This window comes from Caldicoprobacter faecalis, from assembly GCF_900115765.1.
Lineage (GTDB): Bacteria > Bacillota > Clostridia > Caldicoprobacterales > Caldicoprobacteraceae > Caldicoprobacter > Caldicoprobacter oshimai.
The window spans coordinates 1-57,671 of sequence record NZ_FOXR01000011.1 but is presented as its reverse complement, the minus strand read 5'-3'; the positions used below and the strand labels follow the sequence as shown (position 1 = coordinate 57,671).

The window sequence follows — 57,671 nt, the reverse complement described above, 5'->3', positions numbered from 1 at the left end:
TTGCAAAAAAGCATCAAAAAATTTAAAATAAAACGGTTCCAGAAAAGCTTCAACGTCATTACGATCGTTTAAAACGGCCTGCATGGATTTTACATTGAACTGAATTTTTTTCACGCCGCCCCACTCGTTTTCCTCAACCGCGGCAATGATGTCCACCTTTTTGCGCCCACCCAGCAGATAATCCTTTTTGTCGCCCAGTCCAAATCCGATGGCATCCCACAGTCGCTGTCCGGTGGAAACCGACATCTTAAGATGCTTGCCGTCATTCCCAACGGTCCAGCAGTTTTCCACTTCAGCATTGCAAAACAGGAATTGTGGTGGTGGATTCCCCATGCCAAAGGGTTCTAATCGTTTTATCTCCTGCACCAGCGACAGCGTAATATCATGCGGCATCAGCAGGCCGTCATGATAGTCGCGGGGAATAAGCAATGAATCGTCCATGTTGTGGTGTGCATAGCTTAAAAGGCGCTGTTTTAGCTCCGGAACGGCCTCCCTGGGAATGCTAAAACCCGCAGCCATTTCATGACCTCCGAACCGAATAAAGAGGTCATCCACCTGTTTTAAGGCATCGTACATATTAAAGCCTTCAATGCTCCGCGCAGAGCCTACGCCGATATCACCCTGCAGCGAAATCAATATACATGGCCTATAAAACTGCTCGCTGATTTTGGAAGCCGCAATGCCTATGACACCAGGATGCCAGCCTTCCCCTTCCTCCCCTTCCAGTACAATTATCCACTCAGTGCTGAGGTCGCCACTTTGGAGAAGTCTATCCCTGCATTCCTCCACCAAGGCATTTTCGATCTGCTGGCGCCTGCTGTTCTCCTCATTAAGCTGCCGCGCAATGCGTATGGCATCCTCTTCATCCTGTGCTGTGAGCAGCAAAAATCCCAGATAGGCCGTTGACATCCTCCCGGCAGCATTGAGCCTGGGCGCCAGCATAAAAGCTATTCTGTATGCATCGATATTGCCCTGAGACAGCCCAGCGGCTTTGATCAAAGCCTCAACTCCCAACCGGGGAGAGGTGTTTATGCGCTCTATGCCCTTGGCCGCCAGTATTCGATTTTCGCCCAGCAAAGGCACTACGTCGGCCACCGTCCCCAGAGCTATTAAATCAAGATACTCCTCCACCGCTTCAATCCCGCCCAGGGCCTGAATCAGCTTGGCGGCCACGCCCACCCCCGCCAGATTGCAAAAGGGATAAGAGTGGTCGCTGCGGGAGGGGTTGACAACAGCACAGGCATGGGGCAGGTCATCCGAACACCGATGATGGTCGGTCACTATAACGTCCATACCCAGTTGCCTGGCCAGCTCAACTTCCTCAAGGGCGGTTATGCCGCAATCTACCGTTATGATGAGCTTGGTCCCCCGGGCATAAAGCTGCTCAACAGCCTGGCAATTCATGCCGTACCCTTCTGAATAGCGGTCGGGGATATACACCTCAACATCAGCACCTCTGCCCTTTAAAAACAGATACAGAGCAGATGCCGCAGTAATTCCATCCACATCATAATCCCCGTATATTGCAATATGTTCTCCGCTGTCGATAGCCTTTCGTATTCGTTCTACAGCTGTTGCCATATCGGGCAGCAAAAAGGGGTCATGCAGCCCATCCAGCGTGGGGTTGATAAACAAAGCAGCCTGCTGCAAATCGGTGATACCCCTGTTTACCAGCAATCTCGCCATGACCTGGGATACCCCAAGGCCGCTCTGTATTCTCTCTATACACCTCTTCCATTCTGGCGTCTCCTCCACCAGCGGAAGGTATAGCGGCATGACATTTCAGCTCCTCCCACCAAAAAATAAAGGAGTTTCCTCTCACTAACAGTCAAAAACCATTCATAAAAATAACAACAAGAGCTTCCCGAAGGAAGCTCATTTATAACCATTGCATGACCATGTTCAACCTCAAGCCCACCTTTTCAATACGTCATTTTGCTGTAGCAAGCCTGCGCCGCTCTGCTCTTTCACTCCATTCAACCCACAGGGGGCCAGCAATGAATATGGTAGAATAGACTCCCGATATGATACCCACCAACATAGGTAGCGAAAATTCCTTGATGGATTCAACCCCGAACACATACAAAGCCGTTACTGTAAATAAAGTGGTGAGAGAGGTGTTGATGGTACGGGTAAGAGATTCGTTGATGCTCCTGTTGACTATCTCGGCCATGGACAGCTTTTTGCCAAACCTCTTCTGGTTCTCGCGTACCCTGTCAAAGATGACTATCGTGTCATTGATAGAATAACCTATTATGGTAAGCACAGCTGCCACAAATGGGCTGTTTATCTGGGTTCTCAACAAGGCGGCAGCCGCAACCATTATAAGCACGTCGTGTACCAGAGCGACGATGGCCGCCACCCCTGACTTGAATTCAAAGCGTATCCCGACGTATATGAGTATAAACACCCACGATATGACGGTGGACAGAATGGCATTACGCGTAAGGTCCTTTCCTATGGTGGGCCCCACCGTATCAACGCTGAACCTCTCATCGGTTAAATCGTACTTTTCCTTTAGGGCATCTATCAATCTCTGCTGTATCTCTTCCTGATTTTCCATATACCTCATGCGTATAATGGCGTCCTGCTTGTTGTCGCCCACCTGGACCACAGTAGCCTCTATACCTTGGGATGACAATATGCTACGAATATCATCCGGCGAATAGGGTTTACCGATGTTCACGTATATCACGGTTCCACCCTTGAAATCGATCCCCAGGTTTAAGCCCTGGAAAATCATCACAGCCAATCCAGCTATGATAATGACCAGCGAAATAGCCACAAATATTTTATATTTTGAAACGAAATCTATATTCATCTCCGTTATTCCCCTCTCATACACCATACAGCTTCTTATTTTGAACATTCAAGTCTATGATGAGCCGCAGGACATATTTGGTAAAAACTATTGCGGTAAACATGCTCACCACTACGCCCAGCATCAGCGTCTTGGCAAAACCTTGAATCGGGCCTGTCCCGAAATACAGCAGCACCACGCCAGCAATAAGGGTCGTAACGTTGGAATCCAATATAGCGCTGAATGCCTTTGAAAAGCCTGAGTCCAGAGCCGCCCTCAAGGTCTTGCCAGCCCTAAGTTCTTCTTTAATCCTTTCAAATATTATGACATTGGCGTCTACCGCCATACCTATCGATAACACTATGCCTGCAATTCCCGGAAGCGTAATGGTAATACGAGCCAACACCGTAATCAGCATCACCAACAACGTATACACCACAAGGGCCAAATCAGCAACCAGGCCAGGCAGCCTGTAATAAACCAGCATGAATAAGAACACCAGCGAAAGCCCTACTATGCCTGCCAGTATTCCCCTTTCAAGCGCGTTGGCTCCCAGCGTTGCGCCAATGGTCCTCACTTCCACCTGTTTGAGCTCGACGGGCAGGGCACCACTTTCGATCAAGGTAGCCAGCTTTTGGGCCTCCTCTATATCCCTCATGCCATGGATTACGCCCTGGCCGTTTGGAATTACCTCATCCACTGTAGGCTCCGATATAGGATTGCCATCCAGCACGATCTTTATCACTTGCCCAAGGTATTTCTCTGTAGCCTCGGCAAATTTTTTGGCACCCTCGGGATGCAGTTCAAAGTGCACAACGGGCTTTTGCCCCGTAATATATCCTGGCTTAGCGGTTTTGACGTCTTTTCCTGTGATTATTACATCCCCTTCTGGGCCAATAAACTCCAGCACAGCGGGCTTCATCAATATATCAGCCAGCTCCTGCGGATTATCCACACCCGGTATCTCCACTACAATGCGGTTGGTCCCCTGAGGTGCAATGGTGGCCTCGTGCTGGTTTGACTTGTCAAGCCGGTTGCGCATCACTCGTATGGCACCTGCTATTTTGCTGTCCCTGTCTGGATCCCCGGGGGCGATATCGGCCTCATACACCACATAAAGCCCACCTTTCAGGTCCAGGCCTTGCTGCACCCTTTCCGCAAGGGGGACAATCCTGTATATCCCTATTTCAAGGCCGTTTAACGCAATATAACACAGTATGGCAATGCATGCGATTATCAAAAATAGCTTTAAACCGCTTTTCTTTCTCATTCCCTGGCCCCCTTTGAAAAACAAACTTACTTATCCATTATAATATCTGGCTACTGTACTAGTCAATAACGGAAACAGCGGACAGCCCAATAAAAAACAGCAGTAGCAAAGGCCACTGCTGTTTTCCTGCTTACGCCATAATTTATTACAAATGTTCATACGTGTTCACACGACACGACCGAAATTATTGCTTTTGGCAGGCTTGATTGGCCACAGTGCACGACGTCTTGCAGGCAGATTGGCAAGATGCCTGGCATTCCCCGCAACCGCCCTTTTTCAAACTGTCCTTCAATGTTCCCTTATGTAACGTCTTGATGTGCTTCATACTTTATACGCCTCCTTTACAGCAAATTCATACAATTTTCACCTATTTTTTTAGTTTTTTGAACTCGAATAATTTTTTTCACGGTAGTAAAAAATCTTTCCATATTTATCAATATGACTCTTTAAAGAACCATTTCTTAATGAATCATAATGGACTATATCGAAATAATAAGGCACAGGTAGTTCTTCATTTAACATCACACTTAACCTGTTCACAACCTCCGGAGTAATATTTATGCCATAAATGACCAAGTCAATATCCGAGCCATTTTTATAGGCCCCCATCGCACGACTTCCAAAAATGCCAGCCTTTTCAATTGCTGGGCACTGAGATAATGCATATATTATATAATCATAACTTTTCTTTGAAATACCGAAGCTCATAACCTGTCTCCCAAACACCTGTACACCTGAGATATAGCTGGATAATAGCTTTCTCTGATGTTCTCAACCACTAATTTAAAACGTTCTTCATCATAAGTATGAGCCATAAGATTTCTTTTTTCCAGCATATCCAGCCATATATCCCCATCTTCTATTAATCCATAATGAAAAGCCGCTTTAATAACCTCTCTTGGAAATCCTGCTAAAACCCCTTGTGATTCTAAATAATCTTTTAATGTTTTCCAAGCTAATTCAAAAGTATACTCAAATCTTTGGATTAATCCTTCTTTCTCAAGTAAGCTAAGGTTTTCAAAATTTGCAATAGCCGAAGAAAGAAGTTTATACGCTCTTTCAAAGTTCTCGAACCTCTGTCTCCACCTAATATCCTTTTGATTCACTTCAATTCTACTCCTTCGCAATTGCCGGTAACCATCTCAGCCCTATTTTGATATTTTCTTCTGTATAACAGCGTATATATTACAAGTATTTACACTAAAAGTATATAAAATGCAACTCCAATTGTCAATCTTCACAAAGCATTTTTGTATTTTGGTTCTATTCAAGATTTATGCCTATAATGCCTCCAATGGCACCCACTACGATGCCCAACAAAGCATCCGATAAGAGCACGGTATCAAAAGCGTATGTACCTCCGAATATGGCGCTTATCGCGATGGCCCACACAATATACAGAAACCCTGTCAGCGCACCCTTGAGCCAGCCTCTTGTACGGCTGCTGCGCGCTGCAACGGCGCCACCAAAGGCAATGCTTATTATGCGAATAGCCTGATTCACCGGCGGGATTATGGTTTCCTGCAAGTTTGCCAGCTTCATCACCACGGCAAATATCAGAAAGCCCACAAGAGTTACTATTACCGCCAAAAGCGAGGCCTTCAATATCACCAATCCGCTGTATATAACGCTGTTTCTATCGACCTGCACGGAATTCTTTTTGAGGCTCCTCATCTTGCTCTCCCCATCCCTTCACATTGCTTTCTCACTTTACTTTTATGCCGTGCAGGTGCAAAGTATGACAAGCAAAAGGGCACAAAAATAAAAAGGCTTTACCCTCTCACAAAGGACAGATAAAGCCTGAAAAACTAAACACCCCTCTGAACAGTTCAATTAATCCGCCGAAATTGGCTTGTCTACGCTGCGGATAGCCCATCTCTCGAGTACCAGCTTCACCTTGTCTGGCCCCACCTCTATGGTAATGATGTCATCGCGGATGCGCACTATCTTCCCGCAAATTCCACCTATGGTAGTGACATTGTCCCCTACTTTCAAAGAGGCCAACATCTCCCTGGTCTCTTTTTCCCGTTTCCTTTGAGGCCTGATGATCATAAAGTAAAAGATTACTATCAGCATCACAAACGGGAGCAAGGATTGAATCAAAAGTGCAGTGGTGCTCGCTTCCTGTGGAGGCATATCCTTCCCTTCCTTTCTTGAATTAAAAATATTTTCTCATTTGTTTCCAAAATCCATATTAATCAAATTGTATTTCTCTTATTCACTTGCCCTATAAACAGTCAATTCTGCTTTTAGAATAAGTATAACACAAAAATCAAATCCTGCCAATTTGCTTTTTATTCTTTTTGAGTATTGCCAAAAACAAAACTTCCAAGAGCCAGCCTTACTTTAAGCCGTGTATATTTATTCTTTATTATTATACCCGTACTTTTCGAAAAAGCTATCCCTGTACTCAAGGAGGCGGTCATTCCTTATTGCCTCCCTTATCTCCTCCATAAGCCGTATCAAGAACCTCACGTTGTGAAGGCTGATCAATATGGCAGCCAGTATCTCGCGCGCCTTTACCAGGTGCCTTAAGTAAGCACGGGAAAAGTTTTGGCAGGTATAGCAGTCACACTCGGGATCAAGAGGGCTAAAATCCCGTTGATATGGCGCATTGCGCAGCATCACCTTCCCGCGGCTGGTCATGGCCAAGCCCGTCCTGGCCGTCCTGGTGGGAAGCACGCAGTCAAACATATCCACCCCTCTTATGACTCCCTCGATCAAACAATCGGGCGAACCCACTCCCATCAAATACCTGGGCTTATCCTTTGGCATAGCCGGAATCATGTGCTCCAGAATCTCATACATCACCGGCTTGGGCTCGCCTACGCTCAAGCCCCCTATACCGTATCCAGGGAAATCCAGCTCCAGCAGCTGTTCAAGGCTTCTCATCCTGAGGTCACGAAAGACGCTGCCCTGAATGATGCCAAAAAGCGCCTGATCCTCCCGCTGGTGAGCGGCCTTGCAGCGTCTGGCCCACCTACTCGTCCTCTCAACGGCGTCTTTCGCGGTTTCATAATCGCAAGGATAGGGTACGCACTCGTCAAAAGCCATTATGATATCTGCCCCCAGCGCATTCTCGATCTCTATGGCCTTTTCAGGGCTTATGAAATGCTTTGAACCATCCAGGTGCGAGCGAAAGTACACCCCCTCATCGGTTATCTCCCTTAAATCAGCCAGGCTGAACACCTGGAAGCCACCACTATCGGTAAGTATGGGCCTGTCCCAGTTCATGAACTTATGCAAGCCACCGGCCTGCCTGATCAGTTCATACCCCGGCCGCAAATACAGGTGATAAGTATTGGCCAATATTATCTGAGCATTTATCTCTTTGAGGTCCCTGGGCGTTAAAGCCTTCACCGTAGCCTGAGTGCCTACAGGCATAAAGATGGGCGTCTCAAAACTACCATGAGGGGTATATATTCTGCCCAGCCTTGCACCGGTTTTTGAACACTCCTTTATAACCTCAAACTTAAAGCTCATGTTTCACCTCACACTGCAAAAATTCCAGCATCTCCAATTTCACGAAAAACACAGGCTATACCCCACATCCAATGATGACAAACCCAATGTCAAAGCATATTGATAAAACAAAACAGTTTCAAAGTATCAGCATAGCATCGCCAAAGCTGAAGAAACGGTATCTTTCCTTTATAGCCTCCTGGTATACCCTGAGTATCTCTTCCCGGCTGCACATGGCGCTCACCAGCATAAGCAGGGTAGACTTGGGCAGATGGAAATTGGTGATGAGCGCATCCACCACCTTAAACTTATAGCCCGGATATATGAACAGGTCAGTACAACCCTTTTCTGTGGGATGTACTCTTCCGCTGTCATCAGCCGAAGATTCAAGGGCCCTTGTGGAGGTGGTCCCTACTGCGATCACGCGCCCGCCTCTTACCTTGGTGTCGTTTATCACCCGTGCGGCCTCCTCGCTGATCCTGTAATACTCCTCGTGCATCCGGTGTTCCTCTACATTGTCAACCTTTACGGGTCGGAAAGTTCCCAAGCCCACATGAAGGGTTATCCTGACGATATTCACGCCCGAAGCCTGTATCTTCTCAAGCAGAGGTATAGTAAAATGAAGCCCTGCGGTGGGCGCTGCCACTGACCCGCGGTGCCTGGCATACACGGTTTGGTAGCGCTCGGGGTCATCGATTTGCTTTCGAATGTACGGCGGGAGCGGCACAATCCCCACCCTATCCAGGATCTCGTTGAAGACGCCCTCATATTGAAACTCCACCACCCGGCCACCTTCAGGAGTCCTATCAAGGACTCTGGCCTCAAGCAGCCCATCGCCAAACACAAAGACAGAACCTATCTGCGCTCTCCTGCCAGGTTTTACCAAAACCTCCCAGCGTTTGTCGTCTATCTGGTTAAGAAGCACGAACTCGATTTTACCGCCAGTATCGGCTCGCCTGCCCAAAAGCCGTGCCGGAATTACCCGTGTATCGTTGATGACTAAGCAATCGCCTTTATGCAAATACTCAACTATATCCTTAAATATCCTGTGTTCGATTTTGCCGGTATCGCGATGATAGACCAGCAGGCGGGACTCATCCCGCTTTTCTGTCGGCGATTGGGCTATCAGCTCCTCTGGAAGGTAATAATCAAAATCTTCTACCTTCAACTTGCTACCTCACCTTCACTTCCTATATTTATTGTTTCCAGCTTCAATGATTAATAATTGACTTTGTTGCAAACTTAATTTGCTTGGGCATAGCCTGATAAAGTAACGCTTCACCTTGCAATTTTTGCTTGCTGGTCAATTTTTGATTCAAAATTACGGATTTCGTTTTGAGCAGCAAAATAGACTTTTTACACTAAAATCATAATTATACCACAAAAGGGTTAAGACTCCTTATCGGCACCAGCCAATACCTGTAGAACAGCATTATATCATCCTTTGCTGCTCCTGGTAAGGAATTTTTAAGTGGCGGTAGGCAAGGGGCGTGACCACCCTGCCGCGGGGGGTACGGGCAATAAAGCCCATTTGGAGCAGAAATGGCTCATACACGTCCTCGATAGTGGTGCTTTCCTCGCCAGTTGAAGCAGCCAGCGTATCCAGCCCCACCGGCCCACCGTTATACTTTTCAATGATGGTCCTTAAAATCTTGCGGTCGACCTCATCCAAGCCTATCGAATCCACTTCCAGCAGCTCAAGAGCCTTCCTGGCAACCTCCTGTGTGATCACCCCATCGGCCTTGATCTGAGCAAAATCCCTCACCCGCTTGAGCAGTCGATTGGCAACTCGGGGCGTACCGCGGGACCGCGCGGCAATCTCCCGTGCCCCCTCAGGATCTATCGGAATTCCCAGGATACCAGCAGAACGAATGACTATTCTGGTCAGCTCATCGGTGGTATAAAGCTCCAGGCGGTGTATCACCCCAAAACGGTCCCTGAGTGGAGAAGTCAGCATCCCCGCCCTCGTGGTAGCTCCTACCAGCGTAAACTTAGGAAGGTCAAGGCGTATCGAGCGGGCACTTGGGCCTTTACCTATTATGATGTCCAGAGCAAAGTCCTCCATGGCCGGATAAAGGATTTCCTCAACGCTCCTGCTCAACCTGTGAATCTCATCTATGAACAGCACGTCTCCGTCGCTTAAGTTGGTAAGTATGGCTGCCAGATCTCCCGGCCTTTCTATGGCCGGGCCGGAGGTTATGCGGATGCCCACCCCCATCTCGTTGGCGATTATGGAAGCCAACGTGGTCTTGCCCAATCCAGGAGGACCATACAGCAAAACGTGATCTAAAGGTTCGCCCCTTTTCAAAGCAGCCTGTATAAATATTCTAAGCTGCTCCTTCACCTTTTCCTGCCCTATGTATTCATCAAGGGTCCTGGGCCTTAAGGTCTGCTCGGTCTCGCTATCCTCATGAAGCTTTATAGATGTCACGATCCTGTTTTCCTGCTCGGCCAATGCATTCACCCCTATCTTCTATCCAGGGCTTTCAGCGCCAGCTTCACCAGAGTGGCAGTATCCTGCGCCTGGTCTTTTACCAGGTCCACAGCGCGCTGCGCCTCAAACGCCTGATATCCCAATGCCATCAGCGCCTGCAGCGCCTCTTTTTCTATCCCTTGCGCAGCAACCACTTCATCGGCCACCATCGGAGAGCTCTCCACCACTTCCTTGTCAATCTTTTCCCTCAATTCCAATATGACTCTCTGTGCCGTCTTTTTCCCGATACCCGGGGCAGCGCTCAAAGCCTTTACATCCCCGGTGGCAATTGCCAGGGCCAGCTGAGTGGATGACAAAGTCGAGAGCATGGAAATTGCGGCTTTGGGCCCTATACCCGATACCGATATTAGCTTCTCAAACAATAGCTTGTCCTCGCGGTTTAAAAAACCGTACAGCTCCATGCCATCCTGACGAACGTTGAGGTGTACATACAGCTTGACGTCATTTCCCCTGGAAGGCAGTTTGGACACCACAGAGGATGGAACAATTATATAAAACCCAACCCCCTGAACATCCAGCACCACGTGCTGTGGCCCAACTTCCACAAGCATACCCTTCAAATAAGCAAACATAACATCTCTCCTATCGAAAAACCCATCTCAAAAGCCCGCCTTCTCCATTTTATCCTTCAGGGCTACCGAATGGATGTGGCATATCGATACCGCCAAGGCGTCTGCGGCATCATCCGGCTCTGGTACACACGGCAAATTAAGCAATATCCGCACCATCTGCTGTACCTGCTGTTTGGAAGCCCTGCCGTATCCCACCACCGCCTGTTTAACCTGCAGCGGAGTATACTCATACACCCCAATGCCCTTGAGGGCAGCAGCCAGCACGGCCACCCCTCTGGCATGGCCTATGGCAAGAGCTGTCTTAACGTTCTTGTTGAAAAACAGCTCTTCCACAGCCACCGCCTGGGGGGCGTAGCGATCTATAAGCTTACATACCGACTCAAAGATGGCAACGAGACGATGAGGCGTCTCCATGTCAGATGGCGTATTCACAACCCCATAATCGATAACCTTCAAGGAGTTGCCATCCTGTTTGACCAGCCCATAGCCCAGGATGGCCATCCCCGGATCTATTCCAAGCACCAGCATAAACCCACTCCAAATATATTTGTAGCGCACTATTGCCACACATTATCAAATACGCTATAGTAATATTATGATTTTTTCGGCGCTGTGTCAACCACAACTGTCGGATTAGCATCCTCTCCCGTATCAATGCGATAGGTAAAATTCGAATGGCAGCAAACACACGCTAATGAGTTATTGCATAATTATACAATTCGATGTATAATTATTAAAAACAAAAAATAAATAAACGGAGGTTGAAGCACATGTCTGAAAAGCAAAAAGTGGTACTGGCCTACTCCGGAGGATTGGATACATCCATAATAATTCCCTGGCTCAAAGAAAATTTTGACTATGAAGTGATAGCTATGATAGGAGACGTAGGCCAGGGCGAAGAGCTGGAACCTCTAAGGGAAAAGGCCATCAAGAGCGGTGCCAGCAAAGTCTATATAGAAGACCTAAAAAAGGAATTCGTAGAAGACTTCATATTCCCCACCCTAAAAGCAGGCGCCATATATGATGGCAAGTACTTGCTGGGCACATCTTTTGCACGGCCGGTAATTGCCAAACGCCTCGTAGAGATAGCCGAAAAGGAAGGCGCTGTGGCGGTAGCCCACGGAGCCACCGGCAAGGGCAATGACCAGGTGAGGTTCGAGCTTACCATCAAAGCACTAAATCCACACCTCAAGATCATAGCACCCTGGCGAATGTGGAACATAAAATCGCGAGAGGACGCCATAGATTACGCCCGTGCGCGAAACATTCCCGTGCCGGTGACCAAAGAGCATCCCTACAGCATGGATCGAAACCTGTGGCATCTCAGCCATGAGGGCGGCGAGCTGGAAGACCCGTGGAATGAGCCTGGAGACCATGTTTATCTCATATGCACACCTCCTCATAAGGCCCCTGATGAGCCCGAATACGTGGAGATAGAGTTCGAAAAGGGCATTCCAGTAAAGGTCAACGGCATCAAGTATGACGGGGTAAAGCTTATACAGACACTAAACGAGATAGGAGCCAAGCACGGGATAGGGATTGTAGATATAGTAGAAAACCGCCTGGTAGGCATAAAATCCAGAGGGGTATACGAGACCCCTGGTGGTACCATACTCTATACAGCTCACGGCATACTCGAGAGCATCACGCTGGATCGTGATACTTTGCACTACAAACAGCATGTAGCGCTCAAGTTTGCAGAGCTGGTATACGATGGAAAGTGGTACACTCCTTTAAGAAAGGCGTTGTCGGCCTTCGTGGACAGCACCCAGGAAAATGTGACCGGCCGGGTACGGCTCAAGCTGTATAAAGGGAATTGTATACCCGCCGGGGTTGAATCGCCGTACTCCCTGTATGATAAAGAGCTGGCCACCTTCGGAGATGACAGCGGCGTGTACAACCAGAAAGACGCAGAGGGCTTTATCAACCTGTTTGGGCTACCGCTTAAGGTCCAGGCACTTTTGAGGGAAAAGAGAAAGGGTCTTGACTCATGAAGCTATGGGGCGGACGCTTTGAAAAGGAGACCAGCAGGGAGGTAGACGACTTTCACTCCTCCATCCACTTTGACCACCGCCTGTACAGGCAGGACATACTGGGCAGCATAGCCCATGCCACAATGCTGGGCAAGCAGGGGATTATATCCCCCCAGGAGGCAGAAGCCATCTGCCAGGGGCTGAAGCAGATACTGAAGGATATCGAAGAGGGCAGGGTGACTTTCAGCGTCACCAGCGAAGACATACACATGAATATAGAATCGCTGCTCATTGAGAGGATAGGAGAGGTTGGGAAAAAGCTGCACACGGCCAGAAGCCGCAATGACCAGGTGGCGCTGGACACCAGGATGTACACCAAAGAAGCCATCGATGAGATAATAAAGCTTCTCCTGGCGCTTGAGGAACAGCTGCTCACCCTCGCGGATAGGTACAAGGAAACCATCATGCCGGGGTATACCCATCTTCAAAAAGCTCAGCCGGTAACCCTGGGCCACCACCTCATGGCATACTTCGAGATGTTTCGTCGCGATATAGAGCGGCTCAAAGATGCACTGAAAAGGGTGGACGTAATGCCTCTGGGGTCGGGTGCCCTGGCTGGGACCACCTACCCGCTTGACAGACATTACGTGGCTCAACAGCTGGGTTTTTCCAGCATATCGCGCAACAGCATGGACGCCGTTGCCGACAGGGATTTCGTATTGGAATTTTTAAGCTGCGCAGCCATAATAATGATGCATCTGAGCCGGTTCTGCGAAGAGCTTATACTATGGTCCACCGATGAATTCAAGTTCATCGAGATGGACGACTCTTACAGCACGGGAAGCAGCATAATGCCGCAGAAGAAAAACCCCGATGTGGCCGAGCTGATACGCGGAAAAACCGGCAGGGTATACGGCAACCTGGTGGCATTGCTTACGACGATGAAGGGGCTTCCACTGGCCTATAACAAGGACATGCAGGAAGACAAGGAGGCCCTCTTCGACGCGGTGGACACCGTCAAAAGCTGTCTTTCGGTGTTTACCGGCATGCTCAGGACCATAAAGGTGTATTCTGAAAACATGCTCAAACAGGCTACAAGGGGTTTTATCAACGCCACCGATGCCGCCGATTATCTGGTAACCAAGGGCGTTCCTTTCCGCGACGCCCACCACATAGTGGGCAAATTGGTGCTTTACTGCATACAAAACGGCAAGGTGCTGGAGGAATTGACATTAGAGGAATATCGTCAGTTCTCTGACAGATTTGAACAGGACATCTATGACGCTATATCGCTCAAAAACTGCGTAAGCCGCAGGAATCTGCCGGGTGGTCCTGCACCTGATGCTGTCTCACAGGCCATTGAAGAAGCACGCAAGTGGCTTGAGCAGCAAAAATAAAGGGCGCAACTAAGCGCCCTTTAATCATTATTCCCTTATCTGCCCGTTGCCGTATATGACGTACTTGATGGTGGTGAGCTCCTTAAGCCCCATGGGGCCCCGGGCGTGCAGCTTTTGCGTGCTTATGCCTATCTCCGCTCCAAAGCCAAACTCGAATCCGTCGGTAAAGCGCGTCGAGGCATTGACGTAAACAGCAGCAGCATCCACTTCCTCCAAAAATTTTTGAGCTGTAAAATAGTTGGAAGTGACGATAGCCTCGGAGTGTCCCGTCCCATGCATCTCGATATGGCGTATAGCCTCGTCAACCCCGTCCACCACCTTGACAGCCAGTATATAGTCCAGGTATTCGGTATCCCAATCCTCCGGAGTAGCAGGTACGGCATCGGGAATAATCTCCAGTGTCTTTTCGCAGCCGCGGATCTCGACGCCCTTTTCTCGCAAGGCTCTAACCGCTTTGGGCAAAAACTCGGCCGCAATCCTCTTATCCACAAGCAGCGTTTCAGCAGCGTTGCAAACCCCCGGCCTCTGCGTCTTGGCATTGACTATGATGTTTACCGCCATGTCCTGGTCGCACTCGCCGTCCACATATACGTGGCAGTTCCCCACTCCCGTTTCGATGACGGGTACGGTGGCTTCCTCAACCACAGCTTTTATAAGCCCGGCACCGCCCCTGGGAATGAGCACATCCACCAATCCGTTTAAACGCATGAGCTGCCGTGCACTGGCCCGATCAGTATCCTCGATGAGCTGAATGGCCCCTTCGGGAATGCCAGCTTCATAAGCTGCCTGGGCCAAGACTTTCACGATGGCCTTGTTGGATTGAATGGCCTCAGAGCCCCCGCGAAGTATGACTGCATTGCCGGCCTTAAGGCACAGCCCAGCTGCATCGGCCGTCACATTTGGCCTTGACTCGTATATGATTCCTACAACGCCCAACGGTACCCTGCGCTGGCCGATGATCAAACCATTTGGTCGCTTCCACATGGCCACTACCTCTCCCACCGGATCGGGAAGGGATTTTACCACCCTGAGCCCATCGGCCATATCCTTTATGCGCTTTTCGTTGAGGGTGAGACGGTCAATGAACGCCTTGGGTTTGCCGTTCCGTACAGCTGCCTCCACATCGGGTTTATTGGCCTGGATGAGAAAATCGGTTTGGTCCTCAAGGGCCTGAGCCATCATCTCCAATGCCCTGTCCTTAACGCTGGATGAGAGCTTGGCCAGCTGAGCAGCAGCTGCCTTGGCTTTTTTAGCCTTTTCCAACACCTCGCTCATTTTATTAATCCTCCTCTCCGTTAGGGACAAAAATAGTCCCCACAGGCTCTCCGTTTATGATCCTGCATATGTTGTAGGGGTTGTCCCCGTTTGCGATGACCATGGGTATGCCGTGGCTGTTGCATATCCTGGCAGCAGCCAGCTTTGTTATCATCCCGCCGGTGCCGAAGCTGTTGTCGGTGTTCTGACAGTTCTGCTCAATCTGGCGGGTTATGCCGTAGACAACTGGAATGAGCTTTGCATCGGGATGGTGCTTTGGATTTTTGTCATACAATCCATCTATATCCGAAAGCAGTATCAAAAGGTCTGCCTTCACAAGCACTGCCACCACCGCCGACAGCGTATCGTTGTCCCCGAACTCGATCTCCTCGGTGGCTACTGTATCGTTCTCATTTACTATAGGAATGCTTCCATATCTGAAGAGGGTATTAAAAGTGTTAATGGCGTTGAGCTTTCTCTCCTCATCCTCTATTACATCCTTGGTAAGCAGGATCTGCGAAGCAATTTGGCCATACTCGCTGAACAGCCTTGAATATACGTGCATCAAATTGACCTGACCTATGGCAGCCAGGGCCTGCTTCTCCGGCAGCGATTCCGGCTTCTTTTTAAGCCCCATCCTGGAACATCCGACGCCTATAGCACCAGAGGTGACCAGCACTACATTCTTGTTCTCGTTTTTCAGGTCCGACAAGGCACGGACCAGCTTTTCAACCACCAGCAGGTTTATAGTGCCATTGTGGTGAGTAATGGTGGAGGTGCCCACCTTTACCACAACGGTTTTTGCGTTTTTTATCCTTTCTATGACGCTCTTTGCATCCCTTGCCTTTCCTTTATCGCCTGTATATCCTATTCTCGCGGTTATTCCCTCATCCTTCTTCTCCTCTACAACATCCCCCATATTGCTTACCCCTTCTTTTAAAATTAATTTGATTCTACTGTAAAAATCCATTTTGCTGCTAAAAACGAAATTTGCCTAAAGTTAAGTTGTAAATTAAGCTACAAAAATCAAGTCACATTGACCTCGCAGCACGACTCTGAGGCAAAAATGACAGAAAGCGAGATTTGCATACTCAAGCGTTGTTTTCTCAAACAAACATCCCACAAATCAAATTAAGTTTTCAGTTAGGAAAAGGTAGGCAAACCAATCATACAAATCATACAAAGGCCCCTGCTAAAATATCATTATTCCAGCAAGATATTGCCGTTACATGAAAAAGCATTCAGCTGTCCCAGCTTTCCATCAACTGCTCCACCTGTTCCAGGGAATCCACTACCCACCCTTCCTTTATACGCTCTTGAACATCGGCGCTCAGAAACGCCGTGTCGATGTTCGTCTGGTACACCAGATAAACGCCCTGACCATTTTCAAGAGGTCGGTAAATCGCTATGCAACCATCCTTCTCCTTTATGATATAATGATTGGGACAGTAACCATCGACTTCTCCGTATAACCACACAATTGATGGCGAAAACTCTTTTATAGCCCACGAAGAATGTACGCTCTCAATCTGTTCTCTTGAAAGTCCCACCTCTTCCGCCATTGCGGACCTATACGTAATTGAATTATGACCACAAAGCTTATACATCCTCTCAAAAATAAAGGTAGTCTCCTGCGATGTGGTCTGGGGTTGTTTGACCGTTGCCAGAGGTTCAAAGGAATCCGACAGAGCACCTGCTTTGTTTACCTGTGCCCTCTCGTCAGCAATGCGCTCTTCCTCCTCAAACATCTCTGTTAAAAGGGTATAAGAATAACCCATTACCATTCCCAATATCATCAACGCCACCACACCCACAAAAACGCTCTTTCGGCTGATGTACACTATAATCCCTCCAAAATATGGATTTGGATTATAGTGTTCCCATTTTTAACACTTATTATACATAGGCCCCGTAGATTGGGGCCCATGGCGGTGGCGTTGCTAGAAGCTGTCGGGCTTTGTCACGCCTGCCATTGAGGGGATGGCAGGTCAAGTATAATTAATCACTTTATCACCTTGTATAACTCAAAACTTAACCACCAATTCATATTACAAATTGCAATAATCATTTATTATTCCATCTTCAGATTGGTAAATACGTTTTGTACGTCATCATGATCTTCCAACTTTTCAATGAGACTCATCACCTTGCTACTAGCCTCCTCGTTGAGCTCCACGTAGTTCTGGGGGATCATGGCTATCTCAGCGGTTACAAACGAATATCCCGCCTTTTCGAGATGTTCCCTCACATCGGAGAAATCTGATGGCGCTGTGATGATTTCAAATACGTCTCCCTCGTCGGATATATCCTCTGCCCCGGCTTCCAAAGCATGCATCATGAGCTCCTCTTCATTTATGTTCTCGTTCTTTTCTATGACCAGCACACCCTTTCGGTCAAACATCCAAGCTACACATCCAGCAGCTCCCAGGTTTCCCCCGTGGCGTTCAAATATGTGACGGATATCGCTGGCCGTTCTGTTTCTGTTATCCGTCAAGGCTTCAACAATTATGGCCACACCATTTGGGCCATATCCTTCATAGGTGACTTCCTCATAATTTACCATCTCCAACTCTCCAGCGGCCTTCTTTATGGTCCTCATGATGTTTTCGCTAGGCATGTTGGCCGCTTTAGCTTTGGCAATGGCATCCCTTAACCTGGGGTTTGTATCGGGATTGCTGCCTCCCTCTTTGACAGCTACGGCAATCTCTCTTCCAAGCTTGGTAAATAACTTGCCCTTTTGCGCATCAGTCTTTTCCTTTTTGTGCTTGATGTTTGCCCATTTTGAATGTCCAGCCATAGCATGTAACCTCCTGAACCGACGCTTATTTCTTTCCTATAATAGCATAAGTTTATAAAACTGTGAAGAGGTTGGTTTTCACAGCCATCTCAGCTAATAAAACAGGCTACTACCGCTTGGCAGTGGATGGATGGCCTTACGCTTCCTCCGTTGAGGTACCTTGAAACGGTGCTTTTTGAAGTGTTGGCCATTTTAGTAACGTTTCCATTTTAATTATCAGGGTATCATGAATCGCGTAATAGTGTTGATAAAAATTTGCGCTATTTTTAAAAAAAGCAAACTTACCCGAGCTATTTACAGCTATAGGCATAAAATACCTAAAAAACCAACTTTAGCGGCTGTGTACACAATTAGTTGTGTGTGTTAAAATTAAAACACCAATATATAGTATGCTGTCATAAGGCCCTGAATGGGCATCAATAAAGCTTATAAAACGCTGTGATGAAAGCTGGGACAGACAGTAGACATACAAAAGCCATTGATCCCCGGGGAATTGGCTGAAGAGTTCGACCCAAGATAAAAAACACCGTTTAAAATTGTATGAGCTTTAAATCGATCTATGTTTTTTGAAAGGAGATTGGATACCATGATAACGCAGATTCGCAAGCGAGATGGAAGGATTGAAAAATTTCAGCCCGAAAAGATCACTTGGGCAATATTCAAAGCGGCTATGGCATGCGGAGGTAACGACTTCAATCGTGCCGAAGAGTTGTGCCGTCAGGTAGTCGACATAGCCAACCTCAAGTTTGGCGACAGGATCCCAGATGTAGAGGCAATACAGGACATCGTAGAGAAGGTGCTTATCGAAAACGGCCACGCTCAAACGGCAAAAGCGTACATATTGTATCGTGAAAAGAGAAGGAATGCCAGGAATCTGAACGCCCTGATTGGCGCCACCATTGAAATGTTTTCAAATTATCTGGGCGATAAGGATTGGCAGATAAAGGAAAACGCAAACACCCACAAAAGCGTAAACGGGCTTAATAATTACGTGCGCGAGGTGTTTACCAAAAACTATTGGCTGCACGAAATCTATCCCCAGGAAGTCAGGGAGGCACACGAAAGCGGCGATTGCCATATCCACGATCTGGGCTTTTTCGGGCCATACTGCGCTGGTTGGGACCTTCGCCAGCTCCTGCTTGAGGGATTCGGTGGGGTACCGGGTAAGGTTGAGAGTAAACCCGCCAAACACCTTCGCTCATTTTTGGGACAGATTGTAAACTCCACCTTTACCACCCAAGGCGAGACTGCGGGAGCTCAGGCCTGGTCCAGCATCGACACCTACTGCGCTCCTTTCATCCGCTATGACAAGATGACCTACAGCCAAGTACGCCAATGTATCCAGGAGTTCATATTCAACATCAACGTACCCACGCGGGTGGGATTCCAGTGTCCTTTTTCCAACCTGACCTTTGACATAAAGGTGCCTGCCACGCTGCGCGATCAGCCCGTCATAATAGGCGGCCAAATGATGGACGAAACCTACGGCGAATTCCAGGAAGAGATGGATATGTTCAATCGGGCCTTCTGCGATGTAATGCTGGAAGGCGACGCAAAGGGGAGGGTATTTACTTTCCCCATCCCCACCATAAACGTGACTCCTGACTTCGACTGGGACAGCCCGGTGGTCGAAGACTTCATGAAGATCACCTGCAAGTATGGCATACCGTATTTTGCCAACTACATAAACTCTGACCTGTCCCCTGAAGATGCGGTATCCATGTGCTGCCGTTTGAGGCTGGACATAACCGAGCTCAGGAAGCGCGGTGGCGGCCTTTTCGGCAGCAATCCCATGACCGGTTCCATTGGGGTGGTAACCATAAACCTCCCCAGGATAGGATACCTGTCCTCCTCCGAGCGCGAGTTCAAGTCCCGCCTGTGGAGGCAGGTACAAATTGCCAAGACGGCCCTGGAGATCAAGAGAAAAGTCATCGAACAGCAGTCCGAAAATGGCCTTTACCCCTACTCCACTCACTATCTCCGCCATATAAAGGAGCGCACGGGACAGTACTGGTACAACCACTTCAGCACCATCGGCATTGTGGGCATGAACGAGGCGCTGCTCAACTTTATGGGCAAGGACATCACCACTCCGGAAGGGCAAGCCTTTGCCATAGAGGTCATGCACTATCTGCGTGACCTGCTCATAGAGCTGCAAAAGGAGACAGGCCACTTCTATAACCTGGAAGCCACGCCGGCTGAAGCCACAGCCTACCGCTTGGCCAAGCTGGATAAAAGCAGATATCCCGACATCATAACCGCAGGGGACGATGAAACGCCCTACTACACCAACTCCACCCAGCTGCCGGTGGGCTATACTGACGACATATTCGAGGTGGTGGCTCTGCAGGATGAACTGCAGTCGCTATACACCGGAGGGACAGTGCTGCACCTTTACCTCGGCGAACAGATAGAGGATACCGCTGTGGCTAAAAAGCTCATTCAAAAGATCTTCACACAATCCAAAATACCCTATATATCCATCACCCCTACTTTCAGCATTTGCAACCAGCACGGGTATATAAAGGGAGAACATTTCAAGTGTCCTCAATGCGGAGCCGAGGCAGAGGTGTGGTCAAGGGTGACGGGCTATTTAAGGCCGGTACAAAACTACAATCCTGGCAAAAAGCGTGAGTATTTTGACCGCAAGAAATTCAAGATACGGGAAGAGACGCTATGAGAATAGCTGGCATGCAAAAGAACTCATTCGTGGATTATCCGGGCAATATCGCTGCAGTGGTGTTTACCCCCGGCTGTAACCTGAACTGCTACTTTTGCCACAACCGCCACATCATCAACCCTAAAACCATCGATATGGAGTATGACATAAACGAAGTAATGCGGTTTCTCGATACCCGCCGCTCATTCCTTGATGGGGTGGTAATAAGCGGCGGGGAGCCCACCCTTCAACCCGACCTCGAAGAATTTATCATAAAAATAAAAGGGCTGGGATACTTGGTAAAGCTGGATACCAACGGTACCCGCCCTTCTGTGCTTGAAAAACTGATAGATAAGAATTTGGTAGATTACATCGCCATGGATATAAAGGCCCCGTTTGAGAAGTACAACGAGATCTGCGGAGTGGAAGTTGACATCACCAGCATCCAGCAAAGCATAGAGATTATAATGAACGCCGGGTGCGACTACGAGTTTCGCACCACCTTCGTACCCGATCTGAATATGAATGATATATTGGAAATTGCCCAAATGATAAGGGGCGCAAAGCGGTACGTGCTGCAGCAGTTCAGAATACCACAAAAACAGAAGGGGATAGAGGATATACGGCTTTACCGCACTCCCCATCCCCCTCATGTTTTCGCCGAAACGATATCAGAAATAGCTCCACTGCTGGAATTATGCCTTGTGCGCGGAGTAGAGTAGATCAAGCATGCATGGAAACCGTGAAATTGGCTGACATATAATTATTCTGTTAATATTCTGCGCGCCAGCCACTATATATAAGATTTAAGCTACTCTATTGCCCACCTAAACGCCGGAGGCTACTCCCTCTGCCCGTGCCTCCAGCAATGGCCACGGCAGAATCCCCTGCCCGAGCCGAGAGGCTCATGGCACACCACATCATTCGAACCACAACGGGGACATCGATAAGCCCCTTCTTTTATTTTAGAAAAATTCTCATAGCTTTCATCCCACTGGGCCATACATTGTCGGCAATAAACCCTGCATATATTTCGGGTGAAATACCCCCCTCCAATCCTTATAGCCTTACCATTGACCAAGGAATCGGCCACCTTCTCACGGGCGCTGTTTAAAATGCGCTGGAAGGTCTGGCGCGAAATGCCCATTCTCTCGGCGCAGGCCTCCTGCTCCAATCCCTCTAAGTCCTTGAGGCGCAGCGCTTCCAACTCCTCTATCTGAAGCATGTTCTCTTCAACTCCACTCTGCGGCACATCCACAGGTACAAAATGTCTGACGTTGGGTATAAATTCTACTCTTCGCCACTTGACGGGTCTTGCCATAACTTCACGCTCCTTCCTTGCTTATTTTAGCACATAACGCGCTGGTTGACCAGGTATGAAAAATCCCGCCCATCCTTCAGATGGGCGGGATTCTTATTGGCAACTTTGCACTGACTCAAAGCCGTACGTCGGCCACATCCCTGCTTAAAGCCACCTTTAGCTTATCAGAACAACGAGAAGGCTATAAACAGGTTGGCAGCCAGCGAGGATATCAGCGAAACCACAGTTACCTGGGTATTCAACGATGGCCCAGCAGTATCCTTGAATGGGTCACCGACGGTATCGCCAATAACAGCGGCCTTATGCGCATCTGACCCTTTACCGCCATGAACCCCTGTCTCGATGTATTTCTTGGAGTTATCCCACAAACCACCGGAGTTGGCCATCAACAAAGCCAAGAACAAGCCCGATACTATGTTTCCGGTTAGGAATCCGCCAATTGCATGGATTCCTCCAATAAACCCTACCACCAGCGTCACCACGATGGCCATCAAACCGGCAGGAATCAACTCTTTTATGGCACCTATGGTTGCGATATCGATGCACTTCTCGTACTCGGGCCTGACACCCTCTTTGCCTTCCTTAAGGCCGGGTATGGTCTCGAACTGGCGATGGATTTCGGCCACCATTCGCTCAGCGTTTCGGTCAACGCCCAGCATCAACATGGCAGCAAAGACAGCCGGTACCGCCAGCCCTACCATTATGCCAAAGAATACCAGCGGATTCATTATATTGAAACTTATGTCGGAACCCGTCACATTCATTACCGTCTCTCTATAAGCTCCAAGCAATGCGATAACTGTAAGACCTGCTGCACCAATGGCAAACCCTTTGGTTATAGCCTTGGCGGTGTTTCCAGCAGCATCCAGCTCATCGCTGATGACCAGAGCATCATCTCCCATCTTGGCCATCTCAACCAAACCGCGGGCATTGTCCACAATTGGACCAAAGGCGTCGTTTGAAATGATCATTCCTACAATGGATAACATGCCTATGGCCGCCATGCTTATACCAAACATGGCATAGCTTGCTCCCAGAGGTTCGCACAGCTTATAGGCTACCAGCGCCGAAAAGCCGATACCCAGCAGTGCAGGGAAGCAGCTCAACAGCCCATAGGAGAAACCGCTGAGAATGGTGAAAGCCGGCCCTATGCTGGATGCCTTAGCCACTTTCTCAACGGGCTTTTTGCCGTCCCCTGTGAAATAATCCGAAGTGATGCCGATGATGACGGCAACAATGAGCCCTACCATGGTAGCTCCCCAGATGCGCAAATCATACTTGAAGGCCAACGATACCACAAGCGTCAAAACCGCAAACAATACGGTGGTAATATAAGTCCCTGTATTCAAAGCCTTGCCAGGATCTTTGTGCTTGCCCATGCCTATGAACAACACGCCCAGTATAGAAGCCAGCAAACCTAAAGTAGCATAGCAGAACACCATATGCTGCTGGCCGAGGGACAAACCTATAACCATAGCGGCAGCGATGGAAGCTATGTTGGAGTCAAACAGGTCAGCACCCATGCCGGCCACGTCACCAACGTTATCGCCCACATTGTCGGCTATTACCGCCGGGTTCCTGGGGTCGTCCTCAGGTATCCCCAGCTCAACCTTACCTACTAGGTCAGCGCTAACGTCAGCGGTTTTGGTATAAATTCCACCACCCGCCTTAGCAAAGAGAGCCAGCGTACTTGCACCAAAGCTGAAACTCAATACGGTATTGGGGTCCTTAGTGAGGAGGTACAATATAGCAGCTCCAAATAAGCTACAGCCCACTACTGCCATACCCATAACTGCTCCGCCCTTGAAGGCCACTTCAAAAGCGGGGGCTATACCCTTCTTGGAGGCCACGGCCGATTTCAAATTGGCAATGGTAGCAATGTCCATACCGATCTTACCTGCCGTCGCGGAAAGCGAGGCACCAAACAGGAAAGTAAGAGCCATTCTAAAGTTAGTCCAAAAGTTACTCTTCCATATAGGATGGGGCAGGAAAAGTAGAATTAAGAATGCCACCACCGATGCAAATACAGCCAGTATCTTGTACTCCCTTCGGAGAAAGGCATTGGCCCCGCGCCTTATAAGCTGCGCAATCTCCTCAGCCTCTTTGTTGCCACCTGGCTGCCGTTTTACCCAATAGTACAGGTATCCTGCAAGCAAAAAGGAGGCAACTGAAACTACGATAGCTGCGTAAACCCAAAACACCTTCCATTCTCCTCTCCTTTAAAATTTTTAAAAAGCTTATGCCGCACGGAACCCAGTTTGCAAAGCACAGCTGCCTTACCTTTTTTCCTTAAGCAACTTGTACATTTACAAACTCAAGCCCTGCAGCAAAATTTTATTCCTCTTTTAAGCATCATGGTCTTTGAAAGCTCTCATCAATATCTTTATCATCAGGTAGAAAAGCGCCAAAGTGGTATAAACGCCTGTTACTCCAACCACCAGGAGAAAGAGCGATTTTGTGAGGTCCGATGCGTGTGCAATGCTTTCAAGCATACCGTGACACCTCCCAGCTTAACCTGCCAAAAGCGGCACCAGCGCTAAGATCAATCCCCCGGCAATTATGGAGCCTAGCTGGCCTGCGACATTTGCGCTCACCGCATGCATGAGTATGAAATTCGAGGGATCTTCCTTTTGCGCCATCTTCTGAATGACTCTTGCAGACATCGGAAAAGCCGAGATACCAGCTGCCCCCACCATGGGATTAACCTTTTTCTTGAGGAAGAGATTCAAGAACTTTGCAAACAGCACGCCGCCCGCCGTGTCGAATATGAAAGCTCCCAGTCCACCCAGAAGGATGACCAGCGTCATGGGCTGCAGAAAGTCCTCTGCAACCATCGTCGAACCGATGGTGATTCCAAGCAATATGGTTACAATATTTGCAAGCTCGTTTTGAGCCGCCTTTGAAAGCCTCTCCAACACTCCGGATTCCCTTATCAGGTTACCGAACATCAAGAGACCCACCAGCGGCACGCTTATAGGCGCTATGATGCCTGCGATGATTGTAACAAATATAGGAAACAAAATCTTGACAGGCTTGGGCACCTTGACATCCCTGTATTCCATTCTGATCATGCGTTCCTCTTTTGTGGTCAAAAGCCTGATAACGGGCGGTTGAACGATGGGAACAAGAGACATGTAAGAATATGCAGCCACCGTTATAGGCCCAAGGTATTTCTGCGCAAACTTGCTTGCCACAAAGATGGCTGTGGGACCATCGGCAGCTCCTATAATACCTATGGCCGAAGCTACTTTAAGGCTATCGGCTCCAACCAGCAATGCGATGACTATTGTAGCAAATATGCCGAACTGAGCTGCAGCGCCAAAGAAAAGCATCTTGGGATTGGCAAGGAGAGGGGTAAAATCGATCATGGCTCCAACGGCTATAAAGATCAACACCGGGAAAAGCTCAGTCTGAATGCCGGCATCAAACAATATCTTGAGCACCCCTGGAGTACCTTCATACTCCAGTACCGCTGAAAGTGGCAGATTGACCAGTATGGTACTAAAGCCTATGGGCAACAGCAACATTGGCTCATATTCCTTCTTGATTGCAAAATAGATTAAAAGGCCGCCTATTGCATACATTATTATCTGTTGATAACCTATATGAGCAAACCCCACGAACAGCTTATCCATAATCTACCTCCATAAATCAAACTAAATTGTAAATTTTTAGTATATATTGACCTCAAAAAATAAGACCATCATAAAATACTCAGCAGAGGACATCTATGCCTTTCGACCGGTTCAAAGACGCATATCGCCTCCCTTCAGCTTACCCATCAATACCGTTAAAATCAGCAAAACACAGTAGTTTTGAAAAATTTCACCGCTATAAATAGAAAAACTGACGGATATGCCCATCAGTAATAGGTACAAGCGGTATATGAAGCGTGACGATACCCCCTCCTTAAGCTGCATATCCTGGTCCCTCCACAAAATCACTAGTGCAATTATACCATATCGCTGAATAAATGCAATAGTGCCCCATTACTTTTTTAAACGCTTTTTAAACCCATTTTACAAAAATTCCGAGCAATCGAGATTTTTTTACGTTTTGCTAGGTATGAAGCCTTCGGCGACCACCAAAGGTACTTTGTTTCTCTTGGCACTGGTAGATGCCAGGCTGGCAAGATTGATAAGATTTTCTATATCGTCTACATAATTCCCAGAAAAGCGGCCTTTCTCCCGCCTGCCTCCTGAAATACCGGCAGAAGCCGTAATATTTACTTTAATGCTATATTCATGCTGCGATATAGCGTCCAAAAGCTCCTTGGCCAATTCTATACATCGTTCTTTTTTGTAAGGGGTCAACACGGCAAATTCATCACCGCCATAGCGGCATAAAAAACAATCGGTGGGTACTTTAACCTTAAGCAAATCGCTTACTTCTTTCAGTATCAGGTCCCCAAATATATGGCCATACTCTTTGTCAATGATGCCAAATCCATCAATATCTATAAATATGATAGAAACTTCTTTGCCGCTCCTGAGCAGTTTAACTCCCTCATAGATTATATAATCCTTTTTGTTAAGCTGGGTAAGTATATCAAAATGCTTGGCAATCTCAAAGTAAAGCCTGGTCTTTGTAATCAAACCTATAAGCTGCCCTTTTTCCACTACCAGCAATCTCTCTATACAATATTTATCCATTTTTTCCTTTGCTTCCCATAACGAAGCCGTAGGCTCAACATAAACAGGAGGTGCAGTCATTGCATCAGCCACCAACCGGTTAGGGTGAGAAGATATGACATCCCACGTGGTTATAATGCCCACCAAACGCCCGTTCTCCATTACCGGCAAGCATCCAATCCTGTTTTGAGCCATTATCTGCCGAGCATTATCCACGCTATCCATCGATTCAATTGTAATGAGGTCTTTTTCCATTATAGAAGACACCGTCGTAATCATAGGTCAACGGATTTGCTAACACACAACACAATGCTCAGCTGAACTTTAAGGATGGTTGCTTCGTTAGCCACCTTCCCTCCTTCTTCCAATATAAGGGAAATAAGGCGATCGCGGGCCACCATTTGCATAAGGGCCTTCCGAATAACCACTGCTTCTATAGTAGGGTGTTGTATCTTTACAACCTCATATTGGTTAGGAGATAGAATATCTACCATCCTCCTGGCAGCCTCAAAACCGATAGGTGCCTTGCGACCTATTATAAGCGCATCCTGCATTGGGGGCATCTCAAATTCAGACAACCTCAAGGTTATTTCCACCTTCGTAGAACTGACCGATGAATCAGCCATCGCGAATACTCCTTCCCTCTCAGAAACCCTTCATAACCTTAATTTAGGACTTAATGCCTATGACATTAGACCTACTTTACTAGTTATTGTAATACATTTCTATTAATAATACAAGGAAAAAATGAGCATAAGCATATTAACCTACAACTTAAGTCCTATTTTATAGGATCACATCCTTCAACAAAATACGACAAACAATACAAAAGTCCTATTGCATTTAAACCTACGATAATTTAAAATATAGACATATAATGTAAAAATTTGTACGAATATGGAACCAAAAAGGAGTGTAAATGATGACACTCTTATATGGTTTAAAAAAGCTGTTTAGCAGGCACAGAAAATTTGCTCCTCCAAATGAATACAGGTTGACATCCAAAGAGCGTGAAAGCGTAATAGTATTCTTCTCCGTTGTAATATGCTGTCTCTTGGTAGTGTTAGCCCTCAAGATGATATACTAAGCATACCATTATGACCCCCAAAAAAGCGGAAAGGACATTTATGCCCTTTCCGCTTTTTGTTATACAAGGCTACTCCTCCTGCTCGTCTTCCAGGGAGTATAAACGCGGATTGGGAGATCGAGCGTTATCGCGTACATCTTCAAGCTGTGGCGGGAACAGCGGAAGCCTGAAGAACTCTTCGCACAGATTCTCTGCAAATTCTTCACAGGGAGGAATCTCGCAGAACCCAAACGAAGGCACCAGCAGGTCAACCTTGGCTACAATCTTCAGAATGATGGTGATGCATACATCAACCTCAAATTTTAAAACGTCACCGTGCACCGCCTTGCCTGATACGCACATAGCGTTAACAGTGCTCTCCAGCTGGAAGGGAATTACCGATTCATCCGGCACAAAGAGTATTACATCTTTTGGAACAGATATAGAACTGTTACCTATACCCCTCTTGCCGTTCGCATCCTCAAAAATTACCTCAACCGGGATCTCTACTTTCGTTTGTATCCTTGCAAAATTCGGGCGGTCGGGCAGCCTGGTGATCTGGGTTCCCACCAGTTTACCTTTTACGCTGGTGCTTCTGCAGCCTATGAAGGTAAACGGCGGTGTAAAGTCCCTCCAATCGCCGTATATGTCTTTTACCGTAATCCTTATATCTTTTAAAGTTTCCTGCTGGAGACAGGCATCATACACCTTATCCACTTGGATGCATACCTTTTCGATTATCTTTTTGCATGCATCAAAGCTGATCCGACTAGGACACCGTTCATTGCCCTGATTTTTATATGAATAGAAAGACATCTTCAAACCTCCTTTTCTCACAGTATATGTCCGAGGAAATCTATATTTCCTCTCACTGCATAATATGTAAAAATTCAATTATGTGTGATAACGTATGTGATAAATTCTCGAATCATATCATAAGATTTACTAAAACGATTGTGTTGAAACGGGTGATATCATGGCAGGCGTTGTTGATAAGTCATTCGTGCTCAAAACCTCCTCGGGAAATCGATGGCATTTCTTCCTCTCGCCTGAACAGAGCATAGTGTATTCTCAATCAGATCCCCAATCAGAAATCGGGACAACGGCTCAGAATGTTTTGTTGGATTCCCAGCCGGTTAAAGATCTGGCGGTCACAATCGACTCCAGCGATAACATCCATGTATTGGCATATACTGTAACAAACCAGCTGGTGTATTACTGGTGGAACGGCCTCAAATGGCAACGCCAAACAGTGGAGTACATTCGGTCTCCGGCACAAAACATCTCCTATTTCACCATAATGGCATACCGAGATACCATCCACATACTATATTACATTAAGGGCTCATTAAGGCGTGGAACAGAATTCCTGATACATTATCGAGGTAATGGGAATAAATGGACAAGGCAAAGAACATGGACCTTTGCTTCTGATAGCCTTACGACCATAGAGAACGCCTTTGTAGACAACCTAGGAAACGTGCATCTGTTGTTCAGCCAACAATCCAACAATCAACCTTCACTCCTGTATTCTTGCTTTAGTCCCTCTTTTTCCTCCTGGACCACTCCAGTAACGATATACAAGCCTGATCGAGCCTGCTCAGAATGTTACCTGTATACCGATCCTCGCCAGCGCATTTACATCATATGGAAAGAAAAAGAAGGTGCCAGCCACATCATAAGATATCTATCCTTAAGAAGTGCACTTCAACCAGAAAGCGATACACAGGAAGCAAAGGTTATATACACGGGCCAGGACGAGCCCGTCCTTCCCACGCTGCTGCTATTGGACCAGTTGTACTGCCTGTGGGAGATGAAAGGCGATATATACTGCACAACCTCACAGGACGGCGGCAATACCTGGAGTATCCCTAGAGCGATTCCCCACGCTCCCTCGGACATCGTAACCTTTTTCTACTACACCTCGTTTGACAGGCCAGACCTTCCCCCCACTTTAAGGCTGTGGGGTATAAATTATAAAGAAGTCCTGGACCTTTCCCTTTCAGGCTCCCATGCAACGCTCAACGCTGCTATCGCGCAAAAAAAGCAAGACCAACAGTTACCGTACAGCAAATTGGAAAAAAGGATCGCCGCCATCGAACGGCAGCTTGAAAACATAACCTCCAGCATTTACGCTTTTCAAGAGCAATTGCTACAAAACAGCAAGGCCATGTATTTTCTGGAAGCCATGATAAAAAAGCTCAACTTCCAGGTAGAACAGCTCAGGACAAACAGCAAACAGTCGCTTACCAACATCGACACGCTTCACAAAGAAAAAAGGCCCGTTCCAACAAAACAGGCCTATCAAACAGCGTCAACTCCATCGTCTTCAATGGACGACAATGCCACGCGCAGCACATCGCCATCCTCTCCCCCTATACGTCCTGACAGCAACGAGCTACCCTCAAGCGAGGGTAAACAAGAGGATAAACAAGGCATCACACAACCCGGCGTCAGTGCACAACTCCCCCAGAAAACCGGAAATAGCTCTCAAGGTACAGACAACGCCCAAACTCCAGCCACCACACAACCCAAAGACACCCCTCACAGAATAACATTGGGCAACGTGGACATAATCATAAATCCACAAGACGAAGAAGACTAAAACTATTGTTTCGGCTTAGGAACCTCCACCAGAGCATGCTCAAGCACTTGATCCATATGTTCCACCAATACTATCTTTACCTTTCGCTTAACATTTTCGGGGATCTCCTTCAAGTCCTTTTCGTTTTCAGAAGGGATGATGACCTTGGTAATCCCAGCTCTATGGGCTGCCAATACCTTTTCCTTTAAGCCACCGATGGGCAGCACCCTGCCCCTCAAGGTTATTTCGCCCGTCATTGCCACATCGCTGCGGGCGGGTATCCCCGTTAGAGCCGATATTATGGCCGTGGTCATGGTAATACCGGCCGAAGGGCCATCCTTGGGAATTGCCCCCTCAGGGATGTGCACGTGAATATCGGTATTGTTGTAAAAATTGGGATCAATACCGAAATCCCGTGCCTTGGCACGTATATAGCTGAACCCGGCCTGTGCCGATTCCTTCATGACATCGCCCAGCTGACCGGTGAGCACCAGCTTTCCAGTACCGGGCATATGGATGGCCTCCACCAACAGGGTGTCACCCCCCACCGCCGTCCAGGCCAAACCGGTGACAATACCGGCCTGGTCGTGTTGCCCCGCTTTCTCATAGCGATATATGGGAACACCCAGATAACGCTTTAGGTTGCTGCTGGTTATTCGGACGCGCTGCTGACCAGTCTCCAGTATCTTCCTGGCAGCCTTTCTGCATATGGTAGCAATCTGCCGCTCCAGATTGCGTACACCGGCCTCGCGGGTATAATAATTGATGATATCCCTTATGACTCGCTCGGGTATCTGAACGCTCCCCTCTTTAAGCCCATGCTCCTTCACCTGCTTAGGGATAAGGTAACGGGAAGCGATGTGCAGCTTCTCCTCTTCGGTATAGCCCGAAATGTGAATAACCTCCATTCGGTCCAGCAAGGGCCTGGGTATGGTCTCAAGGGTATTGGCGGTGGTCAAAAACATCACCTTGGACAGGTCAAACGGCACTTCCAGGTAGTGGTCTCGAAAAGCGAAGTTCTGCTCCGGATCCAGCACCTCCAGCATGGCTGAAGCCGGGTCTCCGCGAAAATCGCTGCTCATCTTGTCTATCTCATCGAAGAGGAATACCGGATTCTTGGTACCAGCCTGCCTTATCGATGCTATAATCCGGCCAGGTATAGCCCCTACGTAGGTTCGTCGGTGGCCGCGGATCTCAGCCTCATCCCTCACGCCGCCTAGGGACATCCTAACGAATTTCCTGTTGAGCGCCCGCGCGATGGACCTGGCAATGGAGGTTTTGCCCACTCCCGGCGGCCCTACAAAGCACAGTATGGGGCCTTTCATCTGCTGGGTCAGCTGATGTACCGCCAGATACTCCAGCACCCGTTCCTTTACCTTCTCCAGGCCATAGTGGTCCTCATCCAATATTTTGGCGGCCTTTTTAATGTCCGTATTGTCCTCGGTCTCAACATTCCACGGCAGCTCCACAAGCCAGTCCAAATACGTCCTTATGATCCCTATCTCGGGCGAACCGGGAGGCATCCTGTACAGCCTGTCCAGCTCTTTCATGGCCTTTTCGTAGGCTTCTTCAGGGAGCTGTGCTTCTTCTATTTTTCGCCTGTATTCCTCAACCTCTTCGCCTATACCGTCCTTCTCGCCAAGCTCCTTCTGTATGGCCTTGAGCTGTTCCCTTAAATAGTACTCCCGCTGGAGCTTGTCTATCTGCTTCTTTACCCGCTGATTGATCTTTCTCTCAATCTCCAGGATCTGAATTTCCCTGGTCAATATGCCGTACAGCTTCTCCAGCCTATCCTGCGGGTCAAATGCCTCCAGGATGTTCTGCTTGTCCTCAATCTTGACCAGCACATTGGCAGCAATGATATCGGCCAGCTGGCCAGGTTTTTCAACCGCGTTGACCGATATCAGCGTATCAGGGGACACCCGGTTGCCAAGCTTTACATAATCCTCAAATATGTCTAGCACGCTTCGCATCAAAGCTTCTTGTTCTAGATCGCCTGGCTCAGGGTCATTTTCTTCAATCTCCTCAATCTCCACCTCAAAATATGGATCGGTGGATATGCACTTGACAATCCGGCCACGCTTAAGCCCTTCTACCAGCACGCGTATGGTATCCCCCGGCAGCTTGAGAAGCTGCTTTATTTTGGACACAGTACCCACATGATATATGTCATCAAAGCCTGGGTCATCCATCTTTGCGTCTTTCTGTGTGACCAAGAACAGCTCCTGGTCGTTTATCATTGCCTCCTCCAGTGCGGCAATGGACTTCTGTCGCCCTACATCAAAATGCAGCACCATATACGGAAAAACCGTCAATCCCCTAAGTGGCAGACAGGGAATGCGCCTTAATCTATTATTGGATTTCTTTCTTCGCCTGCCCTTTTTCTTTTCAGCCGTTTGCTCGGCCATATCATTATCTCCTCCACATCTATAAAAAAATCCCGCACCTATATTTTGCACATCTTCTCGACTTTTAAATTATATATAACAACTGTATAAAAAATCAAGCTCTAGCTATCCAATCTCATAAATGCCATCCTGTATAGTTTACACCGCCTTAAAACCCATAAACTACACAACAAAAAAGCCGGGATGCACGGTCCCGGCCTTGTTTATTTTGCTGATGCACTTAAGAGCCCGGCTTGATGGGGTACATTTGTGACACTGGCGTCATCTTCTCCACGATACATAGCATGCTCTATAACCTGCTCGATCCTCTCCACAGGAACAATCGATATGCTATAGTTCTTGAAAGTCTCCTGCCAGTTCTCCATGGGGATTATCACCTTCTTTACCCCCGCCTGAACAGCCGCTTCTATCTTGGCAGCTATGCCGCCCACTGGCTTTACCACTCCCAGGATTGATACCTCTCCCGTCATGGCTACCCTACCATCCACTGGCTGTCCCGTTATAGCCGAATACACTGCCACCGCCATGGCGATTCCCGCCGAAGGGCCATCCACGGGGATGCCGCCGGGGAAATTGAGGTGTATGTCGTAATCCCTGGGATTTACGCCCAGCCATTTTCTTACGGCTGTCAGCACATTTTCCACCGAATCCCTGGCGGTGCTTTTCCTGCGCATTCGTTTGCCTTCAGAACCCATCTCCTCTTCATCTATTATACCCGTCACCGTAACCATGCCTTTCCCTTTTCCGGCAGGCATGGCCGAGGCCTCTACCTCCATGATGGTCCCCAGGTGAGCCCCATAAACGGCCAGTCCATTTACGCAACCCACCCTTGGTTTACCTTCTACCTTTTTCTCCGGCCTCGGGCTGTAGTGCCCACTGTTTATTACCCATTCTATATCCTCTACGGTAATGTCGGTCCTTCCTTCGGTCAAAGCGAGGCCCCCTGCCAGCTGTATGATGTTGACCGCGTCCCTGCCATTGCCAGCATACTTGCCCACCAGTTCGACCGCCCGCTCGGCAATGGAAAATCCACCTTTCTTGGCCGCATTTCTGGCGATCTGCATGACCTCATCGGGCCTTAACTCCCTGAAGAATATCTCCAGGCATCGAGACCTTATGGCTGCCGGTATCTCGCTGGGACTCCTGGTGGTTGCTCCAATCAGACGAAAATCGGCCGGCAGCCCTTTTTGAAATATCTCATGTATATGGCGAGGGATATTGGTATCATACGAGCTGTAATAGGCGCTCTCAAAAAATACCTTTCTGTCTTCCAGAACTTTCAGCAGCTTGTTCATCTGTATGGGATGAAGCTCGCCGATTTCATCCAGGAAGAGCACCCCTCCATGGGCTTTGGTGACGGCACCCGGCTTGGGCTGCGGAATGCCAGCAATGCCCAGAGGCCCAGCTCCCTGATATATGGGATCATGTACCGAGCCGATGAGCGGATCGGCTATGCTGCGCTCATCAAAACGTATAGAGGTGGCGTCCATCTCGATGAACTTGGCATCTGGACGAAAGGGTGACATGGGATTTTTTTTCGCTTCTTCCAGCACCAGCCGCGCGGCACAGGTTTTGCCCACTCCGGGCGGACCATAGATTATGACATGCTGGGGATTGGGTCCGCATAGCGCAGCCCTGAGGGCTTTTATCCCCTCTTCCTGTCCTATTATCTCTTCAAAGCTGGTAGGGCGGGTCTTTTCAGACAATGGTTCGGTCAAAGAAATCTCGCGAAGCCTCTGGAGGTTCTCAAGCTCCTTTTTCGACTCTTTCTCCACTGCAATCTTATTCCCCTGCTGGCTCTTAAGCAGGTTTAAAAAATACAGCCCTATAATTATGGCAAAAAAGAGCTGTATTATGATCACGGCGTTCCCTAGCAACTGGTATTCCCCCTTTCTGAGATTGACCATAGATTCACCATGAACCTTAAAAACTAATAACCTGGTTTTTAACTGTTCTTCTGGATAGTATATGTAGCCAGATGATTTTTATCCAATTTTGATATCTTTGTTGCCATGAGCTATTTATTGGATACCCCCGGTATTATAATTTCTCAATTTCATTACATATTTTGTCAGAAGACCCGGGTTCATGAAAATGGACTAAAAAAGACCTGTTGATTTCTCAACAGGCCTTTTGTATGTGTTAAATATAGTCACCTGGTTATCGCCCATTGCCGTACGCACCAATGAAAAAAGGGAGCGGCTTACATCGCTCCCTTTTAGAGTTTACACCTTCTTGCAATAATTACGATACCGATTCGCGCTTCTCCTTTTGCTTTTTAATCCCTTTGCGCGACCTCTGCCCCTCCGAAATTATTATGATGGGCTCGCTCTTTTTTAGCACCACGTCTTTAGTTATTATGCACTTCTCTATATCATCGCGCGAAGGAATCTCAAACATCACATCCAGCATCAATTCCTCCATTATGGCTCTAAGGCCACGAGCTCCTGTCTTTCGTTCCAGAGCCTGTTTGGCGATTAGCCGCAGGGCTTCATCTTCAAATTCCAATGTTACGCCGTCCATCTCAAACAGCTTTTGATACTGTTTGACCAGGGCATTCTTGGGCTCCTTCAAAATCTTCACCAGGGCCTCCTCATCCAAAGCATGGAGAGTAACAATGATGGGGAGACGCCCCACGAACTCGGGAATTAAACCAAATTTGAGCAGGTCTTCAGGCATTATGTGCTTTAGAAGCTCACCGGGATCGCTGTTGGCCTTGCTTCGGATTTCTGCTCCAAATCCCAACGAACTCTTACCTATACGGTTCTGGATGATCTTCTCTATGCCTTCAAAAGCACCACCGCATATGAAAAGGATGTTGGTAGTGTCTATCTGTATAAACTCCTGATGCGGGTGCTTGCGCCCACCCTGCGGCGGAACGTTGGCTATAGTACCCTCCAGTATTTTGAGCAAAGCCTGCTGTACGCCCTCGCCAGACACATCTCGAGTGATGGAGGGATTTTCAGACTTTCGCGCTATCTTGTCTACCTCATCTATATACACTATACCTTTTTCAGCCTTTTCTATGTCATAATCTGCAGCTTGAATGAGCCTCAAAAGGATGTTCTCCACGTCCTCGCCCACGTATCCCGCTTCAGTCAGGGTAGTAGCATCGGCTATGGTAAAGGGAACATTCAATATTTTGGCCAGCGTTTGAGCAAGAAGTGTCTTACCGGAACCCGTGGGCCCCAGCATCAGGATGTTGCTCTTCTGCAGCTCAACGCCATCCCTCTTTACATCGCTGTTGATGCGCTTGTAATGGTTGTATACCGCCACTGATAGTATCTTTTTTGCCCTGTCCTGGCCTATCACATACTGGTTAAGAATAGAGTATATCTCCTGTGGCTTTGGGATGTCGTGCATATCAAAGCCCGACGACTCTTCAAACTCTTCCTCTATAATCTCCTGGCACAGCTCTATGCACTCATCACAGATGTAGACCCCTGGTCCGGCTACCAAGCGCCGCACCTGGTCCTGGGTCTTGCCACAGAAGGAACATTTCAATTGTTTCCTATCATCATATCTTGCCAATTTTTTCACCTCTTAACTCACTATTTGCGCGATACAATGACTTCATCGATGATGCCGTACTCCTTGGCCTCATAGGCCGACATAAAGAAGTCACGATCAGTGTCCCTCTCTATCTTTTCAAGAGGTTGCCCTGTCCTCTCGGCCAAAATCTCGTTAAGGCGCCTCTTGATCTTGAGGATCTGCTCTGCATGTATCTTTATGTCCGATGCAGAACCCCGCGCTCCTCCTATAGGCTGATGGATCATGATCTCGCTGTTGGGCAGAGCAAATCTCTTGCCCTTTGTACCGGCTGCCAGCAAGAAAGCGCCCATGGACGCAGCCATTCCGATACATATGGTGGACACATCGCACTTGATGTACTGGATGGTATCATAGATGGCCAGTCCAGCCGTTACCGAGCCACCAGGGCTGTTGATGTAAAGCTGTATATCCTTGTCAGGGTCCTTGGCTTCTAGATACAGCATTTGAGCTACCACCAAATCGGCAGTTTCATCGTATATTTCCCCGCCAAGGAATATAATTCTATCCTCTAAAAGCCGTGAGTATATATCATACGCGCGTTCACCACGGCTGGTTTGTTCAACCACTATAGGGACCAGGCTCATACCACCATCTCCTCCTCAATCACTCATAATCACTTGAGTTCATTCAGCAGCGGTACCCTCCACCGGTTGCTGGTTTGCACCCTCGTCGGTATGCTCAGCCTCGCCGCCAGCTTGCTGCTTATCCTGCTGCTCGGACTGCTGCGCCTTATCCACTATAGTCGCGTTATCCATCAAGAAATCAATTGTCTTTCTGGTCAGTATCTCATCCTTCCTTCTCTCCAAACCGGCAGCATAGCGTTCCCTGGCTTCATCCAAAGTTATATTAAACTGCTTGGCAAGCTCCTCAAGCTCTTTATCCAGATCCTCCTGTGTAACTTTGATGTCTTCCACTTTGGCTATCTTTTCGAGCACCAAAGCGGTTTTTACTCTAGTATATGCCTCTTGCCTATATTGTGCCCTCAAATCCTCCATAGATGTGCCACTGAGCTCTAAATACCGCTCAAGGGTTAGTCCTCGATAATAAAGCCCCAGCTCAAAATTGCCCAACATGTTGTCAATTTCTCGTTCCACCATAACATCTGGGATATCAACCTTGGCAGCCTCAACCACTCGCGACAAAAGCTGTGTCTCCATCTGTACCCGCACCTGATTTTTGGCTTCCCTTTCAAGGTCCTCCCTAAGATGCACCTTGTATTCCTCAAAGGTTTCAAAATCGCTCACGTCCTTGGCAAACTCATCATCCAGCTCAGGTAGCTCTTTCTCCTTTATGTCGTGAATTTTTACCTTGAAGACTGCCTCTTTGCCCTTTAACTCTTCTATTCCATAGTCCTCGGGGAAGGTCACTTTGATCTCCTTTTCATCGCCCACATTAAGGCCAATAAGCTGTTCCTCAAAGCCCGGAATAAAAGATTTAGAGCCTACTTCGAGGGCATAGTTCTGCGCACTGCCATCCTTTATAGGCTGACCGTCTACAAAGCCCTGATAATCAAGGGTGACTAAGTCGCCTTCCTTTATAGGCCTACCTTCTACAGCCACCCATCTGGCATACCGTTCCTGTATCCGTTTGAGGGCATCCTCTACGTCTTTATCTGTAACATTATACTCCACTTTTTCCACTTCTATTCCTTTGTACTGTCCAAGTTCCACCTCTGGCTTTACAATTACGCTAGCAGTAAACACCAGGTCCTTGCCGCTTCCAATCTGTTCGATCTCCTCTACTTTTGGATAGTCAACGGGTTCAAGGCCGTTTTCTTCAACTGCCTTCCAGTAGACCTCGGGAAATATCTCATTAAAGGCATCTTCATAAAACACGCCTTCCCCATAATACCTTTCTATCAGCTTCCTAGGCGCTTTGCCCTTCCTGAAGCCCGGTATTAGGAATTTGCCCTTGTTTTTCAGATAGGATTTGTCCAAGGCTTTTTCAAAATCCTGAGCATCGACCTGAATTTTCAGCTTAACCTTATTATTTTCTATCTTTTCAGCTGTAGCTTTCACCCGTAAGTTCCTCCTTTGTTAAATACTGCTCTTTTCACAACATTTTAATTATAGCACAAACTGTAGACAAGTCCAATATTTTTTGGTATTCTATTAAACAGCAATTTCGGTATTTTTCATATTATAGTAACACAAGCACTGTTTCGATGCAATATCCAGCCGCTGAAATTTTTCGCATATATTATAAACCGTACGTCCTGCTATTAAACACAATTTGCCTGTAAGTCAATAAAGGCAGGTTCAACTCTATCAAAACAACTTGAAAGGATGATGGTAATGGAAAATCTGCTTAAAAACAAAAACATACTGATAATGGGTGTGGCCAATAAATGGAGCATCGCATGGGGTATAGCCCAATCGTGCCTGAAAGCAGGCGCCAATTTGATATTTACATATCAGGGAGAGCGCACACGGGATGCGGTACAGGAACTGGTGTCTGGCATCCCGGGAGCTCTGCTGTATCCCTGCGACGTGACCAGCGATCAAGAAATAATAGACCTGTTTGACAACATCAAAAGGGATGTTGGAGTCCTGCACGGCGTGGTGCACAGCTTGGCTTTTGCAAAGAAAGAGGAGCTGGGCGGAGCGTATTACAACACCTCTCGAGAGGGGTATCTGTTGGCTCAAAACATAAGCGCGTATTCGCTGGTAGCGGTGGCAAGGCACGCCCTGCCCCTTATGACCGAAGGTGGCAGCATTGTAACTCTAACATACATTGGTGGTGAAAGGGCGGTACCCAACTATAACGTGATGGGAGTAGCCAAAGCGGCGCTGGAATGCTCGGTAAAATATCTGGCAGTGGACCTGGGGCCGCACAACATCAGGGTAAACGCCATATCTGCCGGGCCCATAAAGACTATTGCAGCAAGGGGCGTCAAAAATTTCAGCGAAATACTCAAAACATACGAGGAAAAGGTGCCTTTGAGGAGAAACGTTGACCAATCTGATGTAGGTGATACCGCCCTGTTTCTGCTGAGCCACCTGTCCAGGGGCATCACGGGAGAAGTCATACACGTGGACGCAGGGTATCATATACTGGGTTAAAATGAAAGAAAATCCACAAAGACGCTTTGGAAATCGAGGCGTGAAGAGAGTTCAACATAGCTCGTCCTGTGCCTTATAAATTCGGCCATTTCCATGTATTCCTTGGACAGAAGCGCCATCTTGGCTCCTGCACCAGCGGCATTACCGATGGCAACTATCTTGCTTCTCAGCTCACTTGGAATAAGCCCTATATCCGCCGCATGGTCGTAATCTATGTAATTGCCAAACCCTCCTGCCAGGTACACCTTCTGGATATCCTCATGCCGTACCCCCATCTCCCTCATCAAAATATGGATACCGCTCGCGATAGCCGCCTTGGCCAATTGTACCTCACGTACATCCTTTTGGCAGATGTATATATCATCCAGCGCCCCCTCTTCTCTCGAAGCAATGAGGAGGGCAGGCTTCCCATCCAGCTCCTTGACCCTGCTGGCCAGACCGGCAGGTAACTCAGTTTTGGCCTCCTCGGCGCTCCTCATCCTGCCAGTAGCGTCCACAATGCCTGCTTTTAGCATTTGTGCCATGGCATCTACAATTCCGGAACCGCATATGCCACGGGCAGGCTCACCGCCTATGGTGTCGTACTCTATCCCGTCCTCGGTTATTCTCATCTTGCTGATGGCACCTTTTACGCCGCCCATGCCATAGCGGATATGGGCACCCTCAAAGGCGGGTCCCGCCGCCGTTGAGCAGGTTATGACCCCCCCACGATTCCCCAGCGCAATCTCGCCGTTTGTGCCTATATCGATGAGCAGCGCCAGCTCGTCCCTCTCAGCCATGCCGGATGCCAATATGGCGGCAATGGTATCGGCGCCAACATACCCTGCCACCATGGGTAGTATGGTTACTCTACCAGAAGGACACATGTTTAGTCCCACCTGCCAGGGTTCAAGCTCGAGGCGCCGAGCTATGACCGGGATAAAGGGTGAAACAGCTATGTTCTTAACTGGCAATCCCGCAAACAGGTGCATCATGATAGTGTTGCCCACCACCGTCATATGGTAAATCCTATCGGGAGCAATTCCCCATCTTTGTTGAAAGGTTCTCAGCATGTTGTTTATCTCGTCCCTCACCAACCCGCTTAAGACAGCAAGTCCATTCTCGTTTTCCACGGTAAAATCAGTACGGGTTATAACATCGGCGCCATACTGGCGCTGGGGATTTATGGCTGAATACACATCCACCTGCCGGCCTGTGACCAGATCCATCAGGAATCCCACCATTGTGGTGGTGCCTATATCAACCGCCACCCCGTATTTGGCATCAGAAGTATCCCCGCCTTCGACCGCAATTATGTCCTGATCAAAGAACACCGCCGTTACTTTAAAGTCATGGGCCCTCAACGTTTCCGATAAATCCCTCATAACAGCAGGATGAATCCTGCCAGGGGCTTTAAGGGCCTTCTCGATCCTGTCGACATCGCTAGCCTGATCATCCAGCGATGGTTTAGGCAATTCAACATAGCGCTTGACAACCATGGGATTTAAAGCAACATCGCTTTTTCCGTCTGTAAGAATGGCAGCATCCCTCTGACCGCTCTCTGGCACCTCGACAGTCAAATCCTCATTTACTTGTACCCTGCAGGCCAGGCGTATGCCGCCCTTTCGCTCAATAAACGAGAGGTGCCCCACCTCGTCTGGCGAACACTGGCTTCCGGCCATGTCTCCTTTGACGATTCTCACTTTACACTTGCCGCAAAATCCCCTGCCGCCGCAAGGCGAATCCATATAAAACCCTTTTTCCTTTAAAAGCTTGAGCAGGCTATAGCCTGCCGGCACCGAGTATTTCTCTAAACGGCTACCCTGTCTTACCTCTACCTGGTACAACCCGACGCTACCCCCTTCTCAAAAACATGTATGCCGCAGCCCTGGTCAAAAGCAACCTTAAACAGCACATCCAATACTGTGAATCAGAAGATATGCCTATTCAAGAACAACCTGAATAATCTGTCCAACTCTATAAGGACTAAACCTTATTCTATTAAGGTTAAGTATTAACTTAGTTTAAGGCTGCTTATCTAAGGCCAATTTACAATATATTATACAATACATAAAAGATTCATGTCTTCAAAAAAATATTGTTTTTAAGAGGGGGTTCGTTGTAAAATTAAATGCAACACCCAAAAAAATAATAAATAATACTGAATTGAAAATTTAACTTCCACCCCCATGGTTATGAAATGTGGAACTTAATCTTGCAAATCAATATGTGGATTTTAATCGTGCAAGATGATATACTACTTCTAAGTATTACCCTTTACAGCAGTGCCTGCCTCAAATAGAAAAGGGCAACTATCATGCCTAAGTTTAAACACCTTACACTCACTGAGAGGAAGGCTATTGAGAATTATCTCAACGATTCTCTATCCTTCAAAGCCATTGCAACAGACCTTGGTCGGGATTGTACTACTATATCTAAGGAAGTTAGAAAACATATTACACACAAAAAGACAGGGGCGTACGGCAGAGCATTTAATAATTGTGTCCATCGATTTGATTGTACTCACTCCTATCTCTGTGACAGCGGTAATTGCAGGAATCGTTATTGCCGTTTCTGTTCTAAATGTTACCTGGTGTGTCCTGACTATGAGGAATATCTGTGTCCTGTGCTTTCAAAACCACATTATGTATGTAATGGCTGCAAAAATCTTAAAAGCTGTACACTTAAAAAATCTTTCTATGTTGCAGAAGATGCTCATCAAAAGTATAAACTATTACTCTCTGAATCACGAAGTGGAATCTCTGTTGGCGAAGAAGAAATTATACGGCTTGATAACATCATAAGTCCCCTCATTAAAAAGGGACAGTCTTTACACCATATCTGTTCTAATAACAGGGACATCATTATGCACAGCGAAAGGACTATCTATAACTATGTTGATTATGGGCTTTTTACTGCTAGAAATATCGATCTCCCAAGGAAAGTAGTATATCGACCAAGGAAGAAATCAGCTGACCATTTTAAAGTTGATAAATCCTGCAGAGTTGGCCGTACCTATGAAGACTTTCTTAACTTTTTAAACCCACATTTCGCATGTCAAAAAATGGGATTTATCTTTTTCGTGTAAATGTCAGGACTAAATCCCAACCATTCTAGCATCTTCAATATCTTTGGTGAAGTATCATTCGGTAAATATAGATTGCCATTGAAATATATAACCAACACAGTCTCCGGCACCTCAAGTATAGTCCTAACTGATGGTCGAGTTGATTTTTGCCCATTAGGCTGAATATAATATTCTCCCCTCTCCCTCAATGCTTTCCTTACTCTGTACTCTAAATAACTCGCTATCAGCAAAACAAGTATAAAGACATACCCCAGCGCTTCTACTCGCTCAGGTTTCTTCAAATATACTGGCCCTAAGTACACTGGATTCTTCAAAAACTTAAATGCCTGCTCTATTGAACTTTGCTCTTTATATTCCGCCAGTATCCTCCATCCAGAATACCTATCCCTATCCATAACTGAAGTAATGAGAACAAATGTCGATTCCATAAATAAGTCTTTCTCACATGCCATATCGTCCCTCTCACCTATAGTATGCTTTACATAGTAGCTTACTGTCTCCTCATACCTATCTTCCGTACCAGGCCTCCCTCTTCTACTATACCTACGGCTAACCTTCTCTTCTATATGAGCTTCTACATTATAATGTAAAGACTCAACTTTTTCCATAAAAGCCGCACTCTCCCGCATTGCATCTTCAACACATGCAAATGCTCTCTTGCCTATACTCTTAGCCTCTTCTCAAGCTCCCTCTTCTCTTTCTCCCAGCGCTTCTGCAATGTCTTTGTTTTCTGCTCCCTTAACGAATTTGTATGAACTAATACAAATCGATATGGCTTCCCATCTATAGCCTCCACAAATTCATAAATCCTGTATTCTGCTTTTTTACATGCGGAGACTCGGCTGTATCAATTTCTTCATAACATTCATAGATGCAAGATAAAGCATCTTCTCAAGTGCACTATCAGAAGGAAATACAGATTTTGTCTTGATTACTTTCTTAAACTTACGATGTAAACCTTCAATAATATTGGTGGTATACATAATCTTACGTATCTCTCGAGTATATTTAAAAAACGGACTTATTACATTCCAGTTGTTTTTCTAACTACGAAATGCATAAGGATATTGTTTTCCCCATTTATTACCCCCACGTTTTACTAAGCATTTACCCCCGCGTTTCACGCTGCAACAAAAATTTCCCATAAAAAAAGAGGATGAATGGCTCATCCTCAATACAGCTTGGTGATCATACGCGTAATATCAATCACTTTCACATCTCCCGGCTCACCCGAGGCCTCCACCACGCAGGGGACGCCGGGCTCCAAGATAACGCAGTTATCCGACAGCTCAACATCCTGCTGGGTCTCCAAAAACACCCCAAAGGCCGGTTTATCGGATACAAGCTCTATTCTGTTTCCTTTTACGGCGCAGCTTACGTTAGGCTCTTTGAGTTCAAGGTTTCTGAAGGCGTCAAACACCAGGTAATTTTTCACGCTCTGGCCATCGGCCACCAGCTCTACAAACAGCACGGTATCCAAAAGTTCACCGTTCTCTTCAACGGGGAAAGTGGTTGAACCCGCATCCACAGGCATAACGACGCGCCTATAACCAATTCCCAGCTCTTCAGGCTTTATACTGCCCACTACCGAAGCGCTGTTGGGCAGCAAAACCGTCTTCATGTACATCTCGCCCTTCTTGGTACCATCGAGTGCATAGGCCGTTACTCGTACTTGGGCATCCAGTTCATTGAGCGTGTCATTTACAGCATGAATGAATATGCGCCCCTCCTTGTATTTGGGTACCACCAAGATATTATGGAAGAATTTCTTGGTATAATAGTACAGGCCTTTCTTCCTGCGCTGGTAATCGATGCACGACCAGCTGGCCACCGGCCAGCAATCGTTGATCTGCCAGTAAAGCGTACCGGCGGTCTTAAATTTCCTGGTGCGCCAGTGCTCTACACCGGTCTTTATGGCCTCGGCCTGGATAAACTGCGTGAGATACACGAAGCTTCTGAAATCCCTTGGGAACCCCGCTTTGGCTATCATAAACCTTACCAGCCTCTCAGTGCCGCACACCATCTTATTGTGGGACAGCATCACCGGGCTGAGCGGATGGCGATCCTCAGGCTGCGTAAAAGAATATATGGTCTTCAGACAGGGCATGGCCTGGAATCCAAATTCGCTGAGGAACCTGCCGGTATCGTTGAGATACTCCTTATAGTCTGCCCAGCCGCTCCACACCGTCCAGGAATGGCGATCTCCCTCGGCCATCGAGTTGGGGTCCTCGCCTCCATATGGGCTGGACACCCAGTAAGGACGGGAAGGGTCATTCTCGGCACAAACCCTGGGCAGTATTTCCTGGTATATATAGTTGCCTAAATATTTGGGAACGCCATTGCCCCACCAAGAATGGAATCCCCAATTGTTTTCGTTGTTGCCGCACCACAGCACTATGGATGGATGTATCCTCAGGCTCTTTACCACGTGCTCGGCCTCCACCTCGGCCAACCTTTGGAACCAATCAAACTGGTCTGGATATTGAGCACAGGCATACATGAAATCCTGCCATACCATGATACCCATCCTGTCGCATGCCTCGTAAAACGCGGGATGCTCGTATATGCCACCACCCCATATGCGAAGCATGTTCATATTGGCATCCCTGGCAACTTTTATGTAATAGTAATAATCCTCCTCGGTCAGCCTGGGCAAAAGGCTATCGGCGGGTATCCAGTTAGCCCCTTTTGCAAAAACCTTTTCCCCATTTATTTCAAAGATGAAGCTTTCGCCTTCCTCATCCCGTTCCCGTATAAGCCTCACAGTGCGAATGCCTGTGCAAAAGCTGTGCTCATCTACGGTTTTGCCATTATACATAAGGCGTAGCTTTACCTCATAAAGCGGCTGCTGACCCATACCATTGGGATACCACAGCGCCGGCTTTTCGATCACGCCCTGCCAGCTTATCTGCAGCTTCCCCCTGAACCTGTCAATGCTTGCCTTGTCCGAGACGACGATTTTCCCATCGTAGAGTATCTCCACAAATGCTTCCATTTCATCATAGGAAACTGCCTTCCCATCATCACGGACAACCATCTCAATCTCGGCGCCCGTTGCTACAAAAGCCCCTTCTTTATCGATACGTCGGGTTTCAAAGAAAGGATAGCGTATCTTGGCGGTTTCAATGACCTCCAGATACACCGGCCTCCACAGTCCTACCTGCGCAATCCTTGGGCCCCAATCCCAACCATAGGAATATTGCGCCTTTCTCACATAGGGCCTGCCAATCTCGCTGCCGCCGCGCAGAGAAACCGGGCTGTTGCGCTCCATTGCCCGAATTGTCCTAATCGGGGAATCAAAATGTACCTCCACTTCATTTAATCCAGCCCTCAGGATATTCCCCACATCAAAGCGGTAAGGAATAAACATGTTTTCTGCTCTGCCGAGATGATGCCCGTTCATATACACATCTGCCAGGGTATCAATGCCCTCAAATACCAGGTATACCTTTCCTGGTACAGGAAGAACGTCGTTCCATTCAAACTCCTTGCGGTATATCCACTCTTCCTCTTCCAGCTTGTGAAACTCTACCTCGTTTAAACGGTAAAAGGGATCCCCCAGCTCTCCCAATGCCATCAGGTCCAGCTGAACACAGCCCGGCACCTTGCCTTCTTTCCATTGCCTGTCCTTTTTTGAGCAGAACCGCCATGTCCCCTCAAGGCTTATAACCCGATTCATACAGCCACTCTCCCCCTTAAAAATTTTTAATAAACCAGACCACAATCAGGTCTGGGAAAGTCTATTTCCTCATAATAAGCATATTCCATACTTGGGGCAAAGCTTCTCTTAAAATAAAAATTCCAATTCCTACAAACAGGAGGCCAGCTAAAAGCTGCAGATAAGATGTGGGAACATACCTGGTTACCACTCCACCCAAAAAAGAACCCAGCAGAGTAACCACAACTAGAGCTAAAGAAGCACCGAGAAACACCGGGAGAGGCTCTTTATGCTGAGTTGCCAGGGTAAAGACAGTCAGCTGAGTCTTATCGCCCAGCTCGGCTATAAACAGCATAAAGAACGACAATAAGAACAGTTTCCAGTTCATTATGTACCGGCACCTTTGCTCCTGTTACGCCGTATGGCACAGAAACGTGCCGCTCCCTCCTTTCAAGCTATTTATTGTTTGTCCCACACGGGAACCCTATTTTCATACCCTGCAATACGTGAACGCTTTTACTTAGCTTTTACTTAAGAAGCCACCAAATTGGCAAACAGCAAAATCACAAAAATAAACTTTACAACCACCAGCAACTTTTAAGGGCCTGTCTACAAACCTCTTTTAAGCCAGTTTATTAAAATTTTTACAGCTGCAAAACTCAGCATCAAGTCTTTTATCCTGAAATTTGAAATTTACTTCGATGCCAAGCTTTCAAAGTTATTATACCCTCTAATGTTTCAAAACTTCAAGAGTTTTTAACCATGAGTTTTCACGTGTGCACACCTTTCCAGCAACTGGGCCGTAGCTTGAACCATCCTTTCAGCCGAGAAGTGCGTCATTACACGCTCACGCCCTTTCTGGCCAAAAGTACTCCGCACATGAGCATTCCTAATTAAATAAATTATGGCAGATGCCAGAGTCGCTGCATCTCCCGGCGGTACCAAATACCCGTTTTGCCCGTGCTCAATTATCTCAGGTATTCCGCCAACATTCGAAGCTACAACGGGTTTACCCATGGCCATAGCTTCGAGTATGGAAACGCCCAGACCTTCGGACAAGGTGGGCAGTACGAAAACATCCATGGCATCTAAATAATCCCATACCGTGGTTACGTATCCCGTGAATATGACATCACCTTCAACGCCAAGGTCCTTGGCTCTCATCTTAAGCGCCCCCTCATACGGACCATCTCCCACTATCATAAAGCGAATATCTCCACAGTAGCTCTTTACCAGCGGGATGGCATCCAGGAGGTATTGAATACCCTTGGAGGGTATCAGCCTGGCCACACTTCCTATCACGATTGCATCAAACCCTATCCCGAGACGCCACCTTACATCCTCACCCTTGCCAGCATGGGGCAACGATATGCCGTTATATATAACGCTGACCTTGTCGCCGGGAATGCCGCACTCCCGTTCCAGTTCAAGCTTGAGCGCATGGGATACAGCAATGATGCCTTCTGTACGTTTTGCCAGGACTTTTTCCGTCTTGGACAGCATTGCACGCTTAAGCCTATGAGATAAGGGTAACACGAAGTTGTGAACGGTATAAACTTTAGGGCACCCGGCCAAAATCGCCCCGACCCTGCCCACCACCCCAGCCTTAAATCCGTGGCAGTGCAGCACATCCACGCCTTGCTTCATTATGATGTGCGCAATTTTCACCGCTTTCATCGCGTCCAAATGCGGCTGTACCTCTCCTGGGAGATGAAATGGATAAACTTCTATACCCTCATCTCGCAGCTCTTCCATTGTGGTTTTGTCAAAGCCGCACGCTGCCAACACGTCAAATCCCGCACCTTTCAACCCCTTTGCCAGGGAAATATAGTGTTGCCTCATGCCTCCCGAAGCCGTTCGTATAAGTTCTAAAACCTTAATCCTTCTATTGAAACTCATGCCGTACCCCTCTTGCCTATACTTCAGCTTCTCTTTGACTGCATCTCACGATATATACCCTTTGACCTCTCAATATCCTCTACTTGCTGTGCAATGACAAATATAAACGACAGACCCACATATATCATGCAGGTGGCAGCAGCCACTATGCCCGAATCGTTGACCGCAAACGCTACAGCGCTTCCCACCACTCCGCTGATAAAGCCGTAATACAGTGACAGATACCGCTCCTTTACGTCCTTGAAAATCCCTTTGGGCCGATAAAACAATATGACCATGGAAAGCAGTGAGGATAAAAACACCCGCGTCCATATGGTATATCTAAAGAGGCGAATGTTCATGGATATCTTCCTATAAGCTATATTGAACAGCTCCTGCACGCCGTTTTCCCTGATCAGCTTCACGGTCTGCCCTATATGCGACTGGCTTTCAACCGCCCTGAAGCTATCTAAAATAAACAGCCCCACAATCGCAATCACCAAAGCCACACTAAGCACTGCTATTCGTTTCCATGTAATCCTCAATCCTGCCATCAGCATGATAAACACCCCAAACGCCGCAAATGCCGTTACGGCCCCACCCACATTGGTGCCCCACCATGGCAATGCAAGCACGGCCAGAACCACGGCCAGCAACACGGCTGCTCCGCCCAGGATTATGCCGCGTTGCAGCCTCAACCGCTCCACAGCCGCCGCAGTACCTATACAGGCAGCTCCAACCAGCGCACCCATGTATTCGTTGCCTATCCCGTAAAACCTCGCCCCGCTTATCACATCGTATCCCAACGGAGACCCCTGTATGAGCCTTGCACCGGTCCACTGGTCAAGCAGCAATGCCCCTGTCATCATAAGGCATATCGTCATAATCTTGTCCAACATGCCGGGAATAAGCTTCCAAATGACAGCCGCAAGCAATAAGGTAAAAGCCGTCGCCATCAAAGCAGCCACTGCCAGAGAAGATTGATGCACAAGGGGCAGAATGAGGTAGGTAAAGGGTACCAGCATTACAAACAGCAGGCAGAACTTGATCAATTTCAGGTATTTTTTCGTAAAGAACAGCACCACAAGAGAACCTGCGACTACTGCTATGATGCAAAACACAAAACCCCGTATTAAGAACGGGCGTTGATTGAAAATCTCTACCAATCTTTGATTAAAGGCCATAATGCCATCCAGGCCGCTATCGTTATAGATGCTCCTCATGGGGGCACCGCCTTGTTCGGGGAGAGGCGGTATGCCAAAGAAATCGAGTACAGTGACCCCCACATCCAGATTGGTTACTACGCCCATGCGATGGGTGGAAGCAGAGGTCAGCCATCCCTTGCGCACGCCTTTGCCTGCCATAATCACGGGCGTTAAGCGGTTGTTGACCTGCAAATCACGCAGCGGACCCAAAGCTGTAAAGACTATAATAAGGTCCCTGTTCATATCAAGCCGCTCCATCAGCCATCCTATAAAGGCATCCCCATCCTCCAGCGCCTTACGCCTGTGTTCCTCCAGCATATCATCCATCACCATATGCCTGTAGGCTTCTGCCCTGTAGGTATCACCCCATTCAACGGCTATGACATCGGCCTCATCCCATATCCTTTCAACCGCCTGAGCCATCCTGCCGAAATCCACTCTTATGCCAAAAGGCCGGGTACCGTCCTTTACGTTGAGCCATTCCCCCACATCTCCCAGCGGAACGACGCCCTTGTCATCCATCATCATGGATGCCAGATACCGCTGTTGCTTCTCGGGAGTGTCGCTGTTTCCAATGACGGCCACCTTGTATCCGTTTTGCGCCAGCGCAGTACCCAATGCCCCCACTTTAACGGGATAGGGCCTGTTGGCATTGTTGCGATACACAGCAGCAATTCCTATACTAGCTATTGAACCGGCCTCTAACCTGCGACCGGTTATTTGATAATAGAGGTGGGCAACTTTTTGCCCCTGATATACATCATCGGTCGAAAAAGCCAGAGGGGAATTAGAGGAGCCGATAATTCTGGCGCCTGCTCCCATAGTGACATACAGGTTGTTACATGAACGGCTTCCTGCCGTGTTGGTAGTCATAAGCCCAATTGCACCGATCTCCATCAATCTGTCTATGTTGGGCGTTGAAGCCTCTTTTATGTCCTTCCATCCTATGCGATCCAGAGCCACCAGAACTACCTTGCCTTTCTCTGCCTCAGGCAAGGCGGTGCTCTGCACAACCTTGCCACTTAATTGGGGCAACAATCCGGCATACTTACAGGTACTTGGTAGAAACATACTACCTGCACTTGAAGTATCCGCAATTGAAATGCTGGCCGTTCCTGTATTTTCCTCAGCCTGTTCATCCATAGGTTTAGTAGTAGATCTGTTATCTGCCCCAGACTGACAGATTGACGCTACCGTATTGGCCAGCGCTGTAATCCCGGAGTTCAAGGCTATAGAACATGATAAAACGCTGAACACCATGAGTAAAAAAAGCCTCTTTTTCAACGCACCTCACCTCATCTTTGATTTTTCCCCAAAATATCCCTGTCATACCTGGTGGCAACACGCTTATCCTGCATTCCCGCATAGAAAAAAGCGGCTGCAAAATTGTTACCAGCAGCCGCTTTTCCTTTTTAACCTTGATTTCAATTTTAGTGTAAAGTTAACAACTTAAGTCCGTTCAATTCTACTGCTGTATGCTCAATCCTACCGTTGTCCGCTCAGAAGACGGAACGCCTTAACGGTCTCCACAGTGCGGGCATCTCCCGGGTCCACCACCGGAGCATCAAGGCCGTAGGCCAACGCCATGGCAAGATAGGTGCTTACAACGCTATCATCATTTGGCCACCCCCTGCACACTTGCCTTATATCCAGAGTCGTCACCAGACCCAGCTCGTCCTTGATCAGCCTAATGGCTTTCAACGCCTCCATGGCTTCAGAAGGGCGTGCAGCCGCATCTGCCATCGTACAATCGATGATCACATTCTCTTTCGGTACGCCATAGGACTCGGCAGCGCTCACAATCCTCTCGGCCATTTTCAGTCTATCCTTGGCATCAACTGGAGTACCCTTTTCATCTCTAGTATATCCCACAACGCAGGGGCCGTACTTTGCAACAGCAGGAAATACCGAATCCATGACGGCCTGCTCAGCGCTTACCCCCCGCACCAGCGGCTTACCGTTGTACAGCCTCATAGCAGCCTCCAAAACATCAGCCCTTAAGCTATCCAACTCAAGTGGAAGATTGACAACAGCCTGAATCTCGCGTACCAGGTTGAGCATGGCTTTCTTCTCATCTATTTCTGGGATGGCCACATCAATCGCCAACATATCAGCTCCTTGGCTCCTCTGGGCGATGGCTTCTGACACTATATCCCCCATGTTGTTGCTTTGTATTGCCCTGGCAATACTTTCGTTGGAGCCTCCATTTATCCTGCCGCCGATGAGCTTAACGCCTTGCCCTAGGATGACAGTCCTTGAGCCCGAAGCCACGGCCGTAAACTTCTTTGCTGGCACCGCTGCAGGTGTCAAGCCATCCACCGCCTGCCTTATGGCCCTTATGAAATCGGGAGTGGTTCCGCAGCATCCTCCTACCAGCCTGACCCCCATCTGCACCATTGTCAGTAGGTGTTGCTGAAACACATCAGGAGTCAAAGGATAAACAGCTCGTCCATCCACCATCTGTGGAAGCCCTGCATTGGGCTGCACCAAAACCGGAATGCTTGAATAGGAGAGGAACTCCTTGACGATGGGCAACAGCCCTTCCGGCCCCAATGAGCAGTTCACTCCCAGGGCGTCAACACCCAGGCCCTCAAGCACCACCACGGCAGTTAGCGGATCAGCACCGGTAAGCGTCCTCCCGCTTTGATCAAACGTCAGTGTGCATATGACAGGCAACGAGCTGTTCTCCTTGGCAGCTAGAACAGCTGCTTTAGCCTCATACAGGTCACCGAGGGTCTCAATCAAAATGAGGTCAACCCCTGCCTGTACTCCTGCCTTGACCTGCCTGGCATACAGTTCATAAGCCTGCTCAAATGATAGCGGCCCCATGGGCTCCATGAGCTGACCTATAGGCCCCATATCCAGGGCGACCCATCTGCTTCCTGCAGCGCGCCGTGCCAAGGCCACAGCCCGGGTTATCACCTGCTCCACCGTATATCCTGTACCTTTAAGCTTGAGCTCGTTGGCACCAAAGGTGTTGGTGGTTATGACGTCGGCACCCGCCTCTATGTATTGCCTGTGAATATCCTCAATAACCTCGGGATGAAGAATATTGAGGGTTTCGGGGAGCTGTCCGGATGGTAGTCCATAGCGCTGTACCATGGTACCCATAGCACCATCAAACACAATCAAACGGCGTTCCAGCTCGGTTGTAAAATCCATAGTATTTTTCATCCTTTCCTCTTCCTCTGCTTTAATCATCTTTTTACTCCATTTGTTTTAACTACCCTCTTCGATGCATATTATTGAATGAGAGCTACTCTCCGCAAACTTCCGCAGCTATAGAGCAGAAAAAATATGCTGTATTATGCGAATCAAACACACCCCAATGACTTCAATGCTTTTGGCTGAGCTATTTTTTATTTTACTATGCATGTACTATTTAACTATGCATGTACTATCGCCTCAACCTATGATTTCGCAATTGAAGCCTGTTTAAGGCAATTTCCCGACATCCGGCGCCTGATAGCCCTTGGAGGCATCATCCAGTATAAGCACCCAGTCGTTTCCTCTCCCGCTCGACGGCGGTATAAAGCTATGCACACCTTCATTATCATATTCTCCAATAAAAGCAGTATTTCCTTCTCTGGGGTCGTACCAGTAAGCCTTTACCTTTTTGCCGGATATTTTCCCCATATTAACTTTTATCTCAAGCCCATTTGGGCTGTATACAAAGGCATAGTCATTTCCGCGCGTTGCCCTTAAATGATTGGCACCTTCATAGTTTTCAGCAATCAGACTTTGATCGGGAATGCGTTCCAAGAAAGGCCTTGACTCAATCAGCGCCCTCAAGTATTGCATCTGCCATGCCCCTGGCCGCATAATAGCCTGTTTCCAGTGCATAATAAAATAGGGTTCGGGATTGGTACACATCGACCAAACACAATGGTGCCCATAGGTATGCCCTGCTGCCCCGGCAAAAACAGCCCAGTATGCGGCTTTCCTTACATCAGCGGCATCAAAGTAGCCGTTCTCGGGTTTGAAACCTATGGGGTGATCCTCATAGCACGGCTCTCCGTCCAATGTGGGCTTGACAGGCACCAAGTCGTAATCAGCGCTTACCATTTTATAGTTGGGAGTATTCAGTGCGCCATGGCTGGATTGGATCATATCAAAATACTTACCCATGTCAAAATATTTCTTGCCATATCTCATTTCCCATCTATTTCCATCAATAATCTCCCTATTAAACTTATCACTGATTTCCTATTTGCAAATATCCTTTTGTTTAATAGCTCAGCTCGCACAAGCCCTTTGTGTTGGTCCGATACTATCTCATCCGCTGACCTATAAAGGTTTCCACCTGCCTCAGGAAAGGCATGGCGGACTGGGCTCCTTTAGCAGTAGTAGATATGGCTCCCACAGCATTAGCAAACTGAATACTTTCTATTATCCCCTTGCCTTGAGCCAGTGCAAATGCAAATCCTGCGTTGAAAGAATCCCCAGCAGCTGTGGTATCAACTGCTTCAACAGTGAAGCCGGGAACATGAACAAAATCATCACTTGTTGCCAGATATGCTCCTTTTTTACCAGCTTTAGCAATAACATTTTTCACGCCTTTTTTAACAAGCCAGTGGCCAGCCTCTTTCAAATCATCAACATCTTTTATTCTTATCCCCGTTAGAGTTTCTATCTCAGTTTCATTAGGGGTAATATAATCTATATTAAGGAAAATATCGTCAGGAAGGATTCTAGCGGGAGCAGGGTCTAGGATTATTATTTTACCGGCCTTTTTGAGCTTTTTCACGGCATACAATACAGTATCTATGGGTATCTCCAATTGAAACAAAAAAATGTCTCGTTCTTCCATAAGATGCCAATTTTCCTCGATGAAAGCTCTGTCGACTTTTCCATTGGCTCCTGGAACAATAACAATATGGTTTTCGCCGGTGCTGTCCACTTCTATCACAGCAATTCCGGATGATACGCCTTCCTCTACCTTTACTCCATCTAAAATGACGCCGTTCTCTTTCAAGTTATTCAGATACTGTTCTCCAAAAAGATCATTTCCCAACTTCCCTATCATTAGCACATCTGCACCCAGCCGCCCCAGAGCTACAGCCTGGTTACCGCCCTTTCCTCCAGGATATGTGGCGAATTCTCTGCCAGTAATGGTCTCTCCAGGCTCGGGAAATCTGTCAACGGTTACTACCAGATCCATATTTAAACTACCGACTACACATATTTTTTTCATATAATCCCCTCCAAATATACAACATATACATAAAGGCTGTTATCTCTAATATCCAACCTTGCAATTCCAGGTAGTACCTTGCTATAACCCGAAATACTGAGAAACCAGTCCAGCATAATACTGCTTCAAATATTGTTGAAACTCCCTGTACCTCCCCCAGCTGTCGACCGGGCATTATACCCACCAAGGTCTCGGCCGTTCCCATAGAGTCAAGCACAGATCCTGGACTCACTACCCCTGCACCAAAGGCCGCACACAGATGGTCATGCCCACATATGCATACCGGTATATCCCCTGTTATATTCAGCTTTGCACGCATCTCATCTTTTAAAAATCCAATGGCCGTGCCGCTCTTCACAACCTCGGGAAAGATATCAACCCTTATCCCCATTCTATTGAGCAGTTCAACATTCCACGCATTGTTTTTTAAATCATAGGCAAAAGTTCGGGCAGCCAAGGTGTAATCGGTGGTCACTGCTCCGGTCAACTTAAAAGCAATATAGTCAGCTGCCGATAGCCATTTGACATTGCACGGTAACTCCCCTTTTTTATGTAGCAGCCATAGCAACTTGGGCAGGCCGTGCTTGTAGCTTGCCCGCAACCCCGTCTTTGAAAATACCTCCAGTTGATCTATATTGGCTTCTATAAAACGCGCCTGTTCCATCGCCCTCATATCAAACCAGGGAATAAACGAGGTGTAAGGGCTGCCATCCTCGAGATTTACCAAATCCCAAGCCTGGGACTGGTTAAAAACTCATCTTTCATGTTTTCTGGCAATCTATCCAAGACTCTGGCCATTGAAGCCTGAGCCAGCACCACAACATCCACCCTTTGAGCAAGCTCGTTGAGCTTCTGAGCAAGTACCTTGTCATGCCCTTCTCCATCGCCCTGCATCAACAATTTATATGCCTCATCAACGAGAACTGGTTCTACCTTAATAGCCTTGCAGGCTTTTTCAGCTTTAGCCTTAACCAGATTGATAGTTGGCCTTAAGGTGGTGCTGAGGGTGGCCGCAACGCCTATCACGTTTCCCAGAGCGACTGCTCGCTCTATCATAGCCTCATCTATGCGAAGCACCGGCACGCTAAGCTTACCGTTCAGCTCATCAGCCAGCTCCCCCACAGACGAACAGGCGCTCAGTATGACATCTGCTCCCAGACTTTCCGCAATTTTAGCATAGGTAAACCATCTGTCCCTTACCTCTGCAATGTCGCCCCCATTTTCTATAAGCTGTGGCAATATAGAATCATCGAGAAAGTTTATCACCTTAACCTCGGGGATAAATTCAGCTGCCAAATTTTTTAAAGGCTCAATGGTAACATGGGTCGTGTGTATGATTGCAAGCTTTTTATCCATATAAAACACTCCCTCACGTAGTAAGTAATCGACTGCTGACTTTATGCTGCCACTGATCTTCATACTATGTCAAACGTGACTTCACAATTCCCCGCTATGCTCTATTCCAGCGGCTGTGCCCAGGGAATGGGTTCAAATCGATCTGGCCAAGTGCTCAGCTCATCTAACCATCTCTCGTAACAAAGCCCAAAGTCCTTGCCCGTGATGCTCACAAGCTCATCATGGGCGCTGTGGGCCACCGCTTCGGCCGCACAGACGCCGGCCAGCCCGGCTCCCACAACCAATAGATCCTATTCTGCAATTAATGGCACGTCATCACTGCCATTGATCGATATCCACTCCATAAATAGCTACCTCCCTTTATGCCGCCACTTCAAAACAAATCCCTATTGCACAAATACATCTTCCGATAAGCCTCAAACCTTTCCTGATATATCTCGTGATTTTCTTTGTTTGGAACTATCACCTCGGGATGCAAATGAACCATATACTTGCAAGCCTCCTCAAAACACGGGTAAAAGCCAACTCCCACCGCCGCTGTAATGGCAGCTCCAATACATGCCTGCTCATCATGCATGCTCCTGTATATCTCCTTGCCAAACACATCGGCCTGAATCTGCAAGAACAGCCTTCCCCTGGCGCCGCCTCCGGAGGCTATTACTCTTTCAAATTTAATGCCCAGCCTCTCAAATACCTCAAGCGAATCCTTCAGAGCAAATACGACACCTTCCACAACGCTGCGGATCAAGTGCTCTCTAGAATGCTTGAGGGTAAGCCCCAGGAATATCCCTTTTGCATCTGGGTCATTGTGGGGCGTGCGCTGCCCGCTGAGATAAGGCAGAAACAGCAAGCCCTCGCTGCCTGGCGGCACATTTTGGGCCAGTTCCATCATCTCATCGTAATCCTTCATCATCAAAACGCTATCTTTTAACCATTTCAAGGTGCCCCCACCGCTTAAACAGGCCCCCATAATTGTCCACAGGCCCTCCCTGGCATGGCAGAATGTATTTGTCCTGTACTTGTCATCATATAGCGGCTGGTCAAGCGCACAGGATACCTGGCTTGCCGTTCCGATGTTCGAAGAGAGAATGCCCGGGCCTATGATGCCGTTGCCTACCAACTGCATGATGGTATCGCCTCCACCAAACACTACAGGCGTACCCTTTTTCAAGCCCAGTTCCCTCTCACATTCTGAAGTTACAGCACCGGCAACTTCATAAGATTCTCGGCTGACAGGAAACATATCGTGCGCCAAGCCTAGCTTATCAATCAACTCCCATGCCCAATCCCTTTGTGCAACATCAAATATCACCGTACCTGAGGCATCTGATTTATCCGTTCCGATTTCCCCGCACAACCTGTACCGAATATAATCTTTGGGCAATACCACCTTAAATGTGCGTTTGAAATTCTCGGTTTCATGCTGCTTGACCCACATAAGAGAAGATATCAAAAAACCGGTACTCAAAGCGTTTAAGGTAAATTTAGCATACTCCTCTTGCGGTATTATCTTATAAATTTGCTCTATTTCTTTCTTAGAACGTTGATCTGCCCAGATGATGGCATTTCTCACGGGCTTAAGCCTTTGATCAAGCAGCACCAGCCCATGCATCTGGCCCGACAGGCCAATCGCTCTTATACGTTCAGCAATACCGTCCTTTTGTGCCAGCGCCTCTTTTATCGCAAGTTTGGTGGACTCCCATAAGGCTTCAACATCCTGCTCTGCATATTTCAGTTGGGGCTTTAAGATATCATATTGCCGCTGAGCTGATGCAACCACTGTACCTTCCTCATCCACCACCACAGCCTTAACGCTGGATGTTCCAATATCGATACCCAAAAAATAATTGATCATCGTAAACTTTGCTCCCCTCTTCAAGTTTATCTCTTTTTACTTCATCATTTATCATTATGAGCTCAAACTTCGCAGTTAAATATTGACTGCTAGACCTTGAAAAATCAATAATTCAGCCAATTTATATACCTATTAAGATGCTTTTTTATACTCCAT

49 protein-coding genes and 2 pseudogenes (1 of these 51 running past the window's edge) are annotated in these 57,671 nt (G+C 47.7%); 7 read left to right on the top strand and 44 right to left on the bottom strand.

What is annotated here, in order from left to right; translation table 11 throughout:
• The 13 genes from recJ to ruvC all read right to left on the bottom strand — a co-directional run.
• Positions 1-1,776, bottom strand: the 5' portion of a protein-coding gene (gene recJ / locus BM241_RS06050) for a single-stranded-DNA-specific exonuclease RecJ (protein WP_092282288.1). The gene continues 753 nt to the left of window position 1, outside the view; only the first 1,776 of its 2,529 coding nucleotides appear in the window; it begins with the start codon at positions 1,774-1,776; the stop codon falls past the left edge of the window.
• Positions 1,777-1,930: 154 nt separating this feature from the next.
• On the bottom strand, positions 1,931-2,821 hold the full coding sequence (secF, locus tag BM241_RS06045; protein WP_092282287.1) for a protein translocase subunit SecF: 891 nt from the start codon (positions 2,819-2,821) through the stop codon (positions 1,931-1,933).
• A 16-nt stretch (positions 2,822-2,837) separates the two neighbouring features.
• Positions 2,838-4,070, bottom strand: coding sequence for a protein translocase subunit SecD (gene secD, locus BM241_RS06040; RefSeq protein ID WP_025747684.1), 1,233 nt, complete (start codon positions 4,068-4,070; stop codon positions 2,838-2,840).
• A 184-nt stretch (positions 4,071-4,254) separates the two neighbouring features.
• A complete protein-coding gene (scfA, locus tag BM241_RS06035) occupies positions 4,255-4,395 on the bottom strand; it encodes a six-cysteine ranthipeptide SCIFF (protein ID WP_084054676.1) in 141 nt (46 codons plus the stop codon).
• A 50-nt stretch (positions 4,396-4,445) separates the two neighbouring features.
• Complete coding sequence (locus BM241_RS06030) at positions 4,446-4,778, bottom strand: nucleotidyltransferase family protein (protein WP_092282286.1); 333 nt, start codon at positions 4,776-4,778, stop codon at positions 4,446-4,448.
• The gene (locus tag BM241_RS06025; RefSeq protein ID WP_025747686.1) at positions 4,775-5,176 is read right to left on the bottom strand and encodes a nucleotidyltransferase substrate binding protein; all 402 of its coding nucleotides are present in this window, start codon (positions 5,174-5,176) and stop codon (positions 4,775-4,777) included. The genes BM241_RS06030 and BM241_RS06025 overlap by 4 nt, the downstream gene beginning before the upstream one ends.
• A 157-nt stretch (positions 5,177-5,333) precedes the next feature.
• Positions 5,334-5,744, bottom strand: coding sequence for a TIGR04086 family membrane protein (locus tag BM241_RS06020; RefSeq protein WP_092282285.1), 411 nt, complete (start codon positions 5,742-5,744; stop codon positions 5,334-5,336).
• A 159-nt stretch (positions 5,745-5,903) separates the two neighbouring features.
• Entirely contained in the window at positions 5,904-6,206 is a 303-nt protein-coding gene (gene yajC / locus BM241_RS06015; protein ID WP_025747688.1) for a preprotein translocase subunit YajC, read from the bottom strand.
• A 225-nt stretch (positions 6,207-6,431) separates the two neighbouring features.
• On the bottom strand, positions 6,432-7,553 hold the full coding sequence (gene tgt / locus BM241_RS06010; protein ID WP_092282284.1) for a tRNA guanosine(34) transglycosylase Tgt: 1,122 nt from the start codon (positions 7,551-7,553) through the stop codon (positions 6,432-6,434).
• Between the two features lie 118 nt (positions 7,554-7,671).
• A complete protein-coding gene (gene queA / locus BM241_RS06005) occupies positions 7,672-8,700 on the bottom strand; it encodes a tRNA preQ1(34) S-adenosylmethionine ribosyltransferase-isomerase QueA (RefSeq protein WP_025747690.1) in 1,029 nt (342 codons plus the stop codon).
• A 264-nt stretch (positions 8,701-8,964) separates the two neighbouring features.
• Complete coding sequence (gene ruvB, locus BM241_RS06000; protein ID WP_092282283.1) at positions 8,965-9,987, bottom strand: Holliday junction branch migration DNA helicase RuvB; 1,023 nt, start codon at positions 9,985-9,987, stop codon at positions 8,965-8,967.
• 11 nt (positions 9,988-9,998) lie between these two features.
• Positions 9,999-10,598 carry a Holliday junction branch migration protein RuvA gene (gene ruvA / locus BM241_RS05995; RefSeq protein ID WP_025747692.1) on the bottom strand — a complete coding sequence of 200 codons (600 nt, stop codon included), beginning with the start codon at positions 10,596-10,598 and terminating at the stop codon, positions 9,999-10,001.
• A gap of 27 nt (positions 10,599-10,625) precedes the next feature.
• Positions 10,626-11,126: a crossover junction endodeoxyribonuclease RuvC gene (gene ruvC / locus BM241_RS05990; RefSeq protein ID WP_025747693.1), complete on the bottom strand. Its 501-nt coding sequence runs from the start codon at positions 11,124-11,126 to the stop codon at positions 10,626-10,628.
• Between the two features lie 242 nt (positions 11,127-11,368).
• On the opposite strand from ruvC, the gene BM241_RS05985 reads away from it, so the two are divergent.
• Positions 11,369-12,592 carry an argininosuccinate synthase gene (locus BM241_RS05985; protein ID WP_025747694.1) on the top strand — a complete coding sequence of 408 codons (1,224 nt, stop codon included), beginning with the start codon at positions 11,369-11,371 and terminating at the stop codon, positions 12,590-12,592.
• Positions 12,589-13,968 carry an argininosuccinate lyase gene (gene argH, locus BM241_RS05980; protein ID WP_025747695.1) on the top strand — a complete coding sequence of 460 codons (1,380 nt, stop codon included), beginning with the start codon at positions 12,589-12,591 and terminating at the stop codon, positions 13,966-13,968. Before BM241_RS05985 ends, argH begins: the two co-directional genes overlap by 4 nt.
• Positions 13,969-13,995: 27 nt before the next feature.
• On the opposite strand, the gene BM241_RS05975 is transcribed toward argH, so the two are convergent.
• The 4 genes from BM241_RS05975 to BM241_RS05960 form a co-directional block, all read right to left on the bottom strand.
• A complete protein-coding gene (locus tag BM241_RS05975) occupies positions 13,996-15,243 on the bottom strand; it encodes a glutamate-5-semialdehyde dehydrogenase (protein WP_092282282.1) in 1,248 nt (415 codons plus the stop codon).
• Between the two features lie 4 nt (positions 15,244-15,247).
• Positions 15,248-16,141 carry a glutamate 5-kinase gene (gene proB, locus BM241_RS05970; RefSeq protein ID WP_092282281.1) on the bottom strand — a complete coding sequence of 298 codons (894 nt, stop codon included), beginning with the start codon at positions 16,139-16,141 and terminating at the stop codon, positions 15,248-15,250.
• 322 nt (positions 16,142-16,463) lie between these two features.
• Positions 16,464-17,063 (bottom strand): hypothetical protein, encoded by a 600-nt coding sequence (locus tag BM241_RS05965; RefSeq protein WP_092282280.1) that lies wholly within the window; start codon positions 17,061-17,063, stop codon positions 16,464-16,466.
• A 230-nt stretch (positions 17,064-17,293) separates the two neighbouring features.
• A complete protein-coding gene (locus BM241_RS05960; protein WP_025747699.1) occupies positions 17,294-18,019 on the bottom strand; it encodes a YebC/PmpR family DNA-binding transcriptional regulator in 726 nt (241 codons plus the stop codon).
• A gap of 586 nt (positions 18,020-18,605) precedes the next feature.
• Here BM241_RS05960 and BM241_RS05955 point away from each other — a divergent pair.
• Together BM241_RS05955 and BM241_RS05950 are read left to right on the top strand one after the other, a co-directional pair.
• Positions 18,606-20,699, top strand: coding sequence for a ribonucleoside triphosphate reductase (locus BM241_RS05955; RefSeq protein WP_092282279.1), 2,094 nt, complete (start codon positions 18,606-18,608; stop codon positions 20,697-20,699).
• Positions 20,696-21,400 carry an anaerobic ribonucleoside-triphosphate reductase activating protein gene (locus BM241_RS05950; RefSeq protein ID WP_092282278.1) on the top strand — a complete coding sequence of 235 codons (705 nt, stop codon included), beginning with the start codon at positions 20,696-20,698 and terminating at the stop codon, positions 21,398-21,400. The genes BM241_RS05955 and BM241_RS05950 overlap by 4 nt, the downstream gene beginning before the upstream one ends.
• Positions 21,401-21,519: 119 nt before the next feature.
• On the opposite strand, the gene BM241_RS05945 is transcribed toward BM241_RS05950, so the two are convergent.
• The 8 genes from BM241_RS05945 to BM241_RS05920 all read right to left on the bottom strand — a co-directional run bounded on the left by BM241_RS05945 (position 21,520) and on the right by BM241_RS05920 (position 28,512).
• Positions 21,520-21,999: a DUF134 domain-containing protein gene (locus tag BM241_RS05945; protein WP_025747702.1), complete on the bottom strand. Its 480-nt coding sequence runs from the start codon at positions 21,997-21,999 to the stop codon at positions 21,520-21,522.
• 164 nt (positions 22,000-22,163) lie between these two features.
• Positions 22,164-24,200, bottom strand: coding sequence for a sodium-translocating pyrophosphatase (locus BM241_RS05940; protein WP_092282277.1), 2,037 nt, complete (start codon positions 24,198-24,200; stop codon positions 22,164-22,166).
• Between the two features lie 144 nt (positions 24,201-24,344).
• Positions 24,345-24,491, bottom strand: a complete 147-nt coding sequence (locus BM241_RS12430) for an OadG-related small transporter subunit (RefSeq protein ID WP_156925083.1) — start codon at positions 24,489-24,491, stop codon at positions 24,345-24,347.
• A gap of 18 nt (positions 24,492-24,509) precedes the next feature.
• Positions 24,510-25,634 (bottom strand): sodium ion-translocating decarboxylase subunit beta, encoded by a 1,125-nt coding sequence (locus BM241_RS05935; protein ID WP_092282276.1) that lies wholly within the window; start codon positions 25,632-25,634, stop codon positions 24,510-24,512.
• A gap of 111 nt (positions 25,635-25,745) precedes the next feature.
• A complete protein-coding gene (locus BM241_RS12425) occupies positions 25,746-25,919 on the bottom strand; it encodes a hypothetical protein (protein ID WP_177206106.1) in 174 nt (57 codons plus the stop codon).
• Between the two features lie 129 nt (positions 25,920-26,048).
• Complete coding sequence (locus BM241_RS05930) at positions 26,049-26,885, bottom strand: CBS domain-containing protein (RefSeq protein ID WP_051456361.1); 837 nt, start codon at positions 26,883-26,885, stop codon at positions 26,049-26,051.
• A 20-nt stretch (positions 26,886-26,905) separates the two neighbouring features.
• A complete protein-coding gene (locus tag BM241_RS05925; RefSeq protein ID WP_025747706.1) occupies positions 26,906-27,256 on the bottom strand; it encodes a hypothetical protein in 351 nt (116 codons plus the stop codon).
• Positions 27,257-27,786: 530 nt separating this feature from the next.
• Positions 27,787-28,512, bottom strand: a complete 726-nt coding sequence (locus BM241_RS05920) for a hypothetical protein (protein WP_025747707.1) — start codon at positions 28,510-28,512, stop codon at positions 27,787-27,789.
• 160 nt (positions 28,513-28,672) lie between these two features.
• Here BM241_RS05920 and BM241_RS05915 point away from each other — a divergent pair, with 160 nt between their 5' ends.
• Positions 28,673-30,301, top strand: coding sequence for a hypothetical protein (locus tag BM241_RS05915; RefSeq protein ID WP_092282275.1), 1,629 nt, complete (start codon positions 28,673-28,675; stop codon positions 30,299-30,301).
• Between the two features lie 2 nt (positions 30,302-30,303).
• On the opposite strand, the gene lon is transcribed toward BM241_RS05915, so the two are convergent.
• The 5 genes from lon to tig all read right to left on the bottom strand — a co-directional run bounded on the left by lon (position 30,304) and on the right by tig (position 38,258).
• The gene (gene lon, locus BM241_RS05910; protein WP_025747709.1) at positions 30,304-32,688 is read right to left on the bottom strand and encodes an endopeptidase La; all 2,385 of its coding nucleotides are present in this window, start codon (positions 32,686-32,688) and stop codon (positions 30,304-30,306) included.
• 203 nt (positions 32,689-32,891) lie between these two features.
• Complete coding sequence (gene lonB, locus BM241_RS05905; protein WP_051456362.1) at positions 32,892-34,595, bottom strand: ATP-dependent protease LonB; 1,704 nt, start codon at positions 34,593-34,595, stop codon at positions 32,892-32,894.
• A 337-nt stretch (positions 34,596-34,932) separates the two neighbouring features.
• A complete protein-coding gene (clpX, locus tag BM241_RS05900; RefSeq protein ID WP_092282274.1) occupies positions 34,933-36,219 on the bottom strand; it encodes an ATP-dependent Clp protease ATP-binding subunit ClpX in 1,287 nt (428 codons plus the stop codon).
• A gap of 20 nt (positions 36,220-36,239) precedes the next feature.
• A complete protein-coding gene (gene clpP, locus BM241_RS05895; protein WP_092282273.1) occupies positions 36,240-36,824 on the bottom strand; it encodes an ATP-dependent Clp endopeptidase proteolytic subunit ClpP in 585 nt (194 codons plus the stop codon).
• A 39-nt stretch (positions 36,825-36,863) separates the two neighbouring features.
• Positions 36,864-38,258, bottom strand: coding sequence for a trigger factor (tig, locus tag BM241_RS05890; protein WP_092282272.1), 1,395 nt, complete (start codon positions 38,256-38,258; stop codon positions 36,864-36,866).
• A 276-nt stretch (positions 38,259-38,534) separates the two neighbouring features.
• Here tig and fabI point away from each other — a divergent pair, with 276 nt between their 5' ends.
• Complete coding sequence (fabI, locus tag BM241_RS05885; RefSeq protein WP_092282271.1) at positions 38,535-39,302, top strand: enoyl-ACP reductase FabI; 768 nt, start codon at positions 38,535-38,537, stop codon at positions 39,300-39,302.
• Here fabI and BM241_RS05880 read toward each other — a convergent pair.
• Positions 39,299-41,128 (bottom strand): ASKHA domain-containing protein, encoded by a 1,830-nt coding sequence (locus BM241_RS05880; RefSeq protein ID WP_025747716.1) that lies wholly within the window; start codon positions 41,126-41,128, stop codon positions 39,299-39,301. The genes fabI and BM241_RS05880 overlap by 4 nt on opposite strands.
• Before the next feature lie 470 nt (positions 41,129-41,598).
• Between BM241_RS05880 and BM241_RS05875 the strand changes: the two genes are divergently transcribed.
• A complete protein-coding gene (locus BM241_RS05875) occupies positions 41,599-42,369 on the top strand; it encodes a helix-turn-helix domain-containing protein (RefSeq protein WP_092282270.1) in 771 nt (256 codons plus the stop codon).
• Here BM241_RS05875 and BM241_RS05870 read toward each other — a convergent pair.
• The 13 genes and pseudogenes from BM241_RS05870 to xylB all read right to left on the bottom strand — a co-directional run.
• Positions 42,339-43,189: pseudogene (locus BM241_RS05870) on the bottom strand (IS1634 family transposase); the annotation flags it as partial. The gene BM241_RS05875 and the pseudogene BM241_RS05870 overlap by 31 nt on opposite strands.
• A 22-nt stretch (positions 43,190-43,211) precedes the next feature.
• Positions 43,212-43,454, bottom strand: a pseudogene (locus tag BM241_RS05865) (transposase); the annotation flags it as partial.
• A gap of 86 nt (positions 43,455-43,540) precedes the next feature.
• On the bottom strand, positions 43,541-46,048 hold the full coding sequence (locus tag BM241_RS05860) for a glycoside hydrolase family 2 protein (RefSeq protein WP_092282268.1): 2,508 nt from the start codon (positions 46,046-46,048) through the stop codon (positions 43,541-43,543).
• Between the two features lie 61 nt (positions 46,049-46,109).
• Entirely contained in the window at positions 46,110-46,415 is a 306-nt protein-coding gene (locus BM241_RS05855) for a TMEM165/GDT1 family protein (RefSeq protein WP_025747719.1), read from the bottom strand.
• A gap of 368 nt (positions 46,416-46,783) precedes the next feature.
• Positions 46,784-47,926, bottom strand: a complete 1,143-nt coding sequence (locus tag BM241_RS05850; RefSeq protein WP_092282267.1) for a glycosyltransferase family 4 protein — start codon at positions 47,924-47,926, stop codon at positions 46,784-46,786.
• 23 nt (positions 47,927-47,949) lie between these two features.
• Complete coding sequence (locus BM241_RS05845) at positions 47,950-50,394, bottom strand: hypothetical protein (RefSeq protein ID WP_092282266.1); 2,445 nt, start codon at positions 50,392-50,394, stop codon at positions 47,950-47,952.
• 201 nt (positions 50,395-50,595) lie between these two features.
• Positions 50,596-52,311, bottom strand: a complete 1,716-nt coding sequence (locus tag BM241_RS05840) for a homocysteine S-methyltransferase family protein (RefSeq protein ID WP_092282265.1) — start codon at positions 52,309-52,311, stop codon at positions 50,596-50,598.
• A gap of 234 nt (positions 52,312-52,545) precedes the next feature.
• Positions 52,546-53,265 (bottom strand): glycoside hydrolase family 140 protein, encoded by a 720-nt coding sequence (locus tag BM241_RS05835; RefSeq protein ID WP_092282264.1) that lies wholly within the window; start codon positions 53,263-53,265, stop codon positions 52,546-52,548.
• A 115-nt stretch (positions 53,266-53,380) separates the two neighbouring features.
• Positions 53,381-54,304, bottom strand: a complete 924-nt coding sequence (gene rbsK / locus BM241_RS05830) for a ribokinase (RefSeq protein ID WP_092282263.1) — start codon at positions 54,302-54,304, stop codon at positions 53,381-53,383.
• Entirely contained in the window at positions 54,279-55,031 is a 753-nt protein-coding gene (locus BM241_RS05825; RefSeq protein ID WP_092282262.1) for an FGGY family carbohydrate kinase, read from the bottom strand. The genes rbsK and BM241_RS05825 overlap by 26 nt, the downstream gene beginning before the upstream one ends.
• The gene (locus BM241_RS05820) at positions 55,025-55,660 is read right to left on the bottom strand and encodes an aspartate/glutamate racemase family protein (RefSeq protein ID WP_092282261.1); all 636 of its coding nucleotides are present in this window, start codon (positions 55,658-55,660) and stop codon (positions 55,025-55,027) included. Before BM241_RS05820 ends, BM241_RS05825 begins: the two co-directional genes overlap by 7 nt.
• 101 nt (positions 55,661-55,761) lie before the next feature.
• On the bottom strand, positions 55,762-55,938 hold the full coding sequence (locus tag BM241_RS12420) for a hypothetical protein (RefSeq protein WP_177206105.1): 177 nt from the start codon (positions 55,936-55,938) through the stop codon (positions 55,762-55,764).
• Positions 55,939-56,033: 95 nt separating this feature from the next.
• On the bottom strand, positions 56,034-57,515 hold the full coding sequence (gene xylB / locus BM241_RS05815) for a xylulokinase (RefSeq protein WP_242948280.1): 1,482 nt from the start codon (positions 57,513-57,515) through the stop codon (positions 56,034-56,036).
• Between the last annotated feature and the right edge of the window lie 156 nt (positions 57,516-57,671).

Coding starts and splice junctions, on each gene's coding strand:
- secF (WP_092282287.1), bottom strand. CDS start 2,821: ATGAATATAGATTTCGTTTCAAAATATAAAATATTTGTGGCTATTTCG.
- secD (WP_025747684.1), bottom strand. CDS start 4,070: ATGAGAAAGAAAAGCGGTTTAAAGCTATTTTTGATAATCGCATGCATT.
- scfA (WP_084054676.1), bottom strand. CDS start 4,395: ATGAAGCACATCAAGACGTTACATAAGGGAACATTGAAGGACAGTTTG.
- BM241_RS06030 (WP_092282286.1), bottom strand. CDS start 4,778: ATGAGCTTCGGTATTTCAAAGAAAAGTTATGATTATATAATATATGCA.
- BM241_RS06020 (WP_092282285.1), bottom strand. CDS start 5,744: ATGAGGAGCCTCAAAAAGAATTCCGTGCAGGTCGATAGAAACAGCGTT.
- yajC (WP_025747688.1), bottom strand. CDS start 6,206: ATGCCTCCACAGGAAGCGAGCACCACTGCACTTTTGATTCAATCCTTG.
- tgt (WP_092282284.1), bottom strand. CDS start 7,553: ATGAGCTTTAAGTTTGAGGTTATAAAGGAGTGTTCAAAAACCGGTGCA.
- ruvA (WP_025747692.1), bottom strand. CDS start 10,598: ATGTTTGCTTATTTGAAGGGTATGCTTGTGGAAGTTGGGCCACAGCAC.
- ruvC (WP_025747693.1), bottom strand. CDS start 11,126: ATGCTGGTGCTTGGAATAGATCCGGGGATGGCCATCCTGGGCTATGGG.
- BM241_RS05985 (WP_025747694.1), top strand. CDS start 11,369: ATGTCTGAAAAGCAAAAAGTGGTACTGGCCTACTCCGGAGGATTGGAT.
- argH (WP_025747695.1), top strand. CDS start 12,589: ATGAAGCTATGGGGCGGACGCTTTGAAAAGGAGACCAGCAGGGAGGTA.
- BM241_RS05975 (WP_092282282.1), bottom strand. CDS start 15,243: ATGAGCGAGGTGTTGGAAAAGGCTAAAAAAGCCAAGGCAGCTGCTGCT.
- proB (WP_092282281.1), bottom strand. CDS start 16,141: ATGGGGGATGTTGTAGAGGAGAAGAAGGATGAGGGAATAACCGCGAGA.
- BM241_RS05960 (WP_025747699.1), bottom strand. CDS start 18,019: ATGGCTGGACATTCAAAATGGGCAAACATCAAGCACAAAAAGGAAAAG.
- BM241_RS05955 (WP_092282279.1), top strand. CDS start 18,606: ATGATAACGCAGATTCGCAAGCGAGATGGAAGGATTGAAAAATTTCAG.
- BM241_RS05950 (WP_092282278.1), top strand. CDS start 20,696: ATGAGAATAGCTGGCATGCAAAAGAACTCATTCGTGGATTATCCGGGC.
- BM241_RS05945 (WP_025747702.1), bottom strand. CDS start 21,999: ATGGCAAGACCCGTCAAGTGGCGAAGAGTAGAATTTATACCCAACGTC.
- BM241_RS12430 (WP_156925083.1), bottom strand. CDS start 24,491: ATGCTTGAAAGCATTGCACACGCATCGGACCTCACAAAATCGCTCTTT.
- BM241_RS05935 (WP_092282276.1), bottom strand. CDS start 25,634: ATGGATAAGCTGTTCGTGGGGTTTGCTCATATAGGTTATCAACAGATA.
- BM241_RS12425 (WP_177206106.1), bottom strand. CDS start 25,919: ATGCAGCTTAAGGAGGGGGTATCGTCACGCTTCATATACCGCTTGTAC.
- BM241_RS05930 (WP_051456361.1), bottom strand. CDS start 26,885: ATGGAAAAAGACCTCATTACAATTGAATCGATGGATAGCGTGGATAAT.
- BM241_RS05925 (WP_025747706.1), bottom strand. CDS start 27,256: ATGGCTGATTCATCGGTCAGTTCTACGAAGGTGGAAATAACCTTGAGG.
- BM241_RS05920 (WP_025747707.1), bottom strand. CDS start 28,512: ATGTCTTTCTATTCATATAAAAATCAGGGCAATGAACGGTGTCCTAGT.
- BM241_RS05915 (WP_092282275.1), top strand. CDS start 28,673: ATGGCAGGCGTTGTTGATAAGTCATTCGTGCTCAAAACCTCCTCGGGA.
- lon (WP_025747709.1), bottom strand. CDS start 32,688: ATGGCCGAGCAAACGGCTGAAAAGAAAAAGGGCAGGCGAAGAAAGAAA.
- lonB (WP_051456362.1), bottom strand. CDS start 34,595: ATGGTCAATCTCAGAAAGGGGGAATACCAGTTGCTAGGGAACGCCGTG.
- clpP (WP_092282273.1), bottom strand. CDS start 36,824: ATGAGCCTGGTCCCTATAGTGGTTGAACAAACCAGCCGTGGTGAACGC.
- fabI (WP_092282271.1), top strand. CDS start 38,535: ATGGAAAATCTGCTTAAAAACAAAAACATACTGATAATGGGTGTGGCC.
- BM241_RS05875 (WP_092282270.1), top strand. CDS start 41,599: ATGCCTAAGTTTAAACACCTTACACTCACTGAGAGGAAGGCTATTGAG.
- BM241_RS05860 (WP_092282268.1), bottom strand. CDS start 46,048: ATGAATCGGGTTATAAGCCTTGAGGGGACATGGCGGTTCTGCTCAAAA.
- BM241_RS05855 (WP_025747719.1), bottom strand. CDS start 46,415: ATGAACTGGAAACTGTTCTTATTGTCGTTCTTTATGCTGTTTATAGCC.
- BM241_RS05850 (WP_092282267.1), bottom strand. CDS start 47,926: ATGAGTTTCAATAGAAGGATTAAGGTTTTAGAACTTATACGAACGGCT.
- BM241_RS05840 (WP_092282265.1), bottom strand. CDS start 52,311: ATGATTAAAGCAGAGGAAGAGGAAAGGATGAAAAATACTATGGATTTT.
- BM241_RS05835 (WP_092282264.1), bottom strand. CDS start 53,265: ATGAGATATGGCAAGAAATATTTTGACATGGGTAAGTATTTTGATATG.
- rbsK (WP_092282263.1), bottom strand. CDS start 54,304: ATGAAAAAAATATGTGTAGTCGGTAGTTTAAATATGGATCTGGTAGTA.
- BM241_RS05820 (WP_092282261.1), bottom strand. CDS start 55,660: ATGGATAAAAAGCTTGCAATCATACACACGACCCATGTTACCATTGAG.
- xylB (WP_242948280.1), bottom strand. CDS start 57,515: ATGATCAATTATTTTTTGGGTATCGATATTGGAACATCCAGCGTTAAG.